The organism is Anaeromyxobacter sp. K, assembly GCF_000020805.1.
GTDB classification, from domain to species: domain Bacteria; phylum Myxococcota; class Myxococcia; order Myxococcales; family Anaeromyxobacteraceae; genus Anaeromyxobacter; species Anaeromyxobacter dehalogenans.
In genome coordinates this window covers 1-57,105 of the sequence record NC_011145.1, presented here as the reverse complement: position 1 = coordinate 57,105, position 57,105 = coordinate 1, and the positions used below count along the sequence as shown (strand labels likewise).

47 protein-coding genes and 2 tRNA genes (1 of these 49 only partly in view) are annotated in these 57,105 nt (G+C 74.1%); 22 read left to right on the top strand and 27 right to left on the bottom strand.

Going from position 1 to position 57,105, the window contains the following annotated elements; translation table 11 throughout:
• Nucleotides 1–64: the 3' portion of a PLP-dependent aminotransferase family protein gene (locus ANAEK_RS00240; RefSeq protein WP_012524128.1), read on the top strand. 1,385 nt of this gene lie to the left of the window's left edge; the window shows 64 of its 1,449 coding nt (coding positions 1,386–1,449); its start codon lies off the left edge, out of view; the stop codon is at nt 62–64.
• Between the two features lie 43 nt (nt 65–107).
• Here the strand turns inward: ANAEK_RS00240 and buk are convergent, their stop codons facing one another.
• Entirely contained in the window at nt 108–1,238 is a 1,131-nt protein-coding gene (buk, locus tag ANAEK_RS00235; protein WP_012524127.1) for a butyrate kinase, read from the bottom strand.
• Nucleotides 1,235–2,158 carry a phosphate acyltransferase gene (locus ANAEK_RS00230; RefSeq protein ID WP_012524126.1) on the bottom strand — a complete coding sequence of 308 codons (924 nt, stop codon included), beginning with the start codon at nt 2,156–2,158 and terminating at the stop codon, nt 1,235–1,237. Before ANAEK_RS00230 ends, buk begins: the two co-directional genes overlap by 4 nt.
• Before the next feature lie 126 nt (nt 2,159–2,284).
• Between ANAEK_RS00230 and ANAEK_RS00225 the strand changes: the two genes are divergently transcribed.
• The 5 genes from ANAEK_RS00225 to ANAEK_RS00205 are packed head-to-tail and all read left to right on the top strand — an operon-like array spanning nt 2,285 to nt 7,537.
• Nucleotides 2,285–3,925 (top strand): thiamine pyrophosphate-dependent enzyme, encoded by a 1,641-nt coding sequence (locus ANAEK_RS00225; protein ID WP_012524125.1) that lies wholly within the window; start codon nt 2,285–2,287, stop codon nt 3,923–3,925.
• Nucleotides 3,918–4,406 carry an indolepyruvate oxidoreductase subunit beta gene (locus ANAEK_RS00220; RefSeq protein ID WP_012524124.1) on the top strand — a complete coding sequence of 163 codons (489 nt, stop codon included), beginning with the start codon at nt 3,918–3,920 and terminating at the stop codon, nt 4,404–4,406. The genes ANAEK_RS00225 and ANAEK_RS00220 overlap by 8 nt, the downstream gene beginning before the upstream one ends.
• 13 nt (nt 4,407–4,419) lie before the next feature.
• Nucleotides 4,420–5,745, top strand: a complete 1,326-nt coding sequence (locus ANAEK_RS00215; protein WP_012524123.1) for a phenylacetate--CoA ligase family protein — start codon at nt 4,420–4,422, stop codon at nt 5,743–5,745.
• A 19-nt stretch (nt 5,746–5,764) separates the two neighbouring features.
• Nucleotides 5,765–6,208, top strand: a complete 444-nt coding sequence (locus tag ANAEK_RS00210) for an amino acid-binding protein (RefSeq protein WP_012524122.1) — start codon at nt 5,765–5,767, stop codon at nt 6,206–6,208.
• A gap of 3 nt (nt 6,209–6,211) precedes the next feature.
• Nucleotides 6,212–7,537, top strand: coding sequence for a phenylacetate--CoA ligase family protein (locus tag ANAEK_RS00205; RefSeq protein ID WP_012524121.1), 1,326 nt, complete (start codon nt 6,212–6,214; stop codon nt 7,535–7,537).
• 182 nt (nt 7,538–7,719) lie between these two features.
• Here ANAEK_RS00205 and ANAEK_RS00200 read toward each other — a convergent pair whose 3' ends face one another.
• The 3 genes from ANAEK_RS00200 to ANAEK_RS00195 are packed head-to-tail and all read right to left on the bottom strand — an operon-like array spanning nt 7,720 to nt 10,821.
• Entirely contained in the window at nt 7,720–8,994 is a 1,275-nt protein-coding gene (locus ANAEK_RS00200) for a hypothetical protein (protein WP_012524120.1), read from the bottom strand.
• Nucleotides 8,995–9,044: 50 nt separating this feature from the next.
• A complete protein-coding gene (locus ANAEK_RS23080; protein WP_012524119.1) occupies nt 9,045–9,206 on the bottom strand; it encodes a symporter small accessory protein in 162 nt (53 codons plus the stop codon).
• The gene (locus ANAEK_RS00195) at nt 9,190–10,821 is read right to left on the bottom strand and encodes a sodium:solute symporter (protein ID WP_012524118.1); all 1,632 of its coding nucleotides are present in this window, start codon (nt 10,819–10,821) and stop codon (nt 9,190–9,192) included. The genes ANAEK_RS23080 and ANAEK_RS00195 overlap by 17 nt, the downstream gene beginning before the upstream one ends.
• Before the next feature lie 278 nt (nt 10,822–11,099).
• On the opposite strand from ANAEK_RS00195, the gene ANAEK_RS00190 reads away from it, so the two are divergent.
• Nucleotides 11,100–14,048, top strand: a complete 2,949-nt coding sequence (locus tag ANAEK_RS00190; protein ID WP_012524117.1) for a hypothetical protein — start codon at nt 11,100–11,102, stop codon at nt 14,046–14,048.
• A gap of 13 nt (nt 14,049–14,061) precedes the next feature.
• Nucleotides 14,062–15,285, top strand: coding sequence for an OmpP1/FadL family transporter (locus ANAEK_RS00185; protein ID WP_012524116.1), 1,224 nt, complete (start codon nt 14,062–14,064; stop codon nt 15,283–15,285).
• 276 nt (nt 15,286–15,561) lie between these two features.
• Here ANAEK_RS00185 and ANAEK_RS00180 read toward each other — a convergent pair whose 3' ends face one another.
• Entirely contained in the window at nt 15,562–16,584 is a 1,023-nt protein-coding gene (locus ANAEK_RS00180; protein ID WP_012524115.1) for an SDR family oxidoreductase, read from the bottom strand.
• 267 nt (nt 16,585–16,851) lie between these two features.
• Between ANAEK_RS00180 and ANAEK_RS00175 the strand changes: the two genes are divergently transcribed.
• Nucleotides 16,852–18,807 carry a methyl-accepting chemotaxis protein gene (locus ANAEK_RS00175; protein WP_012524114.1) on the top strand — a complete coding sequence of 652 codons (1,956 nt, stop codon included), beginning with the start codon at nt 16,852–16,854 and terminating at the stop codon, nt 18,805–18,807.
• A 115-nt stretch (nt 18,808–18,922) separates the two neighbouring features.
• On the opposite strand, the gene ANAEK_RS00170 is transcribed toward ANAEK_RS00175, so the two are convergent.
• Nucleotides 18,923–21,154, bottom strand: coding sequence for a cytochrome c3 family protein (locus ANAEK_RS00170; protein ID WP_012524113.1), 2,232 nt, complete (start codon nt 21,152–21,154; stop codon nt 18,923–18,925).
• Nucleotides 21,155–21,324: 170 nt separating this feature from the next.
• Nucleotides 21,325–22,263, bottom strand: coding sequence for a LysR family transcriptional regulator (locus tag ANAEK_RS00165; RefSeq protein ID WP_012524112.1), 939 nt, complete (start codon nt 22,261–22,263; stop codon nt 21,325–21,327).
• Nucleotides 22,264–22,342: 79 nt separating this feature from the next.
• Between ANAEK_RS00165 and ANAEK_RS00160 the strand changes: the two genes are divergently transcribed.
• From ANAEK_RS00160 to ANAEK_RS00150, 3 genes are all read left to right on the top strand, one after another.
• Nucleotides 22,343–23,332: an NAD-dependent epimerase/dehydratase family protein gene (locus ANAEK_RS00160; RefSeq protein WP_012524111.1), complete on the top strand. Its 990-nt coding sequence runs from the start codon at nt 22,343–22,345 to the stop codon at nt 23,330–23,332.
• A 91-nt stretch (nt 23,333–23,423) separates the two neighbouring features.
• On the top strand, nt 23,424–24,023 hold the full coding sequence (locus ANAEK_RS00155; protein ID WP_012524110.1) for an NAD(P)H-dependent oxidoreductase: 600 nt from the start codon (nt 23,424–23,426) through the stop codon (nt 24,021–24,023).
• Nucleotides 24,024–24,111: 88 nt separating this feature from the next.
• Nucleotides 24,112–24,639, top strand: coding sequence for a hypothetical protein (locus ANAEK_RS00150; RefSeq protein WP_012524109.1), 528 nt, complete (start codon nt 24,112–24,114; stop codon nt 24,637–24,639).
• A gap of 192 nt (nt 24,640–24,831) precedes the next feature.
• Here ANAEK_RS00150 and ANAEK_RS00145 read toward each other — a convergent pair whose 3' ends face one another.
• The 3 genes from ANAEK_RS00145 to ANAEK_RS00135 all read right to left on the bottom strand — a co-directional run bounded on the left by ANAEK_RS00145 (nt 24,832) and on the right by ANAEK_RS00135 (nt 28,883).
• Nucleotides 24,832–26,214: a fibronectin type III domain-containing protein gene (locus ANAEK_RS00145; protein ID WP_012524108.1), complete on the bottom strand. Its 1,383-nt coding sequence runs from the start codon at nt 26,212–26,214 to the stop codon at nt 24,832–24,834.
• A gap of 163 nt (nt 26,215–26,377) precedes the next feature.
• Nucleotides 26,378–27,910 (bottom strand): proline--tRNA ligase, encoded by a 1,533-nt coding sequence (gene proS, locus ANAEK_RS00140; protein WP_012524107.1) that lies wholly within the window; start codon nt 27,908–27,910, stop codon nt 26,378–26,380.
• Between the two features lie 76 nt (nt 27,911–27,986).
• A complete protein-coding gene (locus tag ANAEK_RS00135; protein ID WP_232288327.1) occupies nt 27,987–28,883 on the bottom strand; it encodes a helix-turn-helix transcriptional regulator in 897 nt (298 codons plus the stop codon).
• Between the two features lie 40 nt (nt 28,884–28,923).
• On the opposite strand from ANAEK_RS00135, the gene ANAEK_RS00130 reads away from it, so the two are divergent.
• Nucleotides 28,924–29,313: a VOC family protein gene (locus ANAEK_RS00130; protein ID WP_012524105.1), complete on the top strand. Its 390-nt coding sequence runs from the start codon at nt 28,924–28,926 to the stop codon at nt 29,311–29,313.
• 29 nt (nt 29,314–29,342) lie between these two features.
• On the opposite strand, the gene ANAEK_RS00125 is transcribed toward ANAEK_RS00130, so the two are convergent.
• Nucleotides 29,343–30,677, bottom strand: a complete 1,335-nt coding sequence (locus tag ANAEK_RS00125) for a sensor histidine kinase KdpD (protein ID WP_232288326.1) — start codon at nt 30,675–30,677, stop codon at nt 29,343–29,345.
• 467 nt (nt 30,678–31,144) lie between these two features.
• Here ANAEK_RS00125 and ANAEK_RS00120 point away from each other — a divergent pair, with 467 nt between their 5' ends.
• Complete coding sequence (locus ANAEK_RS00120) at nt 31,145–32,497, top strand: hypothetical protein (protein WP_012524103.1); 1,353 nt, start codon at nt 31,145–31,147, stop codon at nt 32,495–32,497.
• 14 nt (nt 32,498–32,511) lie between these two features.
• Nucleotides 32,512–33,318 carry a hypothetical protein gene (locus tag ANAEK_RS00115; RefSeq protein ID WP_012524102.1) on the top strand — a complete coding sequence of 269 codons (807 nt, stop codon included), beginning with the start codon at nt 32,512–32,514 and terminating at the stop codon, nt 33,316–33,318.
• Between the two features lie 12 nt (nt 33,319–33,330).
• On the opposite strand, the gene ANAEK_RS00110 is transcribed toward ANAEK_RS00115, so the two are convergent.
• Nucleotides 33,331–33,693 carry a hypothetical protein gene (locus ANAEK_RS00110; RefSeq protein WP_012524101.1) on the bottom strand — a complete coding sequence of 121 codons (363 nt, stop codon included), beginning with the start codon at nt 33,691–33,693 and terminating at the stop codon, nt 33,331–33,333.
• Between the two features lie 305 nt (nt 33,694–33,998).
• Here ANAEK_RS00110 and ANAEK_RS00105 point away from each other — a divergent pair, with 305 nt between their 5' ends.
• The 3 genes from ANAEK_RS00105 to ANAEK_RS22575 all read left to right on the top strand — a co-directional run bounded on the left by ANAEK_RS00105 (nt 33,999) and on the right by ANAEK_RS22575 (nt 35,617).
• Nucleotides 33,999–34,523, top strand: coding sequence for a hypothetical protein (locus tag ANAEK_RS00105; protein WP_012524100.1), 525 nt, complete (start codon nt 33,999–34,001; stop codon nt 34,521–34,523).
• 185 nt (nt 34,524–34,708) lie between these two features.
• Entirely contained in the window at nt 34,709–35,161 is a 453-nt protein-coding gene (locus tag ANAEK_RS00100; protein WP_012524099.1) for a hypothetical protein, read from the top strand.
• Nucleotides 35,162–35,212: 51 nt separating this feature from the next.
• Nucleotides 35,213–35,617: a helix-turn-helix domain-containing protein gene (locus tag ANAEK_RS22575; RefSeq protein ID WP_012524098.1), complete on the top strand. Its 405-nt coding sequence runs from the start codon at nt 35,213–35,215 to the stop codon at nt 35,615–35,617.
• A gap of 276 nt (nt 35,618–35,893) precedes the next feature.
• On the opposite strand, the gene ANAEK_RS00090 is transcribed toward ANAEK_RS22575, so the two are convergent.
• From ANAEK_RS00090 to ANAEK_RS00065, 6 genes are all read right to left on the bottom strand, one after another.
• Nucleotides 35,894–35,966: transfer RNA gene (locus ANAEK_RS00090), tRNA-Phe, on the bottom strand.
• A 136-nt stretch (nt 35,967–36,102) separates the two neighbouring features.
• The gene (locus ANAEK_RS00085) at nt 36,103–36,543 is read right to left on the bottom strand and encodes a hypothetical protein (protein WP_012524097.1); all 441 of its coding nucleotides are present in this window, start codon (nt 36,541–36,543) and stop codon (nt 36,103–36,105) included.
• A 187-nt stretch (nt 36,544–36,730) separates the two neighbouring features.
• The gene (locus tag ANAEK_RS00080; protein WP_012524096.1) at nt 36,731–37,477 is read right to left on the bottom strand and encodes an MXAN_5187 C-terminal domain-containing protein; all 747 of its coding nucleotides are present in this window, start codon (nt 37,475–37,477) and stop codon (nt 36,731–36,733) included.
• 33 nt (nt 37,478–37,510) lie between these two features.
• Complete coding sequence (gene lgt, locus ANAEK_RS00075; RefSeq protein WP_012524095.1) at nt 37,511–38,416, bottom strand: prolipoprotein diacylglyceryl transferase; 906 nt, start codon at nt 38,414–38,416, stop codon at nt 37,511–37,513.
• A 12-nt stretch (nt 38,417–38,428) separates the two neighbouring features.
• Nucleotides 38,429–39,049, bottom strand: coding sequence for a signal peptidase II (gene lspA / locus ANAEK_RS00070; RefSeq protein WP_012524094.1), 621 nt, complete (start codon nt 39,047–39,049; stop codon nt 38,429–38,431).
• Nucleotides 39,049–41,889 (bottom strand): isoleucine--tRNA ligase, encoded by a 2,841-nt coding sequence (locus ANAEK_RS00065; RefSeq protein WP_012524093.1) that lies wholly within the window; start codon nt 41,887–41,889, stop codon nt 39,049–39,051. Before ANAEK_RS00065 ends, lspA begins: the two co-directional genes overlap by 1 nt.
• A 122-nt stretch (nt 41,890–42,011) precedes the next feature.
• Here ANAEK_RS00065 and ANAEK_RS00060 point away from each other — a divergent pair, with 122 nt between their 5' ends.
• The 4 genes from ANAEK_RS00060 to ANAEK_RS00045 all read left to right on the top strand — a co-directional run bounded on the left by ANAEK_RS00060 (nt 42,012) and on the right by ANAEK_RS00045 (nt 47,388).
• A complete protein-coding gene (locus ANAEK_RS00060; protein ID WP_012524092.1) occupies nt 42,012–42,995 on the top strand; it encodes a RimK family alpha-L-glutamate ligase in 984 nt (327 codons plus the stop codon).
• 118 nt (nt 42,996–43,113) lie between these two features.
• Complete coding sequence (locus ANAEK_RS00055; RefSeq protein WP_012524091.1) at nt 43,114–43,782, top strand: DsbA family protein; 669 nt, start codon at nt 43,114–43,116, stop codon at nt 43,780–43,782.
• Between the two features lie 311 nt (nt 43,783–44,093).
• Nucleotides 44,094–45,137, top strand: a complete 1,044-nt coding sequence (locus ANAEK_RS00050; protein ID WP_012524090.1) for a hypothetical protein — start codon at nt 44,094–44,096, stop codon at nt 45,135–45,137.
• Nucleotides 45,138–45,252: 115 nt separating this feature from the next.
• Nucleotides 45,253–47,388, top strand: a complete 2,136-nt coding sequence (locus tag ANAEK_RS00045) for a (Fe-S)-binding protein (RefSeq protein WP_012524089.1) — start codon at nt 45,253–45,255, stop codon at nt 47,386–47,388.
• A 405-nt stretch (nt 47,389–47,793) separates the two neighbouring features.
• Here the strand turns inward: ANAEK_RS00045 and ANAEK_RS00040 are convergent, their stop codons facing one another.
• From ANAEK_RS00040 to dnaA, 8 genes are all read right to left on the bottom strand, one after another.
• A complete protein-coding gene (locus tag ANAEK_RS00040) occupies nt 47,794–48,576 on the bottom strand; it encodes a hypothetical protein (RefSeq protein ID WP_012524088.1) in 783 nt (260 codons plus the stop codon).
• Entirely contained in the window at nt 48,573–49,094 is a 522-nt protein-coding gene (locus ANAEK_RS00035) for an archaemetzincin (protein WP_012524087.1), read from the bottom strand. The genes ANAEK_RS00040 and ANAEK_RS00035 overlap by 4 nt, the downstream gene beginning before the upstream one ends.
• Nucleotides 49,095–49,138: 44 nt before the next feature.
• Nucleotides 49,139–49,212 (bottom strand) — tRNA-Gln (locus ANAEK_RS00030).
• Between the two features lie 91 nt (nt 49,213–49,303).
• On the bottom strand, nt 49,304–50,299 hold the full coding sequence (locus ANAEK_RS00025; protein ID WP_012524086.1) for a 3-oxoacyl-ACP synthase III family protein: 996 nt from the start codon (nt 50,297–50,299) through the stop codon (nt 49,304–49,306).
• A gap of 26 nt (nt 50,300–50,325) precedes the next feature.
• Complete coding sequence (gyrB, locus tag ANAEK_RS00020; RefSeq protein ID WP_083779865.1) at nt 50,326–52,785, bottom strand: DNA topoisomerase (ATP-hydrolyzing) subunit B; 2,460 nt, start codon at nt 52,783–52,785, stop codon at nt 50,326–50,328.
• A gap of 115 nt (nt 52,786–52,900) precedes the next feature.
• Nucleotides 52,901–54,019, bottom strand: coding sequence for a DNA replication/repair protein RecF (locus ANAEK_RS00015; protein WP_012524084.1), 1,119 nt, complete (start codon nt 54,017–54,019; stop codon nt 52,901–52,903).
• Between the two features lie 129 nt (nt 54,020–54,148).
• Entirely contained in the window at nt 54,149–55,276 is a 1,128-nt protein-coding gene (dnaN, locus tag ANAEK_RS00010) for a DNA polymerase III subunit beta (protein ID WP_012524083.1), read from the bottom strand.
• A 417-nt stretch (nt 55,277–55,693) separates the two neighbouring features.
• Nucleotides 55,694–57,046 (bottom strand): chromosomal replication initiator protein DnaA, encoded by a 1,353-nt coding sequence (dnaA, locus tag ANAEK_RS00005; RefSeq protein WP_232288325.1) that lies wholly within the window; start codon nt 57,044–57,046, stop codon nt 55,694–55,696.
• Nucleotides 57,047–57,105 lie beyond the last annotated feature (59 nt).

Below are 57,105 nucleotides of genomic sequence, written 5' to 3'. Positions count from 1 at the left end.
CCGCCTCGACGAGCGCGAGCTGGCCGAGGCGGTGCGCCGGCTGGCCGCGGCGCTGCCGCGGTGAGGTCGGAGGGCGAAGCGCGCGGCCCGTCGCCGCGCGCCGGCGGTCAGCGCGCCGGATCGAGCGGCGCGTAGCGCCGGGCCGGCTCCTCGCCGGAGAGGACGCGCAGCGCGCCCTCGGCGAGCGCGCGCAGCTCGTCCTCGCCCGGATGGACCTCCACCGGCGCGATCCACGCCACCCGCCGGCGGACGCCCTCCACCACCGGCGCGAGGTGGGCGAGGCCGCCGGTGAGCACGATCGCGTCCACCCGCCCGTCGAGCGCGACCGCCATCGCCGCCACGGCCTTCGCGGCCTGGTAGCACATCGCGTCCACCAGCAGCGCGGCCCGGGCGTCGCCGCGCTCCGCGCGCGCCAGCGCCTCGCGGACGTCGCGCGTGCCGAGGTGCGCGTAGAGCCCGCCGTCGCCGAACAGCCGGCGCTTCACGCTGCGTGCGTCGGCGCCGGGCGCGAAGCACAGCTCCACGAGCGCGTTCGCCGGCACGCCGCCGGCCCGGTCGCCCGAGAACGGCCCCTCGTCGCGCGGGTTCACCACGTCCACCATCCGGCCGCCGGACAGGGCGCAGAGCGAGATCCCGGTGCCGAGGTGCGCGAGCACCAGCCGGAGCGCCTCGAGCGGCCGCCCCGCCGCGGCGGCGTGGCGGCGCGCCACCGCCCGGAGGTTGAGCGCGTGCACGAAGCTGGTGCGCTCCACCCCGGCGAGGCCGGTGACGCGCGCCACCGGCGCGAGCTCGTCCACCGAGACCGGGTCCACCACCAGCGCCGGGCAGCCGTGCGGCGCGGCCAGGGCCCGCGCCATGGGCGCGCCCAGGTTGGAGGCGTGCTCGCCGTGCGCGGCCCGCTCCAGCTCGGCCACCAGCGCGTCGTCCACCAGGTACGCGCCGGCGGCGAGCGGCGGGAGCAGCCCGCCCCGCCCGGCCACCGCGGCGAGCACGCCCGCCCGCACCCCGGCCCGCGAGAGGAAGTCCTCGGCGGCGGCGACGCGCCCGGGCAGCTCGTCCCAGATCCGCGCCGCGGGGCGCGCCATCGCCTCGGGGTGGAGCACCTTCTCCTCGCGCACCGGCAGGCCGCCGCGGAACAGGCCGAGCTTGGTGGACCCGGCGCCGGGGTTCACCGCGAGCACCAGCGGCCCGCCGCCCGCGCCGTCGCCGGTCGGCCGGTGCCCCGCGCCCGCGCTCACCGGGTCCCCCGCGCCGCCGCCAGCACGCCGAGCGCGATCGAGCAGAGCTTGTCCTCCGGGCGCTCCACCCGCGACGGGATCAGCACCGGGGCCCGGGCGCCCACGATCACGTGCGCGACGCTCCGGTGCGCGAGGTAGGTGAACGCCTTCCCGAGCGCGTTGCCGACCTCGATGGTGGGCGCGAGCAGGAGGTCGGCCCGGCCGGCCACCGGGTGGTCGATGCCCTTCTCCCGCGCGGCGTCGGCCGAGAGCGCGTTGTCGAGCGCGAACGGACCGCCCACCACGCAGCCGGTCAGCTCGCCGCGCGCGTTCAGGGCGGCGAGCGCGGCCGCGTCGCGGGTGTGGGGCATGGCCTCGGTCACGGTCTCGACCGCACACAGGCAGGCCACCCGCGGCCGGTCGTGCCCGAGCGCCCGGAACAGCGCCGCCGCGTTCTCCACGATGGCCCGCTTCTGCCCGAGGTCGGGCGCCACGTTCACGCCGCCGTCGGTGACGCCGAGCAGCCGCGGCGCGGCGGAGAGCGGGTGATCCGCCACCAGCACGTCGGAGAGGAGGCGCCCGTCGCGGAGCCCGGCCTCGCGATCCAGGATGGCCGCGAGCAGCGCGGCGGTCTGGAGCCGGCCCTTCATCAGCACCGCCGCCTCGCCGCCCCGGACCATGGCGACCGCGCGGCGCGCCGCGTCCTCGTCGTTCGCGGCCTCGTGCAGCTCGAACAGCGCCGGATCCTCGCCGAGCGCCCGCAGCCGCGCCGCGATCTCCGACCGCCCGCCCACCAGCACCGCGTCGGCGATCCGCTGCCGGCGGGCGAGCGCCGCCGCACCGAGCGCCGAGTCGCTCGCCGCGGCCGCCACCACCAGCCGGAGCGGGCCGGCGGTGCGCGCCTCCGCGGTCAGCCGCGCCAGGGTAGGGATGGGAATCATCAGCCCCGTTCAGGTATCATGCCGGGTCCACGTCAGAGACGACCGCGGCCGGGCCGGGTTGTATCCCGGACCGAGGGCGGCCTGCACGCCCCGTGATCCGGGGCGCGCGAGAGGAGAACCCGAACGATGGAACGGCGGCTTCTATCCGGGGACGAGGCGGTGGCGGCGGCGGCCCGCGACGCGGGCGTGCGGCTCGGCACCGGCTATCCCGGCACCCCCTCGACCGAGATCCTCCAGGCGCTCGACGCGCTCGGCGGCCGCGCCCAGTGGGCGCCCAACGAGAAGGTGGCGCTGGAGGTCGGCCTGGGGGCCGCGTTCGGTGGCGCGCGCGCGCTCGTCACCATGAAGCACGTCGGGCTGAACGTGGCAGCCGACCCGCTCTTCACCGCCGCGTACACCGGCGTGAAGGGCGGCCTGGTGGTGGTGAGCGCCGACGATCCGGGGATGGCCTCGTCGCAGAACGAGCAGGACAACCGGCACTACGCCGCCGCGGCCGGGCTGCCCATGCTCGAGCCCGCCGACTCGCAGGAGGCCTACGACCTCACCGTGGCCGCGCTCGAGCTGTCCGAGCGCTTCTCGATCCCGGTGATCCTCCGCATGACCACGCGCGTGTGCCACTCGAAGACGCTGGCCGCGCGCCGCGCCGACCTGCCGGCCCCGCCCGCCCCGGCGTTCGTGCGCGACATCCCCGGCCGCGTGATGATCCCGGCCTACGCCCGCCCCGCGCACCGCCGGCTCCGCAAGAAGCTGGAGGCGCTCCAGGCGTTCGCCGAGGAGACCCCGCTCAACGTCTGGGTGAAGGGCGACCGCGCGCTCGGCGTCATCACCTCCGGCGTGACCGCGCGCCACGTGGCCGAGGCCGCGCCCACCGCGAGCCGGCTCGAGCTGAAGACGGTCTACCCGCTCCCCCTCGAGAAGATCCGCGCCTTCGCCGCCAGCGTCGATCGCTGCATCGTGGTGGAGGAGGGCGACCCGATCTTCGCCGACGCCATCCGCGCCGCCGGCATCGCGGTCGAGGCGAAGGAGGCGCCGTACCGCTTCGGCGAGCTCGACGTGCAGCGCGTGCGCCGGATCCTGGCGCGCGACACCTCGCCCGAGCCGGAGCTGCCGAAGGGCCGGCCGCCGGCGCTCTGCGAGGCCTGCCCCTACCACCCGGTCTACGCCACGCTGCGCAAGCTCGACTGCATCGTGGCGGGCGACATCGGCTGCTACACGCTCGGCGTCCTCCCGCCGTACCAGGGCATCGACACCTGCGTGGCCATGGGCGCCTCGCTCGGCGTGGGCCTCGGGCTGCGGCACGTGCTGCCGGAGGCCGACGCGCGCCGGGTGGTCTCCATCATCGGCGACTCGACGTTCGTCCACACCGGCCTGAACGGCCTCGTCGAGATGGTCTACAACCCGCCGCCCACCGGCCACGTGCTGGTGGTGCTCGACAACGGCACCACCGCGATGACCGGCCAGCAGGAGCACCCCGGCACCGGCCGCACGCTCGACCACGAGCCCACCGGCAAGGTGTCGATCGAGGGGCTGGCGCGGGCGCTCGGCGTCGCGAACGTGGACGTGGTGGACCCGGTGGCGGATCCGGCCGGCTGGGAGAAGCTGCTGAAGGATCGCCTGGCCGAGCCGAGGCTGTCCGTCATCATCGCGCGGCGGCCCTGCATCCTCGCCGCCGCCGACATCCGCCGGTACGAGAAGGCGGCCGACGAGAAGCGCGCCGCGCTCGCGTGCGCGGGCTGCGCCGGCGCCGGGGAGGCCTCCGATGCCTAGCCGCACCGTGAACGTGGTCGTGGCCGGGCTGGGCGGCCAGGGCGTCATCAAGGCCTCCGAGATCCTGGCGGACGCCGCCTTCCGCGCCGGCCTCGACGTGAAGAAGGCCGAGGTCCACGGCATGAGCCAGCGCGGCGGCTCGGTCACCACCGACGTCCGCTTCGGCGCCGAGGTGCTCTCGCCCATGGTCCCGGCCGGCGAGGCCGACTTCCTGCTGGTGCTGGCGCCCTCCGAGCTGGAGGTGACCCGGCCGCTGCTCCGGCCCGGCGGCCTCCTCATCCCGCCGGACGCGGTGGACGAGGCCAGGCTCCCGAACCGCCGCAGCCTGAACGTGGCGCTGCTCGGCCTGCTCTCGCACCACCTCGAGCTCGACGAGGCCCACTGGCTCGCCGCCATCCACGCCGCCCTGCCCGAGCGGCTCCACGCCGTGAACGACGCGGCCTTCCGGCTCGGCCGGGAGACCGCCGCCGCCGCGCGCTGATCCGGGAGGCCCCGTGACCACCTCCTGGAACGACGCCGGCAGCGCCTTCCACCCGGCCAGCGCCCCCGACTTCCTCCCCCGCCGCGAGCTGGAGCAGCTGCAGCTCGCCCGGCTCCGCGCGGTGGTGGCGCGCGCCTACGAGAAGGTCCCGCTCCTCCGCCAGCGCATGGAGGCCCGCGGCGTCTTCCCCGACGCGCTCCGCGCGCTCGAGGACCTCGCGCGCCTGCCGTTCACGGTGAAGGCCGACCTGCGCGACACCTACCCGTTCGGCCTGTTCGCCTCGCCGGTGGAGGAGATTGTCCGGCTGCACGCGTCCTCCGGCACCACCGGCAAGCCCATCGTGGTGGCCTACACCGCGGCGGACCTGGAGGTGTGGACGAGCGTCATGGTGCGCGCGTTCGCCGCCTGCGGGCTGCACCAGGGCGACCTCATCCAGAACGCGTACGGCTACGGCCTGTTCACCGGCGGCCTGGGCGCGCACTACGGCGGCGAGGCGCTCGGCGCGACGGTGATCCCCATCTCCGGCGGCAACACCGAGCGCCAGCTCATGGTGCTGCAGGACTTCGGCGTCACCGCCATCTGCTGCACGCCCTCCTACATGGTCCACCTCATCGAGCGCGCCCGCGACGCGAAGATCGGCTTCGGCCGGCTCAAGGTGGGCGTGTTCGGGGCCGAGCCCTGGTCCGAGTCGATGCGCGCGCACATCGAGCGCGAGGCCGGCATCCGGGCCCACGACATCTACGGGCTCTCCGAGATCATCGGGCCGGGCGTGGGCATCGAGTGCGTCCACCGCGACGGGCTCCACCTGTTCGAGGACCACTTCTACCCGGAGATCGTGGACCCGGAGACCGGCGCGGTGCTGCCGGACGGCGCGGAGGGCGAGCTCGTGCTCACCACGCTCTCCAAGCAGGCGATGCCCATGATCCGCTACCGGACCCGGGACATCACCGCCATCGATCCTTCGCCGTGCCGCTGCGGCCGCACGCTCCGGCGCATCCGCCGCATCGGCCGGCGCTCCGACGACATGTTCATCATCCGCGGCGTGAACGTGTTCCCGTCGCAGGTCGAGACCGCGCTCCTGCAGGTCGAGGGGACGCTGCCGCACTACCAGATCGTCCTCACCCGCGCGAAGGGGCTCGACGAGATGGAGGTGCAGATCGAGGTCACGCCGGAGGTGTTCTCCGACGAGATCCGCGGCCTGCAGCGGCTGCAGGAGCACCTCGGCGCGGCGCTCGAGCAGGTGCTCGGCCTCCGCGCGCAGGTGACGCTGGTGGCCCCGCGCACGCTGCAGCGCAGCGAGGGCAAGGCGAAGCGCGTCATCGACCGTCGCAACATCTGAGAACGCACCGGAGGCCGGCATGAAGATCCGTCAGCTCTCGCTGTTCCTCGAGAACCGCCCCGGGCAGCTCCGGGTCCCGTGCCAGGTGCTGGGCGACGCGGGCATCGACATCCTCACGCTCTCGCTCGCCGACACGCAGCAGTTCGGCATCCTGCGCCTCATCGTGAAGGACCCCGAGCGCGCGAAGCAGGTCCTCGAGAAGGCGGGCGTCGTCGTGAACGTCACCGACGTGCTGGCGGTGGACGTGCCCGACCGGCCGGGCGGCCTCGCCGAGGTGCTCGAGGGCTTCGAGGCCTGCGGCCTCGGCATCGAGTACATGTACGCGTACTCGGTGCGGAGCCGCGGCGAGCACGCCACGCTCGTGTTCCGCCTCTCGGATCCGGACCGGGCCGCCGCGCTGCTGCAGGCGCGCGGCGTCCGCCTGGTGGGCGCGGCCGAGCTGTTCGCGCGCGCGGGGGCCTAGCCGATGGCCCGCTTCGCGCTCGAGAACCGGATCCTCGATCCGGAGGAGACGCTCGACCGTGACGCGCTCGCCGCGCTCCAGGGCCGCCGCCTCGCCGAGACCGTCCGCCGCGCCCGCGCGGTGCCGCACCACCGCAAGGCGCTGGAGCGGGCCGGCGTCCGCGACGAGGACCTGCGCGGCCCGGCCGACGTGCGGCGCCTGCCGTTCACGGTGAAGGACGACCTCCGGCAGAGCTACCCGCTCGGCCTGCTGGCGGTGCCGCGCGAGCAGGTGGTGCGCATCCACGGCTCCTCCGGCACCACCGGCCGCCCCACCTTCGTCGCCTACACCCGCCGCGACCTCGACACCTGGACCGGCCTGGTGGCCCGCTTCCTGGTGGCCGGCGGGCTCCGCCCCGAGCACACCGTCCACGTCGCCTTCGGCTACGGCCTGTTCACCGGCGGCTTCGGGCTGCACTACGGCATCGAGCGGGTGGGCGCCGCGGTGGTCCCGTCCGGCGGCGGGAACACGCCGCGCCAGGTGCGGCTCATCTGCGACCTCTCCGCGGACGTGCTCATCAGCACCCCGTCCTACGCGCTGCACGTGGGCGAGGTGGCCCGGGCCGAGGGGCTGAAGCCGGGCGACCTGCCGCTCCGGTACGGTCACTTCGGCGGCGAGCCCTGGACCGAGGAGATGCGCGGGGAGATCGAGCGGTCGCTCGGGATCCTCGCCTTCAACAACTACGGGCTGTCCGAGGTGATCGGGCCGGGCGTCGCCGGCGAGTGCCCCGCGCGCGACGGCATGCACGTGCAGGAGGACCACTTCATCGTCGAGTGCCTCGACCCGGTCACGCTCGAGCCGGTGCCGGACGGCGAGGTGGGCGAGCTCGTCTTCACCTCGCTCACCAAGGAGGCGATGCCGGTGCTGCGCTACCGCACCCGCGACCTCGCCGCCCTCGACCGCTCCCCCTGCCCCTGCGGCCGCACCGGCGTGCGCATGAGCCGGGTGCGCGGCCGGTCCGACGACATGCTCATCATCCGCGGCGTGAACGTGTTCCCGTCGCAGGTGGAGGAGGCGCTGCTCCGCGTCGAGGGCACCGCCCCGCACTACCTCATCGAGGTCTCGCGCCCCGGAGCGCTCGACGAGGCGGTGGTGAAGGTGGAGGTCCGGCCCGAGGACTTCCGCGACGAGATGCGCGAGATGGTGGGCCTGCGCGACCGCATCGATCGCGAGATCCACGCGGTGACCGGGATCCGGATGGTCGTGGAGCTGGTGGCGCCGAACACGCTGGAGCGCTCCGCCGGCAAGGCGCGGCGGGTGCTCGACCACCGGAAGGCCGGGCCGGCGTAGCGAGATCCCGGGCCCCGCGCAGCTCCGCTCCGTGGGGCGGGGCGCAGCCCCGTCGCGCGGCGCAGCCGCGCCCGCGGGGACCTCGCGCGTGCCCGCGAAGGCGGGCGCGCGAGGTCTCGGGCCCCGCGCAGCAAGGTGGGGCCCCGCGGAGCTCCGCTCCGCGGGGCGGGGCGCAGCCCCGTTCAGAAGGCGTACAGGCTGCCGACCTCCACCTGCGTGCTCTCGCGGCGCGCGCCGTCGAGCGTCTCGGTGGTGTAGAGCGTGCCCTCGAGCGAGACCTTCCAGCGGGAGGTGAGCGCCAGGATCGCGCCGCCCGAGACCTGCTGGTTGCGCTCGATGGTGGTGGCCTCGCTGCCGGCGGGCAGGTCGGAGGTGCGCGGCTCCTCGATGCCGTAGCCGCCGAGGAGCTGCAGCACCGGGATGGGCGTCACCACCGCCTGCGCCCAGAAGCCGCCGGTCCGCACCGGCGAGATGGCGTCGAGCTTGTTCGTGTCGGTGGCGTTCTTCGTCTGCCGCACCACCGGCGCCACCGAGCCGTAGCCGCCCAGCACCTCGCCCATGAACGTGCCGCCCTGCACCACGAGGTGCGGCACCTCCAGCCGCCCGTCGGCCGCGGCGCCCCAGCCGGTGAGCCGCTCCTCGCGCGGCGTCGAGAGCCCGTCCAGCTTCCAGAGCTGCTGCCCGAAGCGGCCCGAGGCGCCGACCTCCAGCCACGCCTTCCCGCCGCGGCGGAGCACGAGCGCCACGCGCCCCTCCGCGTCCGGCACGCCGGCGCGCTCGCCCACGAGCTGGTTCTGTGAGGTCGCCTTGTCGCCGCTCGAGGCGAGCGCGGCGACCGCCACGGTCACCCCGAGGTCGCGGCCGCGGCCCGCCTCGGCGGTGAGCCGCACCTGCGGCGCGCGCCGGAACAGGTAGCCCGCGCCGGCGAAGCGCGGCAGCGCCACGTGGCCGAGGCTGGCCGCGAACCAGGGGCCGCCGAACATCGACCAGGTCTGCCCGACGAGCAAGGTCAGGTTCCCGTTCGCGCAGGCGGCGGTGAGGTACGCGTGGCGCAGCCGGGCCTGCGGCATCGACGCGTCGGAGTTGACGTAGGTGCCCATGAAGTCGGCCTCGACGAGCCCCTTCAGCACCGCGCCCCCGAGCAGCCCGTCCACCGGCAGGCCGAGCGCGGCGCGCACCCGGCTCTGGCGCACCGTCATGCCCGCGGTGGAGTGCGCGGTCGTCGCCCACTGCGGCAGGTCGCTCGCGTTCAGGCCGCCGTCGCTCCAGTAGGCGTTCGCGATGAGCCAGCCGGAGAGGTCCACCGTGACGCCGGGCGGCTTCGCGGCCGGGGCCGGCGCAGGAGCCGGGGCCTGCGACGCGGGCGGCGGGGCGGGCGCGGGCGGCGTCTGGGCGAGGGCGGGCGGCAGCGCGGCCAGGGCCGCGAGCACGGCGAGGGCGAGGCGGATGCGGCGCATCGAGGGCTCCGTGGGACGGGGTCGGGCGGTGCGGGCGGATGGGAGAAGGGTCAGAGGTCGTCGACCTCGGCCTCGCCGGGCGGGTGGACCGGCGGGGGCAGCGGGGCGTCGTCGTCGTTCCAGTGCAGGAGCCCGTACGCCACGCACAGCGCCGCGCTCGCGAGCGTCAGCACGAACGCCGCCGTGACGCCGAGGTCACCGAAGCCCAGCATCGAGCCCTCCTTCCCGGGTGCGGGCCTGGCCGGCCGCGTCCGCGGCGGGCGCCGCGCGGCCGAGCAGCGAGCCCACCACCGTCACCAGCGCCGCGATCGGCAGCGCCACCACGATCGGATCGACGAGCGCCCAGGTGGTGCCGGCGCCGAGGCTGGTCCGGCCGGTCAGCGTCTTCACCACGCCCAGCGCCGCCGACTCGCGCTCGTGCACGAACAGCACCCACAGCGCCCAGGCGGCGAAGCCGGCCAGCATCCCGGCGATGACGCCGCCGCGGGTGGAGCGGGCCCAGAACAGCGCCGAGACGAACGCCGGCAGGAACGTCGCCGCGCACATGCCGAAGAAGAGCGCGGTGGCGATGGCGATGACGCCGGGGCCGAGGTTCCAGGCGAGGAGCACCGTGCCGGCGAAGCCCGCCAGGATCCCGGCGCGCGCCAGCAGCACCGTGCGCTCGGCCCCGCCGCCCAGCCGGAACGCCTGCTCGTAGAGGTCGCGCCCGATGGCGGTGCCGATGGCGTGGAACTGCGCCGAGAGCGTGGACATCGCCGCGGCGAGCAGCGCCAGCATGAACAGGTACGCGAACCACTCCGGCATGGCCGCCTGCGTGTAGAGCGGCATGAGCCGGTCCACGTTGGGCTTGCCGGTGGCCGGGTCGGTCATGATCGCGAGCGCGATCTTGCCGGTCCGCTGGAAGTACCAGAGGTTGGTGAGCGAGCCGACCACGTAGGCGACGCCGGCCATGAGCAGCAGGAACAGGCCGCCCGGCACGAGCGCGCGGTGCAGCTCGCGCCCGCTCTTCACGGTCATGAAGCGGACGGTGAGCTGCGGCTGGGCGAGGACGCCGATGCCGACCCCGAGCACGATGGTGGACACCATCTGCCACCAGAGCGGCGAGCCGGCAGCGGGCATGGCGGTCCAGCCGCGGTGGCCCTGCGCGCGCAGCGCCGGCGGGACCTGGCCGGCGAGATCGGTGAGCGCCTGGTGCGCCGAGAGCCCGCCCACCTGCGCGTAGGTGGCGACGAGCAGCACCAGCATGCCGCACACCATCAGCACCGCCTGGAACGCGTCGGTGTAGACGACGCCCTTCAGCCCGCCGAACAGCACGTAGCCGACGGTGATGGCCGCGAACACGAACAGCGCCACCTGGTAGTCGAGCTGGAGCTGCACCTCGAGGAAGCGCGCGCCGCCGATGAGCACCGCGGCGGCGTAGAGCGGCATGAGCAGCGCGATGGTCCCGCCGGCGAAGCCCTGGATGAAGCGGGACCGGTACCGGCGCCCGAGCAGCTCCGGGAAGGTGTGCGCGTCGAGCGCGGCGCCGAGCCGCCGGGTCGGGCGGCCGAACACCACGAACGCGACGAACACGCCCAGCAGGATGTTGAGCATGGTGAGCCAGAGCAGGCCCATGCCCATGAGCGCGGCGACGCCCGCGAAGCCCACGATGGCGGAGGTGGAGATGAACGTGGAGCCGTAGGCGAGCGCCATCAGCACCGGGTGGATCTCGCGACCGCCCACCAGGTAGTCGGCGGCGCTGCGCGTGCGGCGGTACCCGAGCCAGCCCAGGAAGGCGAGCACGGCGGCGTACGCGCCGACGGCGAGCGTGAGCAGCTCCAGGTTCACGCGTGACCCCCTCTGGTCAGGTGCGGCGGGTGCAGGGCGACCGAGCCCGCCATGGTAGCTGGCCCCACGCGGGACTCCAAACGCCTTCCAACGGGGGGCGCGCCGCACCAGCAGGGACGCGTGGAACGGACGCATTGCGTCATGCGCATTTGCCGGATTGCGTCACGGATTGGACGCGACCCGGCAATTCTTGACTTCTCAGTCAGCGGAGGGGAAACAGGATTGGTTCCCCTTTTTGCACCGAAACCCTGTTCCTCGCGCACCCGAGGAGGCCGCAGATGTCGCTTCGCCGCTACGGTCCCCCGCTGGCCCTCGCCTTCGCGTCGCTGCTCGCCTGCACCGACGTGAAGCAGGAGAAGCCCGCCCCGCAGCTCGTGATCGCCACCTTCGCGTCGCCGAACATCCCGACGCCCAACGACCTGGTCCTGCAGGCCGTCCCGACGCTCCCCGACGGCGCGCAGAAGGAGCTGCTCCAGTCCTTCATCGACGCGGGCGGGTTCCCCAGCGATCAGGAGGTCGCCATCACCATCCCGTTCCGGGCGGTCAGCTGGAACGGCAGCGCCTACGTCGAGACGACGCCGCCGGACCTCGATCCCGCCACGGTGACGACCTCCACGGTGGCGCTGCTCAAGGTGGACGGCGCCCCGCAGGCGGTCGAGTTCGAGGTGGGCAGCGCCACGGCGGGTCGCCTCGTGCTCCGGAAGAAGGCGGACGCGAGCGGCAGCCGCCGCTTCGCGCCCGGGCGCTACGTCGTCGCGGTGCGCGGCGGCGCGTCCGGCGTGAAGACCACCGCCGCGCAGGGCGGGATGCCGGTGAACCCCGACCAGGCGATCGCGATCGCCGCGCAGAACAAGGACCTCACCGTCCACGAGAACCAGCCGCCCGGGCTGACCCCGGCGCTGGTGGCCCAGCTCGAGGCGGTGCGCAAGGTGCTGTGGAGCCCGCTCACCTGGACCGACGTCGGCGGTCGCTGGACCGCCTCGGTGGACACGAACGTCGCCCCGGCCTTCGCGGCGGTGGCGCCGACGTTCGCGCCCGCCGAGGTCGCGGCCATCGCCGCCTTCGGCATCGCGCCGGCCGCGGCCCAGCCGCTCACCGACTCCGGCTCCGGCCAGATCCCGCTCCCCTCGACGTTCCTGCTCGACGGGACCCGGCCGGCCAACGACCCGCCCACCCGCTTCTACGTCCGCAACGTCCCCGCGTTCGGCCCGGCCGCCGCCGGCCTCGCCACGCTGGACGGCTTCTCCACCACCGGCATGATGCTCGCGCCGCTCAGCGCGCCGGTCGCCGCCTCCACCGTGAACGCGCAGACGGTGCTCCTGTTCGAGCTCCCGGAAGGCGCCGGCGCCCCGCGCCGCATGCGCGACGTCGCCGCCGCGCTCGGCGCCGGCCAGCCCGCCACCGCGGAGTACCTCACCCAGCCGCCGGCGCTGAACCGCACCGTGCAGGTGGGCGGCGCCGACGTGGCCGTGACCACCGCCATCGGCCTCCAGCCCGGCGTGGCCGTGCCGGTGCCGGGCGTCGGGATCGTGCCGACGCCGCCGCTCAAGGAGAAGCGCAACTACGCGGTGGTCATCACCGACGGCGTGAAGGACCTCGCCGGCAACCCGCTGAAGCGCTCCACGCTCGGCAACATCCTGTTCACCTTCACCAACCCGCCGGCGGTGGACGGCGTCTCGCAGCTCTCCGGCGTGTCCAACGCCGACGCGACCGCGCTCGCCAGCCTGCGCGCCGGGCTCGAGCCGCTCCTCGCCAACCTCGGCGCGCTGACCGGCGGCGCCGTCACCCGGGACAACGTGGTGATGGCGTACACGGTCCAGACGCAGACCGTGACCGACGTCTCGGTGGGCCTCTCGGCGCTGCCCTACCAGACCCCGACCGCGTTCGTGGGCCAGGGCGTCGCCCCGCTCGACCTCGCCGCGCTCGGCTTCGACGCGGCCGCGCAGGCGGCGCTGTTCCCGAACGTGGGCGGCTTCCTCACCGCGATGGTGCCGACCGTCGACGCCATCAACCCGGCCAACGGCGCGCTCAACCCCGACACCACGCAGTGGGCGCCGAAGCCGATCCCGGCGGTGGTGGCCTACCCGGCCGACGCGGCCTGCACCGCCGCCACGCCGTGCGTGCGCCCGCTGGTGGTCTTCCACCACGGCCTGTCCGGCGGCCGCCTCCAGATGATCACCGTGGCGAACTCGCTGGCCGCGAAGGGCTTCATCGTCGCGGCCATCGACGCGCCGTACCACGGCGACCGCGCGTTCTGCATGGAGAACTCGGAGTGCACCACCGACGGCACCGCCGACGGCGTGTGCACGCCGGACCAGGCCAAGGCCGGCCAGGGCGACGCGATCCCGCCGGGCACCTGCACCACCGGCCACCTGCGCGGCACGAACCTCTCCACCGTGGCGTCCGGGAACTACTTCATCTCGGGCAACTTCTTCCGCATCCGCGACGCCATCCGCCAGGACCACATCGACCAGGCCGCCCTGGTGCTGGCGGTGGCGCGCCCGCCCGCGCCGTTCCCGCAGCCGGCGCAGGATCCGCTGGCGGCGGCGCTCTTCCAGCGCGGGTTCGTGGTGAACCCGACCGCGGTCCACTACGAGGGCATCTCGCTCGGCGGCATCATCGGGACCGAGCTGCTCGCCACCAACCCGCGCTTCGCGCGCGGCGTGCTCAACGTCCCCGGCGGAACGCTGGTGGACGTGTTCACGAACGCGCCCGCGTTCGCGACCTCGGTGAACGCGCTGTTCCTCTCGCTCGGCATCGACCGGTCGCAGATCCCCACCAACCCGGCGGTCGCGTCGCGCTACCTGCAGACGCTCATCCTGGCGAAGTGGATCCTGGATCCGGCGGAGCCGCTCAACTACGCCGCGCACGTCCGCACCAAGCTCGCGAGCCCGCTGCTCGCCGCCCCGCCCGCGGGGATGGGCGGCACCGGCCTCGTCCACGCGACCACCGACGTCCTCGGCCAGCTCGCGAAGTGCGACGCGGTGGTGCCGAACGCCACCACGGTGGTGGGCGGCATCCCGCTGCCCTACGGCGACGAGCTGCTGGCGCTCGCCGGCGCGCCGAGCACGCTGTACGTCTCGGCCTCCGCCGCCAACAACTGCGTCCCGCACGGCGTGCTGAACGACACGCTGCTCCCGAACCCCATCGGCGGCCAGGTTCGCGACGACGCCGCGCAGTTCCTCCTCGACCTGACCGTGCCGGCCTCGCCGGCGACCCTGCCGTAACGAGGTGACGACCATGCGGAAGACCTTCCGGATCGCCTTCCTCGCCGTCCTCGCCGCCCCGGCCGTCGCGCTGGCCAGCGGGTTCGAGGTCATCAACGTCAACCCGCGCGACCTCGCGCTCTCGTCCTCGGGCGTGGCCGCGCAGGAGGACGCGGCGGCCACGTTCCAGAACCCCGCCGCGCTCTCCAAGCTCTCCGGGCTGAACCTCTCGCTCGCCGGCTCGATGCTGAGCCTGCGCACGAAGTGGACCGGCACCGCCGCCTACCCGGGCAAGGAGACCACCAAGTTCGCGCCCACGCCGCCGGTGGCGATGTACGTCGCCTACGGCACGAAGCTCGCCGGGCGCGGCCTCGGCTTCGGCCTCGGCGTGGGCACGCCCGGCGGCGGCCAGATGAAGTGGGACGACCAGTGGGAGGGGCGCGGCCGCATCATCACCGTCGAGCGCCGCATGCTCGGCTTCTACCTGAACGGCGGCTACGAGATCGCGCCGTGGCTGCGCGTCGGCGGCGGCGCCATCTACTACGAGGGCATCCAGTACCTGAAGCAGGGGATCCAGCCGTTCCCCGACGCCTACGCCGAGCTCGACACCAAGGGCGGCGGCTTCGCGTACCAGCTCTCCGCCGAGGTGAAGCCGCTCGAGAACCTCACGCTCGGCTTCGACTACAAGCACAAGGGCACCATGCACATGAAGGGCGACGCGCACTTCCAGGTGCCGCCCTCGCTGGTGGGCCCGACCACGCAGGACCAGGACGTGAAGCAGGACCTCACGTTCCCGAACCGCATCGACACGGGCCTGGCCTGGCGCGTCGCGAAGCCGGTGCTGGTGACGCTGCAGTACTCCTGGTCTCGCTTCGTGGTCTACAACCAGGACCTGTTCGAGGGCGAGACGACCGCCATCACGGTGCCGCGCGACTACCGCAACGGCAACGTCATCCGCGGCGGCGTCGAGTGGACCGCCCTGCCCACCCTGCGGCTCCGCGCCGGCATGATGCGCGACTGGTCGGGCCTGCGCACGAACACGCTCTCGCCGACGCTGCCGGACTCGAACACCACCGGCTACTCGCTCGGCGCGGGCTGGGACGCGGGCGCCGACTTCGGCCTGAACGCCGCGGTGTTCTACGGCGACCGCGACAAGCAGACCTCGACCGGGACCGCCGCGTTCCCGGGCAGCTACAAGACCGACGTGTGGATCGTGGCGCTCGGCTTCACCTGGCGCACCGACCTCGGCAACCGGTAGGCCCGGCGGCCCGCGGACTCGAAGGCCCCCTCGCCTCGCGGCGGGGGGGCCTTCTCGCGTCAGGTCCCCCGGCGCGACCGGGCCGCGGCCCTCACAGCGCCTCCCGTTCGCGTGGGGCCCGTCGCGAGGCACACGATGGCGTCGCCGAGCCGGGCACACGAGGACCGAGCAGCGCAGGCGTGCCCCTAGGCACGTCGAGCAGCGCAGGGACGAGTCTGCCCGGCGCAGGCAGCCAGCGTGCGCCGCAGCAGGGCTCCATGCGAATGGGCGGCGCTCTCAGGCCGGCTCCTCGTTGTAGCGGCGGGCGGCGCGCTCGCCGAGCGCGGTCAGGATGGAGCGCGCCAGGCCGCGCCGGAACAGCTCGGCCGGGAGCGCGATGCCGTGGCGCGCCCCGGGGGCGGCGGTGGGCAGGAACCGGTTCACGAACCCCAGCGTCGCCACGATCGCCCCGGGCATGAGGGAGTGGGCGAGGCGCAGCACCCGCGCCGGCAGCCCGATGATCACGAAGCGCTCGCGGTGCTCGATCGCGCGCACGATGCGCCGCGCCGCCCGCTCCGCGGAGACCGTCACGAGCGGGAGGGACGCGAGCAGCGAGAACAGGCTCGCCTCCGCGTAGCGGCGCCCCTTCACCAGCGCGCGGCCGAACGAGCCGGTGCGCATCAGCCCCGGCACCACCGTGATGACGTCGACGCCGTACTTGGCGGTCTCGGCGCCGAGCGCCTCCGACCACCCGCGCGCCGCGAACTTGGCCGCGTCGTAGGGCGCGAGGTGCGGGATGCCCACCGCGGCGCCGATCGAGGTGACGTTCACGATCGTCCCGCGGCGGCGCGCCCGCATGCCCGGCAGCACCGCCTCGGCCGCGTGCAGCGCGCCGTAGAACAGCACGTCCATGGCGTGCCGGTAGTCCTCGACGCTCATGGCCTCGGCCGGACCGACCTGGATGATCCCGGCGCTGTTCACGAGCAGCTCCACCGGGCCGAGGTTCTCCTCCACGTCGGCGACCAGCGTGCGCGTGCCGTCCTCGTCGGTCACGTCGCCGGGGAGGCCGGTCGCGTCGATCCCCTCCTGCGCGAGGCCGGACCGCGCCCGCTCCAGCTCCTCCTCGTCGCGCGCGCAGAGGACGATGCGCATGCCGCGGCGGCCCAGCTCGCGGGCGAGGACCAGGCCCAGGCCGCGCGAGCCGCCGGTGACGAGCGCCACCCCGCCGGCGAGCGGCCTGCGGCGGCGAAGCCGGCGCGCGGCGAGCCAGGCGCCGGCGGCGAGCGCGGCGGTCAGCGACAGCGCGGTCGAACGACGCATCGGGCGAACCTCCCGCCGAACGTTGCACACGCCCCCTGCGCCGCGCCGCGCGGCCGGGCGCTCGGCGCCGGGGTCCGTCGCTTGCAGCCGGGTCCGGCGGTTTTCACCGCGGGGCCGCGGCTCCGGACCCCGCCGGCGCGCACGCCTCGGGATCCTGCCGGGCGGCGGGTCGGCCGCCCGGGGCACGACGGACCCCGGGTGGCTGCCGCACCTGAGGTTCACCCGCCTGGGACCGGGCCAGCGATCGCCCGGCGAGGTCCACCCTGCATGCGCTCCGCCTCCCTCGCCACCAAGCTCGTCCTCGCCCTCGGCCTCGCCTTCGCGGTGGTCCTGGGCGGCTTCACCGCCGCGTCGGCGGCGTTCACCGCTCGAACCGTCGAGCAGCAGACCGCCGACGCGCTGCGCGGCCGCGTGGCGCTGGTCCGGGACATGGTCGGCGTCTACGACGCCAGCCTGGCGAGGGCGACCGCCGACCTGCTCCACGTGTTCCGCGCCGCCTACCCCGAGGGCATCCGCGCGGACCCGTCGCGCGCCGCCTACGTGGAGGGCGTGGCCCTCCCCGGCCTCGCCGCCGGCGACCGGATGGTGGACCTCGACTACCCCACCGTCGATCGCTTCACCGCGACGAGCCGCGCGGTCGCGACCGTCTTCGCCCGCGCCGGCGGGGACTTCGTGCGCATCACCACCTCGGTGCAGACCGACGACGGCCGGCGGGCGGTGGGCACGTTCCTCGGCGCCGACCACCCCGCGCACCGGCGGCTGCTCGAGGGCGAGCCCTACACCGGCAAGGCCGTGCTGTTCGGCCGCGACTTCTTCACGCGCTACGAGCCCATCGTCCAGGACGGGAAGGTCATCGGCGCGCTGTTCGTGGGCGTCGACTTCACCGACGGGCTCGCCGCGCTGCGCGAGCGCATCCGCGGCGTGCGCGCGGGCGACCAGGGCTACTTCTTCGTGGTGGACGCCTCGGCGGGCGCCGGGCGCAACCGGCTGATCGTCCACCCCACCCGCGCCGGCGAGGCCGCGCCGGACGGGCTCGGGCCCGCGCTCGCCACGGGGAGCGGCGGCGCCGAGGGGCTGCGCATCGCGGGCGCCGACGCGAAGGGCGCGGCGCGCCCGGAGATCGCGACCTGCCAGGCGTTCGAGCCGTGGCAGTGGCTGGTCTGCGGCGCGGTGCCGGAGGAGGAGCTGACGCACGACGGGCAGCGCCTGGGGCTGCTCCTGTCCACGGGCGGCGCCGCGCTGGTGATCGTGCTGGCCGGGCTCGCGCTCTGGCTGGTGCGGCGCATGGTGCTCGAGCCGCTGGCGCGGACCGCACGCTTCGCCGAGCGGGTGGCCGCGGGCGACCTCGCGAGCGAGCTCGAGATCCGCGCCGGGGACGAGGTCGGCGCCCTGGGCGAGGCGCTCAACGAGATGGTGCGGGCGCTCCGCGCCGTGGTCGGCACGCTCCGCTCCGCCTCCGACGCGGTGGCCGAGGCGTGCCAGGCGCTGTCCGCCTCCACCGCGCAGATCGCCGAGGGCGCCTCGGAGCAGGCGGCCGGGGCCGAGACCGCGAGCGGCGCCACCACCGAGCTCGCGGCGCGGGTGCGCGACGTGGCCGGCGGGGCCGCGGAGACCGAGGCGCTGGCGGCCCGCTCGGCGGCGTCGGCCCGGTCCGGCGGCGAGGCGGTGCGCCGCGCCGTCGAGGCGGTGCAGGAGATCGCCGGGCGGACCGCCGTCATCGAGGAGATCGCCCACCAGACCAACCTGCTCGCCCTGAACGCCGCCATCGAGGCGGCGCGCAGCGGCGTGCACGGGCGCGGCTTCGCCGTGGTCGCGACCGAGATCCGGCGCCTGGCCGAGCGGAGCCGGGCCGCCGCCGCCGAGATCGGCGCGCTCGGCACCTCCACCGTGCAGGCGGCGCGCCTGGCCGGCGAGGCGCTCGACGCCGTGGTCCCGGACATCGGGCGCACCTCGGAGCTGGTGCGCGGCATGGCCGTCGCCACCGAGGAGATCTCCGCCGGCGCGCACGAGGTGACCGGCGCCATCGGCCAGCTCGACGCCGCCATCCAGGCGAGCGCGTCGTCCTCCGAGGAGCTCGCCTCCACCGCCGCCCGGCTCGCCGAGGAGGCCGAGGCGCTGCGCCGCTCGGCCGCGTGGTTCCGCACCGGCGAGCCCGAGCACGGCACGGCCCCGGCGACGCGTGCGCCGGCGCTCCCCGCCGTCGCGCCGGGCCGGGCCGCCTGAGCGCCCTCGGGCGGCGTCCGGACGCGCGGCGCGAACGGCGCGGTGCCCCGCGGCCGGACCGCCGATCAGCGCGACGGCCCCGGGGCGCGCGGCGCGCCCCGGGGCGAAGCGGCGATCAGCACCACGGGTCCCAGGCGAACGCGCCGAAGTTGCCCGGCGCGGACCAGCCCGACTCGTGCCCCTGCTGGTCGCGGACGCGCACACGCCAGTAGTACGGCCGCGGCGCGTAGGGTCCGCACGAGTCCTGCGGGATGTTGAGGAGCCGCGCCGGCACCTGGAGCGCGGGGCGCCCGCCCGAGGTGGTCGGCGTCCCGCTCACCCAGCCCGTGCTGCCCACCGTGCTCCCCGGCACCCCGGGGCCGGTGAGCGAGCCGTTCTGCAGGTAGGTGAAGGCGGCGTCGGAGGCGAGCTGGACCTCGTACTGGAGCACCACCCCCGCGGCCGCGGTCACCGGGAACCAGACGAGCGGCACGGTGGCGTCGTACGTGCCCACCTCGAAGCTGGCGCTCACCGGCGCCAGGTCAGGGCTCGACAGGGCGCCCTCGGCCGGCGTGGTGAAGGACTGGAGCGCCGTGTGCGTCACGTTCCGGAACACGTCGCTCGTGCGCACGCGCCAGACGTAGGTGGTCCCCGGGGTGAGCCCGGTGAGCTGGACCGAGTGCTGGACGACGAAGGCGTCGTTGCCCACCACGTGCCCGGCGGTGCCCACGCCGTACTCCACGTAGGAGGTGGCCTTCTCGCTGCTGGTCCAGGCGACGGTCGCGGTCGTCGCGGTCACTCCGGACAGGGCCGGCCCGGCCTGGAAGCGCGGCGCCACGTACTCGGTGGGCGGCGGCGCCCAGCCGTCGTGGCAGTGCGTGCAGGCGCTCTGCGGCAGGCCGGTCGAGTAGGGATGGTTCGGCGGATAGACGGGCGAGGTGACCTCCATCTGCTGGATGCCCTCGTGCCCGTGGCAGAAGAAGCACGCGGCGCCGTCCGGGGCCGGATCCGCCGGGGCCCCCTCGAACCAGGAGTACGAGCCGTCGGTGACCCACCGCTCGCGGTGGCAGGCCTTGCACACCTCGTGGCGGTCGCCCTGGTGACACGCGGTGCACAGCACCTGCGCGCCCACGCCGGCGCGATCGATGCTGCCCGGCGGGATGGCGACGCCGTTCACGTGGGCGGCGAGCAGGAACGCGTTGTTGCTGGCGTGGAAGTCGTGGCAGCGCGCGCACGCGATGGCGCCCTGGCCGCGCGCGTACGGCGCGAGCAGCGTGCCGCCGAAGCCGCGCGTGACGAGCGTGGTCGGGTAGCAGCTCGGCGACGAGAGGTTGCTCGAGCACGACGAGTTCTGGATCGTGCCCTCGGGACACGGCTGGCCGGTGCGCGCCGCGCCGACCGGGTTCCCGGCCGCGTCCACCGGCTGCAGCACGCAGGTCCAGGCCCACGCGCCCGAGGTGCCGTTCGCGTACCACCACCGCGGCGTGATGCGCATCGCGCCGGGCTGGTCCGGCTGGTTCGGCGGACACGCGTACGCGCCGCGGCCGATGGAGCGCTGGCCGGCGGGGTCGAGCGCGTCGAACCGGCAGGTGCCGGGCCGGTCGCCGTGGAAGTCGCCGGAGACCAGGTCGTCCCACCCGACGAGCAGCGGCGGCGTCTCGCCGGAGAGCGTCTGGCCCTGGCCCGCGTGGCAGCCGGCGCAGGTGACGGCCGCGCTGCCGCCGCCGCCGTCCACCATGCGGACCTCGCCGCTCAGGTGCTGGGAGGTGTCGTGGCAGGACTGGCAGCTCGTGCCCGAGCTGCCGTCCGGCAGCGGGTGCGCCGACAGCGCGGTGGCGGGATCGATGGCGCCGACGTCGGTGTGGCACGTCACGCACTGCAGCGGCCCGGCGGTCCAGCTGACCCCGTGCGGCTCGGCGCCGAGCGGCGCGTGGCAGCCGACCGAGCAGGTGGTCCCGGAGGCGTCGCTCACGACGCTCCCGTTCGCGCTGGTCGTGCCGCCCGGGAACGTGACCGGGTTCGCGAACCCGAGCGCGCCGCCGCACGGGTGGCAAGCGGTGCAGCCGATCCCGGACGCCGCGTGCTTGTCGTGCGCGGCGGAGCCGACGCACACCTCGCCCGCCACCGGCAGCGCCTGCGTGGTGAACCGCGGCGGCAGCGGCGCCGGCGCGGGCTCGACGGTCTTGCCCGGCATCGGATCGCCGGCCAGGCCCGACGCGGCCGTCGGCGCCTCGTCCGGCCCGCAGCCGGAGACGAGGACGGCCGAGAGCGCGAAGGCCATGGCGAGGGTCGGATCGAGGCGAGACGAGCCGCGGGCGCGAGGCGCGTGGAGGCCGCCGCGCGAGGAGCGGTGCACCGGCTGGCGCATGGGTATTCCCCCTGGGTAGGTCAGCCGGGGGTTTCCCCCAACCCCGCGGCTGCGTTCACCCACGCTAGAAGACCGGCGAGCGAACGGACATGCGCTCGTTTGCCGCACCACCTCCGAGTTCCGGGATCGTCCTCGGCGCCTGCGACCGGGTGCCGCTGCCGCGGCCCGGATCACGTGCCGTCGCCAGGGCTCAGCCCCAGCCGCCGGGCCTCCTCGAGCACGAAGTCCCACACCGCCGCCACCCGCGGCACCTCGCGCAGCGCCCGGTGGACCACCAGCCACAGGTCGCCCGCGCGCGCGGAGGGCAGCTGGCGGCGGGCCGCCGGCGCGAGGCGGACCTCGGCGAGGCCGCAGGCCAGCGCCATGTTGCGGTCGGCGAGCACCAGCCCCACCCCGGCGCGCGCCGCCGCCATCTGCGTGCCCATGTGGCTGGTGCGGAGCGCGATCCGCTCGGGCGGCACGTGATCCAGGACGGCGCGGGTGAGCTCGAGGTGCGCGAGGTCGTCGCCCCAGGTGATCCAGCGCGCCGCGTCGAGGCTGCGCAGCGTGCCGAGCGCGCGGGCCTGGCGCGGTGCGCCGAACACGCCGCCGGTTGCCGTGCCGAGCTTCCGCGCCAGGAGGTCGCCCGACGCGGGCAGCACGCCGCGGATGGCCAGGTCCGCCTCGCGCCGGGTGAGGTCGGCGTAGCCGATGGTCGCGTCGAGCGTCAGGCGCAGTCCCGGGTGCGCCGCGAGCAGGCGCGGCAGCGCCGGGGCGAGCAGGTACTCGGCGACGCCCGGCGCCGCGGTGAGCCGCACCTCGCCCTCGGCCGCCAGCTCGCGCCCCTGCGCCGCCAGGGCGAGCGCGTTCGCGGCGCGCTCCATCGCCTCGGCGTGCGGCCCGAGCGACTCGGCGAGCGCGGTGGGGAGCACGCCGTCCGGGGTCCGATCGAACAGGCGCGCGCCGAGCGCCGCCTCGAGGGCGCCGAGCCGCCGGGAGACGGTGGAGGCGTTCACGCCCAGGCGCGCCGCCGCGCCGGACAGCGAGCGCGCCTCGAGGAGCGCCCGGAGCACGCGCGCGTGATCCCAGTCGAGCGCGGCGGCGGGCGGGGCGGGCGGAGGCCTTTGCACGTCCGCAAGGCTACCCGGCAAAATCGCCGCGTGCACCGCGTTTTCGCGGACCGTAGGCTTCCGCTCGAGAGGAGCCCACATGCCCCGCCCGGATCCGTTCGTCCCCCCCGAGCTGCACGTCGTGTTCGGCGCCGGCCAGGTCGGCCGCCGCCTCGCCCGCGAGCTGCTCGGCCTCGGCCACTCCGTCCGCCTGGTCCGGCGCGGCCCGCCCGGCCCGGAGCTCCCCGGCCTCCGCTGGCTGAGCGGCGACGCCACCGACCCGCTGTTCGCGGGCGAGGCCTGCCGCGGCGCCGACGTGGTCTACGACTGCACCAACCCGCCCGACTACCACCGCTGGGACGAGCTGCTCGCCCCGCTCCGGCGCGGGATCCGCGACGCCGCCGCCCGCGCCGGCGCGCGCCTCGTCGCGCTCGACTGCCTGTACATGTACGGGCGGCCGGCCGCCTCGCCGTTCGACGAGGACGCGCCGCTCGCGCCCTGCAGCCACAAGGGCGAGCTGCGCGCGCTCCTTGCGCGCGAGCTGCTCGAGGCCCACGCCCGCGGGGACCTGCGGGCGACCACCGGGCGGGCCTCCGACTTCTTCGGCCCCGGCGCCGGCGCGGCCGCGCTGCTCGGCGACCGCCTCGCGGCGCGGCTCCGCGCCGGGAAGCCGTTCGAGGCGTTCGGCGACCCCGACCTGCCGCACGCGTACTCGTACGTCGCCGACGTGGCGCGCGGCCTCGCGGTGCTCGGCACGGACGACGCCGCGCTGGGGAGGGCGTGGCACCTGCCCGTCGCCTGGACGGGCAGCACCCGCGGCCTGGTGGAGGCGGTCGGCGCCGCGCTCGGCCGGCCCGCCCGGCTCCGCATCGTCCCCGACTGGCTGCTGCGGGTGGGCGGCCTCCTCGACCCGACGCTCGGCGCCGCCGTGGAGATGACCTACCAGTGGAAGGTGCCATACGTCCCCGACGACCGGCGCTTCCGCGCCGCGTTCTCCGTCGAGCCCACCCCCGCCGCCGAGGCGGTGGCCGCGACGGCGCGGGCCATCCTGGACGCCGAGGCCCCCGCGGGACGCCGCGAGGCGGCGTGATCGCGCCCGAGGACGATGCGTGCCCGCGGCTCCCGCGCCGATGGTAGCGTGCGCGCCCTGGCCGACGCCGCGCCGCCCCGGAGCCTTCGCGATGAACCTCCTCGTCCTCCTCGCCCACCCCGACCGCGCCAGCCTCAACCATGCGCTCGCCGACGCCGCGTGCCGGGCGGCGCGGCGCGCCGGGCACGAGGTCACCCTGCGCGATCTCTACGCGGAGGGCTTCGACCCGGTCCTCCCCGGGCCCGAGATCCCGAGGGACGCGCCGCTCCCGGGCTGGCTCCGCGAGCACTGCGACGCGCTCGCCTCGGCGGGCGGGATCGTGATCGTCCACCCGAACTGGTGGGGTCAGCCGCCCGCGATCCTCACCGGCTGGATCGATCGCGTGGTCCGGCCCGGCGTCGCGTACGCGTTCCAGGAGGGCGACTCGGGCGAGGGCGTGCCGGTCGGCCTCCTGCGCGCCAGGACCGCCGTCGTCCTCAACACCTCCAACACGCCGATCGCGCGCGAGCGGGAGGCCTTCGGCGACCCGCTCGACGCGATCTGGCGCCGGTGCGTGTTCGACCTGTGCGGCGTGAAGGACGTCCGGCGCCGGACGTTCTCGGTGGTCGTGACCAGCACCGACGCCGAGCGCGCCGCCTGGCTCGCGGAGGCCGAGGCGCTCGTCGCGGACGCGTTCCCGCGGGAGCGCTGACCTCCGCCGGCCCCGAGCGGCACCGTGACTCGGCGTGAGGTCCGCGGAATGATGCGGCGGCCAACCCCTGGCCTCCGAGGAGCCGCCCTTGCACCTGCCATCCCGAGTCGCCCCCGCCGTCCTCGCCGTCTCCCTCGTCACCGCCTGCGCCGGGGCGCGCGAGGCGGGTCGCGGTCCGCCGCAGTCGCTCACCGTCCGCGAGCTCACCGTGGTGGACGCCCGCGGCCAGCCGCGCCTGCGCATCGGGGCGCCGCTGCCGCCGCCCAAGGGCGCCGAGCGCCGCGCGGTGGACGCGTTCGGGATCCAGTTCATGGACCAGGACGGCTACGAGATCGCGGGGCTCGGCATGCTCGAGCCGGTGGACATCCGCGGCCTCTGCTTCGACATCAAGGACGCGTACGAGGCGATGTGCGTGGGCCTGGTGAAGGGCGAGCCCAGCATCACGTTCCGGCACGACTGGAAGGAGCGGATCACGCTCGGCGTGGAGCAGGGCGTGGCGAGCATCGTGCTCCGCGACGCGCAGGGGGAACCGCGCGTCCGCCTCGAGGTGGACCGGGACGGGAAGACGCGGGTGGAGGGCGTCGGGCAGGGCGCGGCCGTGCCGCCCGCGCCCTGAGGGCACGTGAAACAATCCCCTCCCGTCGCCGCGGCGGCCGATCCGCGTCGCATCGCGTCGTTGCTCCTCCCTCACATGCCGACGGGCATGCTCGGTCGTCGCGCCTCGCGCTGCTCGCGTCTCGACCGCCTGGCTCGGTCCGGGGATGGATTCACGCGCCCTGAGCCCGACCCCGGGGTCGCCCGCGACCGCCTAGAGCGGTTGCAGGTCGATGCGGCGCAGCACGTGACTGAACGTGTCGGAGACGTACAGCTTGCCGTCCAGCCCGGTCATCCCCTCGGGATAATTGATCGCCGCCGCGGTCCCGGTCCCGTCCGCGAGCGTCGCGTACCAGTTGCCGCCTGCGAGCGTCCACGCCTCGCCCGTGGCGAGGTCGATCTCGGTGATGGTGTTCCCGGTCCCCGGCACCGGGTCCCCGCCGCCGGAGGCGTGGTTCGCCACGTACACGTATCCGCCGATCACCGCGATCGCGTACGGCGCCGCGGTGGTCGTGGACACGGTGGTCACCTCGCCGGTGAGCGGATCGACGGCGCGGATGGCGGAGTTGCCCGAGTCCGCCACCAGGAGCTCGCCACCGTGCATCGCGAGCCCGTACGGCGCCGAGAAGCGCGCGGCCGTCCCGCGCCCGTCCGCGTATCCCGCGTAGCTCGCCGGATCGCCCGCGAGCGTCGAGACCACGCCCGTGGCGAGGTCGAGGGCGCGGATCGCGTTGTTCATGGTGTCGGCGACGTAGAGCGTCGTCCCGTCGGTCGCGACCCCGCGCGGCCAGCGGAAGGTCGCGCTCGCGCCGGGCCCGTCGGCCGCGCCGGCCTGGGTGGTCGAGCCCGCGAGCGTCGTCACCGCCGCGGTCGCGAGGTCGATGCGGCGGACGAGGTTGTTCGCGGTGTCGGCGACGTAGAGGTAGGTCCCGTCGCTCGTGATGCCGCGCGGGGAGTTGAACGAGGCCGCCGTCCCGATCCCGTCCTGGTGACCCGCGTACGTGCGGGGATCGCCGGCGAGGGTGGTCACCTGTCGCGTCGAGAGGTCCAGCCGGCGAATGAGCATGTTGGTGGTGTCGCAGACGTAGAGGCTCGTGCCCACGCCGACGATGCCGGTCGGCGTGTTGAACCGTGCGTGGATGGCGTCGCCGTCCGCGTAGTCCATGCTCGAGCCCGCGATCGTCGTCACCACGCCCACGTGGCCCGTCCCCGGCGGGACGGGGGAGGCGCCCGGGGTGAACCAGGCCTCCGCCGACTCCGCGCTCTCTCCCGCCGCCGTGACGGCCGTGACCACGACGTAGTAGGTGACCCCGTTCGTCGCGGTGAGGACCTGCGGGCTCGTCACGTCCTGGAGGAGGTTGCCGGTCGCCGCGTCCACGCCCGGCGTCTTCGACCAGTAGAGGTTGTAGGAGAGCGCCCCCGGGAACGGATCCCACGAGACCGTGACCTCCCCGTCGCCCGCGACCGCGACGACTCCGGTGACCCGCTCCACGCGCGGCGGCGACGACGCCTTCGATCCTCCTCCGCCTCCGCAGGCGGTGAGCGCGAGGGCGGCGGCGACCAGGAAGAACCGCGACGAGGTGGCGCGAGCGGGCACGGGTGGTCTCCTCGGGGCGCTCGCGCGGCGTCATGCCGCCGCAGGAACCCCGGCTCGCACCATGCCGTGTGGCGGCGGCGTCCGTCTGTCGCAGGACGGCGTGACGATCCGTCGCACCCCTGGGTCGCGGCGGAGACCGGGGGCGCACGGGGGCGCCCGCCGGTCAGTACGACTTCGCCCAGACCACGCGCTTCGGGCTCGGCTGCCCGGTGAACGGGCAGGTGCCGGGCTCGCCCGGCTCGAGCGGGATGCAGCGCACCGTGACGCCGAGGTCCTCCTTGATGCGGGCCTCGACCGCCGGATCCCCGCTGAAGTGCGCGAGCGCGAACCCGCCGTGGATGGGCGTGGGATCGTTGGGCCGCGCGGTCGCGGGCGGCGTGAAGTACGCGTAGAACTCGTCCTTCGTGTCGATGGGCCGCGTGTGCTCGGCGCGCACCGCCCGCGCGCGCTGGAGCAGCGCGTCCTGGATCTCCTGCAGCAGCGCGGCCACCCCCGCGACCAGCTCGCCCCGCGGCACGCTCTGCTTCTCCCGCGGCTTCCGGTCGCGGCGGCCCATGAACACCGCGCCCTTCTCGATGTCCTTCGGGCCGACCTCGAGCCGGATCGGCGCGCCCTTCTTGATCCACTCCCAGGACTTCTTCGCGCCCTGGACGTCGCGCGCGTCGAGGTGGACGCGCACCGGGGCGCCCGCGTAGCTCTGCGCCTCGAGCTCCCGCTTCAGCTCGGCGCACCACGCCAGCACCTGCTCGCGGACCTCCGGCTTCTGGATCACCGGGATGATCACCACCTGCTGCGGCGCGAGGCGCGGCGGGCACACCATCCCGTCGTCGTCGCCGTGGGTCATGATCATCGCGCCGATCATCCGGGTCGAGAGCCCCCAGGACGTGGTCCACGCGTGCGTGAGCGTGCCGTTCTCGTCCTGGAACTGGATGCCCGAGGCCTTCGCGAAGTTCTGGCCGAGGAAGTGCGAGGTGCCGGCCTGCAGCGCCTTGCGGTCCTGCATCATCGCCTCGATGCAGTAGGTGCGGACCGCGCCCGGGAACCGCTCGCTCGCGGTCTTCTCGCCCTGGACCACCGGCAGCGCCATCCACTCCTCGGCGAAGCGGGCGTAGATCCGGAGCATCTGCATGGTCTCGTCGATCGCCTCCCGCTCCGTCGCGTGCGCGGTGTGGCCCTCCTGCCACAGGAACTCGGCCGTGCGCAGGAACATCCGGGTCCGCATCTCCCAGCGGACGACGTTCGCCCACTGGTTGATGAGCAGCGGCAGGTCGCGGTAGCTCTGCACCCACCGCGCGAAGCTCTCCCCGATGATGGTCTCCGAGGTCGGCCGCACCACGAGCGGCTCCTCGAGCTCGCCCACCGGCACCAGCTTCCCGTCGCGCGCCTCGAGCCGGTGGTGGGTGACCACCGCGCACTCCTTCGCGAACCCCTCGACGTGCGCGGCCTCCTTCTCGAGCAGCGACAGCGGGATGAACAGCGGGAAGTAGGCGTTCACGTGGCCGGTGGCCTTGAACATGCCGTCGAGCACCCGCTGCACGTGCTCCCAGAGCGCGTAGCCCCACGGCTTGATCACCATGCAGCCGCGGACGGTCGAGCTCTCGGCGAGATCGGCGGCCTTGATGACCTCGAGGTACCACTCGGAGAAGTTCTCGGCCCGGGTCGGGCGGATCGCGGTGTCGGCGCTGGCGCTGGCCATGGCGGGAGGATCTAGCGCACCGCCGCGTTCCCTGCCAAGGCGCGCCGCCTGCCCGCCCGGCGTCGCGCCGGGGCGCTCACCGTGCGGGGCGCCGCGCCGGGCCGAACGGCCGCAGCGCCCGCGCCAGCACCCCGCGCGCCGCGTCGTCCGCGGGCACGTAGAGCACCACCCGGACGTCCTCCGGCTCGCCCTCCGGCGCGAACGAGGCGTAGAGCAGCTCCAGCGGCTCGCCGCCCGGGGCGGCCAGCCGCTTCCGCCGGAGGTGCGCGTCGGCGAGGGCCTGGGACTCCCACGCATGCGCGAACTCGGGGCTGCGCGCGGCCAGGTCCGCCACGAACGCGTTCCAGTCCGGGTGCGCCACCAGACGGCCGCCGGCCGCGCGGAACTGTGCCACCGCGGAGGACGCGACCGCCTCCCAGTCCAGGAAGCGCCCGCGCCAGCCCGGATCGAGGAACAGGCGCGCCAGCACGTTGTCGGTGACGCCCGGGGTCGCCTCGAACGATCCGAGCACGGCCCGGGCGGCCGCGTTTGCGTGGAGCACGTCCCAGCGCCCGTTCACCACGTACGCGGGTGAGTCCCGGAGCCCGTCCACCATCGCGCGCAGCGCCGGCGAGGCCTGCGCCGTCCGCCGCCAGCGCGGCGCGGCGCTCGCCACCGCGTCGGCGAGGCGCGCGAGGTGCGCCGCCTCCGCCTCCCCGAGCCGCAGCGCGCGGGCGAGGGCGCGCACCGTGCGCGGCGAGGTGCGCACCGGGCGTCCCTGCTCGAGCCAGGTGTACCAGGTGATGCTGATGTTCGCGGCGACCGCGACCTCCTCGCGGCGGAGCCCCGTCACCCGCCGGCGCCCGCCGCCCGCGACCGCCAGCGCCGGGCGCGACCGCATCCGGCGCAGGAAGTCTCCGAGCGCCCTCGCCGCGAGGGTGGTGGTGCCACCACCCGCATCACCGGGCACCTTCCTCGCGACGCTCGCCGGCATCACCATCCCGCCTCCACCACGCCGTCCCCGAGGTGCACCGATGACCGCGCTCCAGAGCATCCGCCAGCTCGACTACACCGTCCTGTTCGCGCGCGACCCCGAGCGAATGCGCCGATTCTACGCGGAGGTGATGGGTTTCCCCATCGCGCGCGAGCTCGGGCCCGGCTGGGTCGAGTTCCGCGTCGGCTCCAACCTGCTCGTGCTCACGCAGCGCGGCGGCCTGTTCCACGACCCGCCCACGCCCGAGGGCGCGCTGTCGGTCCAGCTCGCGTTCCGGGTGGCGCCCGCCGCGGTGGCCGCGTGCGCCGAGGAGCTGCGCCGCCTGGAGGTGCCCATCGTCTCGCCGCCGACGGATCAGCCCTGGGGCCACCGCACCCTGTTCTTCCGCGATCCCGACGGGAACGTCCTCGAGATCTACGCGGACCTCTGAGCGAGGTTTGCGCTCGGTGTGCCGGCCGGCTACCCGCGCGCGGATCCACGCATCGAGGCGCTCTCGCTCACGGCCGCCGCGCGCGGGAGCTCGAACCAGAAGGTGGTTCCCCGGCCCGGCTCGGAGCAGACGCCGACGTGGCCGCCGTGGGCCTCGGCGAGCCGCTTCACGGTGGCGAGCCCGAGGCCGAGCCCCGGCACGTCCCTCCCGCCGCCGCGGACGTACGGCTCGAAGACGCGGTCGCCCAGGTCCGGCGGGAGCCCGGGTCCGTCGTCCTCGACCTCGACGCGGATCGCGGCCGCGTCCGGGGCGGCGCGGATCACGACCCGCCCGTCCCGCCGCGCGTACTTGATGGCGTTGTCCAGCAGGTTCGCCACCAGGCTGGTCAGGACGCCCTTCGCGCATGCGACGGTGCCCGGCACGAGCTCGGCGCCGACGATCATGCCCGCCGCGGTGGCCCGTGCCTCCGCGCCCGAGACGACGTCGTGGACGACCTCGACGACGTCCGCGGCGGCGCCCGGCTCCGGCCGGGCCCCGGCGCGGGCGAATCCGAGCAGCCCCGCGACCAGGGTCTGGATCCGCCGGAGGCTGCGCCGCGCGCGCTCGAGCCCCTCGCCCGCGGGCTCGCCCGCCGCCTGCCGGCGCCGGAGCTCGAGGTCGATCGCGAGCTGCGCGCTCGCGGTCGGGTTCATGATGTCGTGCGCAACCCGTCCCGCGAACGCCTCCAGCTCGCCGGCGCGCTCCTCCATCATGCGCTCGTGCTCGCTCACGAGCGCTTCGTGGCGGCGAAGCTGACCGGCGACGACCCGCCCGGCCAGCAGCGCGATCCCGCCGCAGAGGATGCCCAGCGAGAGGCTGAGCCACAGCCCTCGCGCGCGAACGGCCTTGATGTGCTCGGCGAGCTGGCTGCCGTTGCGGGCGTTGAAGTCGAGGTCGCGGGACAGCAGCTCGTGCAGGTGCGCCGCCGCGGGCCGGACCTCGCGGAGGAACGTTTCCCTCGCGAGCCGCGCGTCGCCTGCGTCCGCCTGCCCGAGCATGCGGTTCGCCGCGCCCACGAACCGGGAGGTGCCGCGCCGCACGTCCTCCCAGAACGGCCGCTCGCCCGGGAAGAGCGGCAGCGCCAGGTAGATGCCCACCTGCTCCGCGAGCGCGCGGAGCGGCGCCTCGGCGGCGACGCGCGCGGCCGGCGTGACGGGCACGGCGGCGAACGCCGCGGACTCGATCTCGAACTGGCCGAGGATGTGGCGCGCCTCGGCCAGGCACCGGATCGTCGGCATGGCGTCGCGCGCGATCTCGTCGGAGGCGACGTCGATCTCCCGGATGTGCTCCGCGGTGTAGACCGAGGCGGCGATGAAGCTCGCCACGACCACCACGTAACCGCCGAACAGGAACCGCCTCGACCGACGGTCTGGACCCGGGCTCGCCATGTCCCTGCCTCGTGACGAGGTCCGAGCTCCGTCGCTGGCGCGCTCCGGCCGGACGCCGGAGGCGACGCCAGCATTCGCGCGAGCGGGCCTGTCCGGCGCATATGCTCGCCGCGCCGGAGCGTTCCCCGGCCAGGATGGGGGCCGCGGCCGTTCGAGGCGACCCGCGCGCGGCCAGCTCGGTGGCCGCCCGCTCGCTCCGTGCTCCGGCGCGGCGCCACGTCCCGACGGCGCACCTCCGGTGGGCGTAATGCGCCCGCGCGAGACCGCGTACCACAGGCGTCGCGACGTGAATGCGCGGAACATCGCCGTGACGGCGTCGCCGTTCGCCTGCCAGCGCGACGCTCCCGGCGCGCGCCGCGCTCGCCCGGAGCCTCGTCGCAGCACACCGCGAGAAGGGAGGAGCCGTGAGCCGCTCATCGAGGCTGCACGTCCTGACACTGACGGTGCTGCTGCCGCTCGCAGCGACCGCGCAGACCAACTACTTCCCCTACGGCACCGCGGGGGAGATGCAGACGGACCTGCTCACCTACGACGGGGCCGCGCGGTCGGTGGTCGTCCGGATCCTGAACCTGACGCCGTTCCGGATCGAGCACACCGAGGCGACCTCCGCGGCGTACGGCGACCAGTACCAGGTCGGCACGCCGGCCACGGACGTCCTCGACCGCGATCGCTTCGTCCCGAAGTCGTTCCTGTTCGCGCCGGTCGGCGTGCCGGCGATCATCCCGGGCGTTCCGCCGGAGGCCTACACCGAGGGTTACGTCAACACGGTGACCCGTCCGTACGAGATGGTGTTCTCGTGGGACGAGCGCGGGGCACGCGTCGAGCAGAGCCGGGTGAGCTGGGTGGTGCGCGGGGTGGAGTGGTGGGAGTGCCCGCCGCCGTCCGTCGGCGGCGACTGCACCGTGCGTCGCGACGACGTCCACCTGGGCCTCTGGGTGACCCGGCCGCTCGACGATCCCGGGGAGTCGCTGTACGCCGGCTTCTTCGGCTCCGACTTCCTGGCGACGCTGACCATGGCCGTCAGCTTCGCCGGCGTGGTCACGGATCCGTTCAACCCGCTGTCCTGGTACGGCCTCTTCATCTCCATCGCGGACATGGCGGATCCGGCGCGGTTCGAGGAGGAGCAGGTCGCGCCCGACGACGGCATCAAGATGTACGTCGCGGCCTATCCCATCCCCGCGCCGGACCAGGACTGCTACCGGTCGAACCACAACCTCGTCGAGAACGAGGTGGCCGCGCCGTCGCCGGCGCTGCCCGACCCGAGGATCTGCACGCCGCAGACCGTCTCCGGCGCCGCGGACGACGGCACCGACGCGCAGTGGGCCGACGCCGCCGGCCCGGGGGCCTCCGAGCTGATCACGACGATCCACGTGCTGAGGGGGCGCCGGTTCGGCGGATCCAGCTGCGCGGGGAAGTGGGGCGCCGTGCCGATCGTCAACGTGACGGTCTGGACGCGCGACCAGTACGCGGCCTCGAACGTGGCCGGTCTCGCCCACGCGAGCCTGGCGGCGCGCCCGCAGCGCGACCCGGACGCGGCGAAGGTCGTGGAGGAGTTCCGGAAGCTCTACGAGAAGTACGACCGCGCCGGCCTGCTCGCGATCCGCGAGGTGGTGCTGGCGCTCGCCCCCGGCGAACGGGAGCAGCTCCGGGCGGCGGTCGTGACCGTGCGGTCCGGGGGCGTCCTCGACAAGGACGCGCGCAAGGCGCTGCACCAGGTGATCGTCGCGGCGCGCGCCCGGCTCACGGACGCGGAGTGAAAGGAGGGACCGACATGTCGACCCACGGCACGGCGACCCTGGTCTCCATCGTCACCTTCGGCCTCCTCCTCGGTGCGCCGGCGCGAGCCGCCGGCCAGTGCACGTCCTCCGACGTGCCGGCGGGCGGGATCTTCACCAAGCTGGACGCGCACGGCATGGACTCCGACCACTTCTCGCTGACGATCATCAACCTGAGCGACGTCGAGCTGGAGGGCGACGCCGACATCACCGCGTCGATGGCGAAGTACTCGCTCGTCTACCCTCCCGAGTTCGTCATGTGGGAGTGCGCCGAGCCGCCCTTCTACAAGCTCTGCTCCAGCGCGGAGATGAGCGACGCCACCTGCCAGGACGTGACCCACGGCTTCCGCCCCGCCCCGTGGAAGATCAGCGTCGCGCGGAACGACAGCGCCATCTGGACCGGCGGCTGGGCGAACGACTGCTACGAGGGGAAGATCGACTTCACCTGGCGCACCTCCACCTTCCAGCTGAGGTTCAAGCGGCAGAAGGTGTACGGCGGCGCGGTCGCGTACCCGCACTACGGCACCTGGACGACGCTCCTGCCGCGCACCGGCTCGTGGTGCGCCCCCGGCACGTTCTGCTCGGGCGTGTGGACGACCCCCCACGACTACGAGATGCGCAACCTCACCACCATCGCCGCGAACGAGCTGGTCGTGTCGCTCTACAGCCCCGACAACCAGAGCCTGGTGGTGGTGCTGCGGGAGACGCACTGGGACGGCGCGCAGGGCGACGCGTACGACGGCAAGCGGCTCGACTGGGTGGACAACGACAGCCCGCGCGTCCCCGGCGACTGCAACCACTAGCGCCGCCCGCGATCACCGCGCGTCCGTCCAGCCGCGGGTCTCCGGCCGGTACAGCGTCATGGCCTGCGGATCGACGGCCACGAGGCCGAGCCGCGCGCAGAGGTGCTCGACGAGCGCGCGCTCCACCCGCCGGATCGTGACGAAGTGGACCTGCCCGTCCGGCTCCGGCGTCAGCTGCAGCTCGGCGCTGCCTTCCTGGCCCTGCGAGCACCCGAACCACGTCGACCCCCGCTGCGTCCACGTCACCTCGTGCAGCAGCTCGTCGAGCCGCTGCCGCACCTCCGCGACCGATCCCAGCGCCGGCGGCGCGGCGGCCGGCCACGAGGCCATTGGCTGGTCGGACGGCGCGCGGAAGACGGTGTAGTCGTAGCTCACGTTTCCATCCTCGCGCTTCGCAGCGGCCCCTGGTGCGCCGGGCCCACACCTCGAGTGCAGCGTGGCGTGTCCCGCGCTCCGCGTGCAAGCGCGCTCCCGGCGTGGAGCGGGAAGCCTACACGGCAGTACTCCCGGCGACGGCGACGCGCCCTGACGTGCGCGCGCCTCACGGACCGTGGTGGTTTCCCGACGACGCTGCGCCCGTGCTCGGCGTTTCCCTCGGGATCTCGCGGCCAGCCGGCCTGGTACGCGGCTCGCATTCTCGTGTCACGTGCCCACGGGGCGGGGGCACGAGGAGGTTCGCGATGAACCCGACGTTCGATGCGATCCCGGCTCCGCGCCCTCGCGCGCTCGTCCTCCACCCGGACGTCTCGACGCGCGCCGAGCTGGGCTGGGCGCTCGGCTCCCGGGACATCGCCTCCCTCTCCGCCGCCGACGGCGCGAGCGGCCTCGCGCTCCTGCTCGAGGAGCTCCTCGCGCTCGACGCGCTGGCGGTGAAGCTCGACCTGCCGGGCCGCGATGCGCGCGCGTTCGCCGACCTCGTCCGCCGCGCCGGCGGCGAGCAGGACCTCGCCATCGTGGTCCTCGCGAGCGACCCCAGCCCGTCGCTCCGCGCCGAGCTCGCCGCGCTCGGCGTGGACGAGGTGGTGGACCCGCGTCTCGGGCCGGACGCGGTGGCCGAAGCCGTCGTCGAGGCGGTGGAAGCACGGCGCGCGAGCGCTGCGATCGGGGTGAGCCCGGGCCGCCGACCGCGGCGGCGGCGCTCGGCCGGCGCGCCCTCGTGCCCGCGCGGCGAGGCGCGGCAGGGTGCGCTCAGCACCGCCGCTTGATCCCGGCGGTGGGCCTGGCAGCGGATGGACGCCGCACGCCCCGAGCCTCGCCCGCCCGGAAGCCCCCCTCATCCGTCCGCCTCCCATGTCTTCGCAGTTCAGCGCACTCCGCACTCACGCGGGCATCGTCGGCGTTTCACGTCCACGTCGGCGTGCTATTCACGATGCGTGGGAGGGGACAACGAGTGGCGCGCTACACGATCACGTTCTTCAGAGATCAAGGCGGCGACGAGCCCGTGTACCGGTGGCTGACGGAGGAACTCTCCCCGGTCCTGCGCCGAATCCTTGGGTTCGCGATGAACGAGGTACTGCAGGAGGAAGGGGTTGACGTCTGCGGTACCGAGTACGGCCGACAACTCGGAGACGGGCTCTTCGAGTTTCGGATCAGGGGCACCGTGGGTGATTTCATCAAGAAGCCCGTTCCGGTACCGAACCCTGACGAGAAGCTCCTCCTGCGGATCTTCTGTCACGCGCATGGCGACAAGGTGATCCTGCTTCTCGCCGGGTACGACAAGCTCGCCAACCCGTCGAAGAGCCGCCAAGACACGGAAATCGAGCTTGCGCGCATGCGACTCCGAGCATGGAAGCTTGGCCAGAAGAGGGCAGCCAAGGCTGTCTCCCGGCGTCGGTCCCCTTGACAAGGATATGGGTTCATCCCCATATAGCGTGCAGCCATCCCCGAGGACCGCATGAGCCGCTCCAAGCCCACGACCTTCGACACTTTCATGAGAGAGGTCGAGGCGGAGGCGCGCGCGGAGGGGGCCGACGCCGTTGCACAGGTCGAGGAGCTGAAGGACCACTTCCGCCTCGCCGCGCAGGTCCTTCGGCGCCGCCGCGAGCTCGGCCTCACGCAGAAGCAGCTCGCAGGGCGTGTCGGTATCCACCAGAGCGAGATCAGCGACATCGAGCGAGGCGCGGCCACCCCGGGCTACCGAACGCTCGCGAAGCTCGCGATCGGACTCGACGCGGAGGTGAAGCTCGTGCCTCGGCCGACCACGCGCCGTGCTTCGACGTCCAAGGTGCGGTCGACGTCACGGCGCGCACCGCGCGCCGCAGCCTACGCGCACAACGTCTCCAGCAAGCGCCGCAACTGAGCGCGTCAGCGCTTCCGCTCACGTCGCGCGCTTCCCCGGGGCGAAGGCGACCGCGCAGGCTCCGCGGGAGCGACCTTCCTACGGCGCGGAGCTTTCCAGGTCATCGCGCCCAGGCCGTTGTACCCCGCGAGCTTGGCCTCGAAACGAAGAGCCGGTGGACCGGACGGACGTGCCGCTGCTGTCTCCGACCCATCGGCGCCCCTCGGCGCCGGAAGACCAGACGGCCCGCCAGATCTTGCGATCTGGCGGGCCGAGATGTTTCGAGCGAAGTTGGTGTGCCTGGGGCCGGAATCGAACCAGCGACACGGGGATTTTCAGTCCCCTGCTCTACCGACTGAGCTACCCAGGCGTTTTAACAGCGCTTGCAGCCGGCGAGGCGCCGGCCGCGGGCAGCCCTTTTACGATCGAACGGGGCCGGACGCAAACCGAAATCGTACGGGGCCGGGGGGGCCGGCGGAGACGCGAGCGGGGTGGGCGCGGGGACGCTAGGGCGCGGCGGCGGCGGTGCGAGCGGGCGCCGGGGACGGGGCGCGCGGGGCCGCGGCCACGCGGGCGCGGTCGATCGAGGCGCGATCGGTGGAGGCGCGGCGGCCGGCGCGGCGGGCGGGCTCGCCGGGGAGGACGTGGCGCGCCATCTCGATGGCGTGCTCCTCCTGCGAGGTGCAGGCGACGGCGGTCACGCTCTCGTGGCGCGACTGCATCTCCTTCCAGAAGCGCACCCGCGCCTGGTTCACGATGAGGCGATCCTCGAGGTGATCCAGCGTCGCCTCGAGCGCGCGCCGCTCGGCGCCGAGCCGCGCCCGGCGCGCGTCCGCGTCGGACGCGCCGCACGCGGCGCACAGCAGGGCGACGGCGATCGACGGCAGCAGCGCTCGCAAGCTCCCCTCCCCCCACATCAGCAGACGCTCGGGGAGGACGTTGGTCACTTACCATGTGCGAGGGAACCTCCCGGCGGTGACAGGGCCCCGCGCGGTGGTCATCGCGGAGATCCGCTTCACCACAGGAGAATGTCCGTCGCGCCGCACCGCCGAGGCGCGGCGCCCGCCCCGCGCCACGTCGTGGGGTTTCACGACGGGCGCCAGTGGACGCCGGGTACGGGTGTCGCGAGGCGGGTCAGACGCGCGGGATCGCCTTCAGGATCGCCTTGCCGTCCTTCACCTCGACGCGGAAGTCCACCGACTTGGCCTTGAACCGCGCCATGACCTCGGGGACCTGCTTCGCCACGCTGCGGGCGACCACGTCGTAGCTGAGCCGCGAGACGTCCTCGTTGCACTGCCGCTTCGCCGAGATGTACGCGTCGTACAGCGCGCGCATGCGCACCTCGTCGTCGCCGCGGGCGGCGGACGGCGGCGGGGTCGCCGAAGGCGGCGTCGCAGCCGCGCGACCGGGCCCGGGCGGCTCCACGCGCGGTGAACCGGGCGCGGCCGCGCCTCCGGGGGCCGCGCTCCCGGCGGCCGCCGCGGGCTCGGCCGCCTCGCGCGCGTGCCGGCGCGCCTTCAGCAGGTCGCGCCGGTAGGTGCCCTCCTCGCGCTCGCGCACGCTCCGCTGCCACAGCCGCTCGTAGGAGAGGTAGCGCGCGTGGAGCGACTGGATCCGGAAGCGGAGCCCGGTGTTGCGGGTGAAGGCGCCCTTCAGCCGGAGCACCTTCTTGCGCACCTCGTCGCGCCAGTGCGCCGGCTCGCGCCGCTCGGTGCCGAGGAAGTACTGCTCGTACCTCGCCTTCAGCGCCTCGAGCTCCTCCTCGAGCTTCGCGGTCTCGTCCGTGAGCTCGTCGGTGGCGTGGCGCGCGGCGCGCGCCGCCTCCTCCGCGGACGGCGGGGGACCGGCGGGACGTCCGGGCTTCTGCGGAGGGAGCGCCACGCGCCGGAGTCTATCGGCGCCCGCGGCCGCCCATCAACGCCCGCCGGCGGGCGCCGCGGCCGCACCGGCGCCGGACGGCCCTGAACGGCGCGCCCGCGCCCACACCGCCGCACCTGCGGCGAAGATCACGATCGAGGTCCACTGGCCCACGCCGAGGCCGAGGACGACGCCGCGCTCCACGTCGCCGCGGAACGCCTCCACCCCGGTGCGCAGCACCGCGTACAGCATCAGCCACGCGGCGAGCACCTGGCCGTGGAACCGCTTGCGGGGGCGGACCACGATCACGAGCAGGAGGAACAGCCCGAGCTCCCCGAACGCCTCGTAGAGCTGGGTGGGGTGGAGGGGCAGGGTGGAGAGCCGGTCGGGCGCGAGGTACTGGCCGGGATCGGGCCGGTCGGCGAACGACTGGAACGCGAGCGACTCGGGCGGGAACCGCGCCGCCCAGGGCAGGTGGCCGTGGGCGACGTCGCCCCAGCAGCAGCCGGCGCCGAAGCAGCCGAGCCGTCCGAAGAAGTGGCCGAGCGCCACCGACGGGATGAGCGTGTCGGCGTGCTCGAGGAAGCCCATCCGGTGGCGGCGCATGTACCAGGCCGCGGTGAGGGCCGCGCCGATGAACCCGCCGTAGAACACCAGGCCGCCCTGCCAGACGGCGAGCACGCGCGGGATGCGGCCGAACGGCGTCGCGACCAGGAACCGCGCGGACGAGAAGAAGTCGCCCGGGTTCACGAGCATGTAGTAGACGCGGCTGCCCACCAGCGCCGCGACCAGGATCCAGAACGCCAGGTCGGCGAGCCGCCGCGGATCCTGGCCGCGCCGCGCCGCCTCGCGCTGCGCCAGCCAGATGCCCACCATGAAGCCGACGGCGATGAGCAGGCCGTAGGTGTGGAGCGGCAGGAAGGCGCCGCCGGGCAGCGGGATCCGGAAGAGGACGGGGAGCATGCGGGGCGAGGCCTACACGCGCTCGGCCGCCGCGCCGCGTCGCTCCGGCGCGCGCGCCGCCTCGCGCTTCGAGCCGGGGTGCAGGACGAGCATCGCGACGCCCACCACGATGAGCGAGTCGGCCACGTTGAAGGTGGGCCAGCGGAGGTCGGGCCGGTTCCACCAGTACCACTCGACGAAGTCGATGACGTACCGGCGCGCGAGGCGGTCCACGAAGTTGCCCACCGCGCCGGCCAGCACCAGCGCGAGCGCCACCTGCAGGTAGCGCTGGTCCTGCCGGAGCTTGCGGTAGTAGTGGAGGATGAACGCCACCGCGGCGAGCGACACCAGCGTGAAGAACGCGTTCCGGAACAGCTGCGAGTGGCCGCGGAACAGACCCCAGGCGGCGCCCGGGTTCTCCACGTAGTTCATCCGCCACACCGGCCGCCACACGTAGTACGGCTCGGTGGAGAGCGGCTCGAGGTGACGGTACGTGTAGAAGCCGCGGACCCGCTCCGCGAGCGTCTCGTCGCCGCCGCGCTCGAACACCACGGTGAGGCGCTCCACCGCCAGGTACTTCGTCCACTGGTCGGCGGCGAGGAGCGCCGCGAACAGGAGGGCGAGGAGCGCCCACTTCGAGACCGGTCGCCGCATCACAGGTTGCCCACGCACTTGCCGCACAGCGTCGGGTGGGCCGGGTCCCGGCCCACGTCCTCGGCGTAGATCCAGCACCGCTCGCACTTCACGCCTGGTGCACGCGCCACCTCGGCGGAGAGCGGGCCGTCGGCGAGCACCACCTTCGAGACGATGAACAGCGTGGGCAGCTCGGCGCGCGCCTCCTCGAGGAGCCGGCGCTGCTCGCCCTCGGCGCGGACCGTCACCATCGCCTCCAGGCCCGAGCCGATGAGCTTGGCGCGGCGCGCCTCCTCCAGCTTCGACTGCACCACCCCGCGCACCTCGAAGAGCTTCCCGTACCGCGCCTCCAGCGCGTCGGCGTCGGCCGGCCGCGCGCGGCGCGGCAGGCCGGCCAGCCACACGCTCTCGGTGGGCCGGCCCGGCAGGTAGGTCCAGGCCTCGCTCGCCGTGAACGACAGGATGGGCGCGAGCAGCCGGATGAGGTCCTGCGCGATGGCGTGGAGCGCCGTCTGCGCCGAGCGGCGCTGCCGCCCGTCGGCCTTCCAGGTGTAGAGGCGGTCCTTGATGACGTCGAAGTAGAGCGCCGACAGCTCCACCGCGCAGAACTGCATGGTGGCGTGGTAGGCGAGGTGGAACTCGTAGTCCTCGTACGCCTTCGCGACCTTCTCGTCCCAGGCGGCGAGGCGCGCCAGCGCCCAGCGGTCGATGGGCTCGAGCTCCGCCTCCGGCACCGCGTCGCGGGCCGGGTCGAACCCGTCCAGCGCGCCGAGCGCGTAGCGGATGGTGTTGCGGATCTTGCGGTAGCCCTCGGCCAGGCCGGCCAGGATCTGGTCGCCGAGGCCGATGTCGTCGCGGTAGTCCGAGGCGCTCACCCACAGCCGCAGGATGTCCGCGCCGTACTTCTTGATGATCTCCGACGGCTCGATCCCGTTGCCGGCGCTCTTCGACATCGCCTTGCCGTGCTGGTCGAGGATGAAGCCGTGGGTCAGCACCGCGCGGTAGGGCGCCGCGCCGCGCAGGGCCATCGACGTGAGCAGCGAGGAGTGGAACCAGCCGCGGTGCTGGTCGGAGCCCTCGAGGTAGAGGTCCACCGGCAGCTCCAGCCCCTCCCGCTCGATCACCGCCGCCCAGGACACGCCCGAGTCCCACCACACGTCGAGGATGTCCTGCTCGCGCCGGAACTCGGTCTTGCCGCACTTCGGGCAGGCGGCACCGGCGGTGAAGTCGGCGGGCGGGTGGCGGTACCACGCCTCCATGCCCTCGGCCTCGAACGCCGCGGCGACCCGCTCCATCACCGGCGGCGAGAGCAGCGCCTCGTTGCAGCCCTCGCAGTAGAAGACCGGGATCGGCACGCCCCAGGTCCGCTGGCGCGAGACGCACCAGTCGGGCCGGTTCTCGATCATGTTGTGGATGCGCTCGCGGCCCCAGTGCGGGATCCAGCGCACCCGGTCGATCTCGGCGAGCGTGGCCTTGCGCAGGTCGGCGTGCTCGAGCGAGAGGAACCACTGGTCGGTGGCGCGGAAGACCACCGGGTTGTGGCAGCGCCAGCAGTGCGGGTAGCTGTGCTCGAGGCTGGCCTTCGGGTCGGAGAGCAGGTGCCCGGACGCGTGCAGGTCCGCGACGATCTCCGGGTTCGCCTCGAAGATCTTCTTGCCGGCGTACTTGCCCGCCCGCTCGGTGAAGCGGCCGGCGCCGTCCACCGGGTTCAGGACCTCGAGCCCGTAGCGCAGGCCGACGACGTAGTCCTCCTGGCCGTGCCCGGGCGCGGTGTGCACGAGGCCGGTGCCGGCCTCGAGCGTCACGTGGTCGCCGAGGATCACCTGCGACTCGCGGTCGAGGAACGGGTGGCGGTAGCGCAGCCCCTCGAGCGCGCTGCCGTCGAGGTGCGCGAGCACGCGCTCCGGGTGGGCGAGCTGCGGCGCGAGCACGGTGCCGCCGCCGCCGGTGGAGGCCTCGTGCGCCGGCGGCGAGTGCGGCGCCGGGACGTCCGACACCGACAGCTCTCCGGGCGCCACGTCGGCGAGGAAGGCGGCGAGCAGGTCCTTCGCCACCACCACCACCTGGCCGTTCAGGTCGTAGGCGACGTAGGTGAAGTCCGGGTGCGCGGCGACCGCCAGGTTCGCGGGCAGCGTCCAGGGCGTGGTGGTCCAGATGACGAGGCGCGCCGGGCGGCCGGCGAGCTTCGGGTCGGGCAGCGCCGAGACCAGGTCGAACGCGACGTAGATCGAGGGCGAGCGGTGCTGCTCGTACTCGACCTCGGCCTCGGCGAGCGCGGTGCGGTCGGTGATGCACCAGTAGACCGGCTTCTTGCCGCGGTAGAGGAAGCCCTTCTCGGCGGCGCGGGCGAAGGTGCGGACGATCTCCGCCTCGTACCCGCGCGACATGGTCGCGTAGGGCGTCTCCCAGCGGCCGAAGACGCCGAGCCGCTTGAACGACTCGCGCTGCTTCTCGATCCACTTCTGCGCGTACTTGCGGCAGGCCTCGATGATGGCGGGGCGGTCGAGCTCGCGCTTCTTCGGCCCGAGCTCCTTGTCCACCTTCAGCTCGATGGGCAGGCCGTGGCAGTCCCAGCCCGGGATGTAGTCCGCCACCTCGCCGTTCAGGTTGCGGTACTTCACCACCACGTCCTTCAGGATCTTGTTGAGGGCGTGGCCGATGTGGATGTCGCCGTTCGCGTACGGCGGGCCGTCGTGCAGGACGAACCGCTTCGCCCCGGGCCTCCCCGCGTTCTGGGCGACGAGGCGCTGGAAGATCGCCTGCTCCTCCCACTGGCGCAGGATCTCGGGCTCCCGCTGCGGGAGGTTCGCCTTCATCGGGAAGTCGGTCTTCGGGAGGTTGACGCTGTATTTGGAGTCCACGGCTCTTTTGCCTCGGAAAGACAAGGGTTCTAGCAGCCGAGGGGGGCGGGATCAACGAACGGTTTTCCGGGCGCCGCGCCGCGTTGCGGGGGCGGGGGAACGCCGCTAACCTTCCCGCGCCCATGCCCCCAGGCAAGAAGACCGCCCGCGCGAAGCGCGCCGCCGCCCGCCCGCGCCGGGACGGCGAGCTCGGCGTCGCCATCCTGTCGCGCAACCCGAGGCTCTACTCCACCCGCCGCCTGGTCGAGGCGGCGACCGCCCTCGGCCACGCCCCGCGCGTGCTCGACACCCTGCGCTGCAACATGGTGCTGGCGCGCGACCGCCCGCGGATCTTCTACCTGGGCGAGGAGGTGGTCGCGAGCGACGTCCACGTGGTCGTCCCCCGGATCGGCGCCTCCATCACCGGCTACGGCGTGGCGGTGGTGAACCAGTTCGACCTGATGGGCGTCCCGGTGCTCGCCGCGGCCACCCCCATCGGCCGCTCGCGCGACAAGCTGCGCGCGCTGCAGCTCCTCTCGCGCTTCGGCATCGACATCCCGCGCACCGTGATGTGCCGCTACCGCGAGGAGGTGCCGGAGGCGGTGCAGATGGTGGGGGGTCTCCCCTGCATCATCAAGCTCATCCAGGGCAGCCAGGGCGTCGGCGTGATGATCGCGAACACCGAGGTGGAGGTGCGCGGGCTGCTCGACACGCTCTGGACGCTCGGCCAGGAGATCCTGCTGCAGGAGCTGGTGGCCGAGTCGAAGGGCCGGGACGTCCGCGCGCTGGTGGTCGGCGACCGCGTGGTCGCGGCCATGCGGCGGACGGCGCGGGCCGGCGAGTTCCGCTCCAACATCCACCGCGGCGGCGTGGCCGAGGCGCTCGAGCTCGGGCGCGAGTACGCCGAGACCGCGGTGAAGGCGGCCCGGGTGATGGGGCTCGAGGTGGCGGGCGTGGACATGCTGGAGGCCCGCACCGGGCCGAAGATCATGGAGGTCAACAGCTCGCCGGGCTTCGAGGGGCTGGAGGCCGCCACCGGCCTCGACATCGCCGCCCTGTACGTGCGGCACGCGGTGGACTTCGCGAGCACGCGGCAGTCGGGCTACGCGAGCGGGCACCTCGCCTGACTTCACGCTGCGTCGTGTGGGCGTCGCACCCCGTCGCCGGGTCGCGTGACACGGGGGAGCAGGCAGCCGCCCGTCGCTTCTGCGCGGCGCGCGCGCGCGAGTAGAATCCGCGCCCGCCGTGTCTCCCAACTTCCGTCACGCACAGCCCGTCACGCTGGTCCTGTACGAGGATCCGCTCTCGCCCTGGTGCCTGGTGGCCGAGCGCCGCATCCTCACCGCGCTCGAGGACGTGGAGGGCGCCTTCGGCGCGCTCCAGCTCGAGCCGTTCCCCACCCGGCTCGAGCCGCGCGCCATGACCAAGGCCGAGCGGCGCGCGCTGGCCCGCGCCGCGCGCAAGGCGGCGCGAGAGCCCGAGGCCGCCGCCATCACCGACGACCTGTGGCTCTCGCCGGATCCGCCGCTCACCTCCATCCCCGCGCTCACCGCGCTCGCCGCCGCCCGGCTGCAGGGCCCGAGCCGCGAGGCCGCGCTGCGCCACGCCATCCGCGAGGCGTCGCTGGTGCGCGGGCTCAACGTGGCGCGCACCGACGTGCTGCTCGAGCTGGCCGAGCGGGCCGGCCTCGACCTGCACCGCTTCGCCGGCGCGCTCGCCGCGCCCGCCACCGAGCGGCGCGTGCGGGCGGTGCACGAGAGCGCGTTCGACAAGGGCATCCGCGGCGCGCCCGCGCTCGTCATCGGCGACGAGTGGCTGGTCACCGGCCCGCGCTCGGTGGACGAGTACCGCACCGTGCTCCAGCGCTACGCCTCCGCCCGCCTCGGGCTCGCACCGCTGAAGACGTTGCATTGATCGTGACGAGGGCTGCGCCCTCGCCCCGCCGGCGGAGCCGTCGGGGCCCCACTCCTGCTGCGCGGGGCCCGTGACCTTGCACGCCCGCCTTCGCGGGCACGCGCAAGGTCCCCGCGGGCGCCGCTGGGCGGCGCGGCTCGCCCGGCGTGCGCCCGCTTCACGCCGTGCCGCGGGCGCGCGCGCACATCCGCGCCCACGCACGTCGTTCCGCGGGGTTCGGCGGTGGCATGGCCGCTGCTATGCTCTCGCTCGAATTTCGACGGCGCGTCGCCCGTCGATCCCGTGGAGCGCGCCGCTCCGAGGAGCCCAGCATGAAGCGCACCCTCGCCATCCTCGCGCCGCTCGCGATCGCCGCCTCCGGCTGCGTGGTCGCGACGCCGGTGCCGTCCGAGCCGCCGCCCGTCGCCATGCCGGCGCCCGCGCCCGCCCCCGCGCCGCCGCTGCAGGTCTGGTACTACGGCGAGCACTTCGTGCCCGACGCCTTCGGCGGCGGCTGGTGCTACGAGCCCGGCGCGCACTGGCACGACTACTACCCGGACCAGCCCTCGGCCTACGTGCTCGACGGCGGCTACTACTTCTACCGGGGCCCGCTCGTCTTCACGTACTGGGAAGGCCACCCGGTGCCGGGCGGCGGCTGGTGCTACGTCCGCGGGCCGCACCGCCACGACTACTACCCGCCGCGCGGCAACGACTGGCAGTGGCGGCGCGGGCACGGCTGGGCCTATCGCGGCCACTGGCGCCCCGAGCGCCCGCCGCCGGCGGCCTACTGGCCCTCGCGCCCGGCGCCGTATCCGTCGCGGCCTGCGCCCGCACCGGCGCCGTACCCCGGCCGCCCCGCGCCCGCGCCGTATCCGGGCCGTCCCGCGCCGGCCCCTGCCCCTGCGCCGTATCCGGACCGCCCGTACCCGGGCCGCCCCGCGCCGGCGCCCGCACCCGCACCGCTCCCGGCGCCCGCGCCCGCGCCGTACCCCGGCCGTCCCGTTCCCGCACCGGCGCCCGCGCCCGTCCCCGATGACCGCGGCCGCCGCGACGACGCCCCCGGCCATGGCAACCTGCCCCCGGGCCACGGCGGCACGCCGCCGGGCCAGGCGGCTCCGAGCGCCCCGGCCTACCCCGCGCCCGGCCGCGGGAACGACCGCGGGAACATCCAGCCCCCCGGCCACGGCGGGACCCCGCCCGGCCGCGCCGCGCCCGCGCCGGCTCCGGCCCCCGCGCCGCGCGACGACGCACGCAGCGGCGGCAACGGCCAGGGCCGCCGGGACGACAAGAACGACAAGGCCGACACCGGCAAGAAGGACGACCGGAAGTCGCGGCAGCAGGACGACCTGAAGGACCGCCGCTTCCAGCGCCTCTAGCCGCGGTTCGCGGGCCTTCCAGGTGGGCCGCCCCTCACCCGGGCGGCCCTCTTCGTTCGTGGCACCTGACGGGTAACTTGCCCTCCCGCGCGGGACGCGGATAGCGTCCTGCGTCATGAGTCCAGCCCTCACCAGCGCGCTGCTCCTCGTCGCGGCTGCGGTCTTCACCTTCACGATGACCCGCCGCGTCATGCCGCTCCTCGCGCTGCGGCGCGACGTGCGCACCGACCGCCCGGGGGAGCGCATCCGGGCGCTGCTCCGCTACGGCCTCGGCCAGCGGCGCCTCGTCGATCCCGAGGAGCGCCGCCCGGGCCTGCTCCACGTCGTCATCTTCGCCGCGTTCCTGGTCCTCGCGATCCGCACCGTCACGATGTTCGGCATGGGCTTCTCGGCGGGCTTCCACCTGCCGCTGCTCGCGCCGGACTCCGGGCTGGGCCGCGCCTACGGCCTGGTGAAGGACGTGATGGTGCTGCTCGCGCTCGCCGCGGTGCTGGGCTTCCTGTGGCGCCGCCTCGTCACGCGGCCGGACCGGGTCACGCGCTCGGCCGAGGGCGTGGTGATCCTGTTCTTCATCGCCGGCCTCATGATCACCGACGTCCTGTTCGACGGCGCGCTGCACCTGCTGCGCGAGGACCCGCTCGGCCTCGGCGACCTGCTCGCCGGCGCCGGCTTCGACCTCCCCGCGCCGCGCTTCGACTGGCTCGCGCCGGCCGGCTCGCTCGGCGCCGCGCTCTACCACGCGTCCGGCGCGTCGGCCGGGACGGTGAGCGCGGTGGGCGAGGCGTCGTTCTGGCTGCACCTCGCGCTCATCCTCGTGTTCGGCAACGTGCTCCCCTACGGCAAGCACTTCCACATCATCACCGGCCTGCCGAACGTGTTCTTCGCGCGGCTCCCGCCGGCGGGCGCGCTCCGCAAGCTCGACCTCGAGGCGGAGGACGCGAGCTACGGCGCCGCCACGGTGAAGGACCTGTCGTGGAAGGAGGCGTGGGACGTCTACAGCTGCACCGAGTGCGGGCGCTGCCAGACCCACTGCCCGACCTACGTCACCGGCAAGCCGCTCAGCCACAAGGAGGTGAACCGCTCGATCCGGCACCACCTCGCCGAGGTGGCGCCGGCGCTCACCGCGCTGGCGCGCGCGAAGGACCCCGCCGTCCGCGAGGCGGCGGCCGGCGCGCTCCCGCCCATCTCCGAGGTGATCCCGCCGGAGACGTTCTGGGCCTGCACCACCTGCGGCTGGTGCGAGACCGCCTGCCCGGTGCTCATCGAGAACGTGCCGCGCCTGGTGGACATGCGGCGGCAGGCGGTGCAGGTGGACTCGGTCTTCCCCGACGAGGCCCAGCGCGTGTTCAAGGGGATCGAGACGCAGGGCAACCCCTGGGGCATCGGGTCGAACAAGCGCACCGAGTGGTGCGAGGACCTGGACGTGCCGCGCGCCGCCGACGGCGGCGACCACGAGTGGCTGTTCTTCGTGGGCTGCGCCGGCGCGTTCGACGACCGGCAGAAGAAGGTCTCGCGCGCCATCGTGCGGATCCTGCGCGAGGCGAAGGTGTCGTTCGCGATCCTCGGCGAGGAGGAGACCTGCACCGGCGACGCGGCCCGGCGGCTCGGCAACGAGTACCTGTTCCAGATGCAGGCCACCGCGCTCACCGAGACGCTGAACGGCCACGGGGTGAAGAAGATCCTGGTGCAGTGCCCGCACTGCCTCAACACCATCGCGAACGAGCTGCCGCAGTTCGGCGGCCGCTACGAGGTGGTGCACCACGCCGACCTCATCGCGCGGCTGGTGGCCGACGGCCGGCTCGCGCCCGGCGTGGCGGAGGGGCTCGGCCAGGTCACGTTCCACGATCCCTGCTACCTGGCGCGCTGGAACGGCGTCACCGAGGCGCCGCGCGAGGCGCTCGCCGCGGCGGGCGTGCAGGTCTCGGAGATGCCGCGCAACCGCCGCCAGGGCTTCTGCTGCGGCGCGGGCGGCGGCCGCTTCTGGCTGGAGGAGAAGCTCGGCGCCCGCGTGAACCAGAACCGGGTGGACGAGGCCGCCGCCACGCTCGGCAAGGCGGGCGGCGTCATCGCCACCGGCTGCCCGTTCTGCCTCACCATGATGAAGGACGGCGTGAACGAGACCGGCCGCGAGGAGACGCTGCGGGTGATGGACGTCGCCGAGATCGTCGCGCTCGGGCTGCCGAAGCGCGCCGACGCCGCGCCTGCGACCGCGCCGGAGCACACCCCGGCCGCGCCGCGGGGGGACGCCTAGCGGCGGGCGGGCGGAGCGCGGCCCCGTGCGCGGCGGAGCCGCCCGCGGGGACCTCGCGCGTGCCCGCGCAGGCGGGCGCGCGAGGTCACGGGACCCGCGAAGCAGGGTGGGGCCCCGCGGAGCTCCGCTCCGTGGGGCGGGGCGCGGCCCCGTGCGCGGCGGAGCCGCCCGCGGGGACCTCGCGCGTGCCCGCGCAGGCGGGCGCGCGAGGTCACGGGACCCGCGAAGCAGGGTGGGGCCCCGCGGAGCTCCGCTCCGTGGGGCGGGGCGCGGCCCCGTGCGCGGCGGAGCCGCCCGCGGGGACCTCGTGCCTGCCCGCGCAGGCGGGCGCGCGAGGTCACGGGACCCGCGAAGCAGGGTGGGGCCCCGCGGAGCTCCGCTCCGTGGGGCGGGGCGCAGCCCCGTCTAGATGACCGCGGCGCAGGCGTCGAGGCGCCGCCGCACCTCGGCCTCGAGCGCCTCGAGGTCGTTGCCCGAGCGCGGGTCCGCGCCCACGCAGGTGAGGATCCGGTCGTACGGCGAGCCGCCCGCGCGGCCGAGCGCCTCGTAGTCGATGCGGCGCGCCACCGGCTCGCCGTCGGCGCCGGGCCGGAACGCGCCGAACAGGCCGTCGGAGCCGGGCGCGAGCTCCTCCTTCAGCGCGAACAGCTCGCGGAGCGCCGCGCGGAACGGCCCGTGCTCGAGGTGGCGCAGCTCGACGCGCGCGCCGGCGCGGACCGCCACGCCGCCGAGCGCCGCGCGGACGAACTCCACGTCGGTGATGACGAGGCCGTAGAGGTGGTAGTCGTCGCACGCCGCCGCGGCGATGGCCGCCTCCTCCTCCGAGAGCCAGGCGTGGCTCGGGCAGAGGAACGCGTCGCAGGTGGCGACGTCGTAGACGCCGCAGTCGCGCAGGTCCACGCCGCCGTTCGCGGCCGGGTGCGCCAGGCACCCGACGCGCGTCTCGGCCTCGTCGAGGAAGCCGAGCAGCGGGCACACGCGCACCGAGGGGAACATCGGGGACGGCCCGCCGCCCGCGAGCGCGGCCGCCGCGGCGCGGAACGCGGCCGGGGTGCGCTCCACCTCGCGCAGGGCGCGGGTGCGCCGGCCGAGCTCGGCGTGGAGCGCGGGGCGCGACAGGTCCTCGGCGTTGTACAGGCCGCAGCACGCGCCGCAGCTCATGCCGTCGCGCTGGCAGAGGCTCTTCACGGACGGGCGAGCGAGGCGCGGCAGCTCGCGCAGAGGCCCGGCCCCTTGCGGTCGCTGTCGGCCGCGTCGCGCGAGAGGAACATGGCGCAGCGGAAGTCGAGGCAGTGCGAGAGGCCGAGCAGGTGCCCCACGCCGTGCACCGCCTCCACCTGGATCCGCCGCCGGGCCAGCGCGGGATCGGCCGCGCCGAGGCGCGACACCGAGTACACCGCCGCGCCGGCGTCGCGGTCCGCGTCGCCGAGCACGTAGGCCGCGTCGGGGAGGAACAGGTCCACGTCCACCACGCCCAGCACCGGGACGCCGCCCGCGCCGGCGCGGAGCGCGGCCAGCCGGCGGACGATGGCGGGCGCGTGGTACTGGCCGCGGTCCTTGTTGAACGCGTACTGGGGCCGATCCAGCGACGGGCCCGCCTTGCTGGCGAGCGCGTACACGTCGCGGAGCGCCTGCGCCGCCTCGGCGAGCGTCTTGTGGCCCACGTTGCCGAGGCCGATCAACAGGACGTGCGAAGGTGCCGCCACGGGCCTCACCTCGTCGTGCGCGTTCGCCGCCCGGGCGGGAGAGCTGGCTGAGGCGGAAGGATTCGAACCTTCATGAGCGGATCCAAAGTCCGCGGTCCTGCCATTAGACGACGCCTCAGGATGCTTCACGGACACGCGCGCGCTGCTCCGGACGTTGCGCTCCCGACGCGCTGTTGAGTGGCCCTCACCCGCTGACCGCGATCAAGCCGTCACCAGCGTACCAGGGCGCTCGCCCAAGTAAAGCCGGCCCCGAACGCGCACAGGCCCACCAGGTCACCGCGGGCGACGCCGCGCGCCTCGACCGCCTCGGCGAGCGCGAGCGGGATGGACGCCGCGGTGGTGTTGCCGTAGCGCTGGATGTTGTTGAACACCTGGTCGTCGCGCAGCCCGAGGGAGCGCTGGACCATCTGCGCGATGCGGAGGTTCGCCTGGTGCGGGACGAGGACCTTCAGGTCCTGCGGGCCCACGCCGTTCTTCTCGAACGCCTCCTTCAGCACCTCCGGCATGCGGACGACCGCATGCTTGAACACCTTCTGCCCCTCCATGTGCGGGTAGATGGAGGTGTCCTCGAGCATCCGCGGCTGGATGCGCGGGTGGTAGATGGACCCGGGCGCGTCGGTGAACAGGTCGCGCGCGAAGCGGCCGTCCGCGTGCAGGTGGCAGGAGAGCACGCCGCGGCCCGGGTCGTCGGTCGCCTCGAGCAGCGCCGCGCCGGCCCCGTCGCCGAAGATGACCGCCACGTCGCGGCCGCGGGTGGTGACGTCGAGGCCGGTCGAGTGGACCTCCGAGCCGACCAGCAGCACGCGCCTGTACGTCCCGGTGCGGATCCAGGCGTCCGCCACCGAGAGGCCGTACAGGAAGCCGGTGCACTGGTTGCGGATGTCGATGGCCGGCACGCCGGGGATGCCGAGCTTCGCGTTCAGGAAGCAGCCGTCGCCCGGGAACATGTGATCGGGCGAGAGCGAGGCGTAGACGATCGCCTCGATGTCGGTGGGCTTCCAGCCCGCCTTGTCGAGCGCCTTCTTCGTCGCCTCGAGCGCGAGGTCGGAGTTGCCGGTGCCCTCGCGGACCCAGCGGCGCTCCTGGATCCCGGTGCGCTCCTGGATCCAGGCGTCGGTGGTCTCCATGTGCTTCGTGAGCTCTTCGTTCGTGACCACGCGGTCGGGGACGTGCGTGCCGAGGGCGACGATGGCGGCGCGGGGCATGGGCGGCTCCTTCAAGTTGTCGAGGTTCAGATGTCCAGGTTCTGGACGTCCAGCGCGTGCTTCTCGATGAACTCGCGGCGCGGCTCCACCGCGTCGCCCATCAGGATCGAGAACACCTCGTCGGCCTCGACCGTGTCGTCCACGCGCACCTGCAGCATGGTCCGCCGGGCCGGGTCCATGGTGGTCTCCCAGAGCTGCTCGGGGTTCATCTCGCCGAGCCCCTTGTAGCGCTGGATGGTCTGGCCCTGACCGGCCGCCTTCTTCACCGCCTCCACCGCCTCGAACACGTCCCGCACCTCCTCGGCGCCCTCCGGCGTCTCGAGGCGGAACGGTCCGGGCCCGAGCTCGGCGATGGCGGCGTGCAGCGCCGCGAGCTCGCCCCACTCCGCGCCCGACAGGTAGTCGTGGTCGAGGCGGGTGTCGCGCGGCGCGCCGGCCATGCTGGTCTGGTAGACGAGCGCGTCGCAGCCGTGCTCCTCGTCGCGCTCGATCTTGGCGATGCGGACCTGGAGCTCGGGGTGGAGCTTCTGCGCCTTGTCGAAGATCTTCTGCACCTGCTCCTTCACCTGCTCGTGGTGCTTCAGCAGGTCGAGGTCGAGGTCGCCGAGCTGGATGGCGGCGTCCACGATGCGGCTGTCGCGCCGGCGGTCCACCCGCGCGAGCAGCGCCCGGTAGGCGATGGCGTCGCGGGCGAGCCGCGCGAGGTCGCGACCCTCGATGACCGTCTCGCCGGCCACGAGCCGGGTCCGGTCGGTCCCGAGCGCGAGCAGGTACTCGTCGAGCGCCGCCTCGTCCTTGAGGTAGCTCTCCTTCTTGCCCTTCGCGACCCGGAACAGCGGCGGCTGCGCGATGTAGACGAGCCCGCGCTCGATCACGCTCGGCATCTGCCGGAAGAAGAACGTGAGGAGCAGCGTCCGGATGTGCGACCCGTCCACGTCCGCGTCCGTCATGATCACGATCTTGTGGTAGCGGATCTTCTCGACGTCGAACTCCTCGGGGCCGATGCCGGTCCCGAGCGCGGTGATGATGGTCGCGATCTCCGCCGACCCGAGCATCTTGTCGAAGCGGGCCTTCTCGACGTTCAGGATCTTGCCGCGCAGCGGGAGGATGGCCTGGGTGCGCCGGTCGCGCCCCTGCTTCGCCGAGCCGCCGGCGGAGTCGCCCTCCACCAGGTACAGCTCCGACTCCTTCGGATCCCGCGACTGGCAGTCGGCGAGCTTGCCCGGGAGCGAGGCGCTGTCGAGCGCGCCCTTGCGGCGCACCGTCTCGCGCGCCTTGCGCGCCGCGATCCGGGCGCGGGCCGCCTCGGCGACCTTGCCGCAGATCCGCTTCGCGACGTTCGGGTTCTCCTCGAGGAACGCGGAGAGCCGCTCGTTGAGCATGGTCTCGACCATGCTCTTCGCCTCGGTGTTGGAGAGCTTGGTCTTGGTCTGCCCCTCGAAGCTCGCGCCGGGGAGGCGGACCGAGATCACCGCGGCGAGCCCCTCGCGCATGTCGTCGCCGCTCGGCAGCTCGTCCTTCAGGTCCTTGAACAGGTTGTTCTTCTGGCCGTAGGCGTTGATGGTGCGCGTCAGCGCCGCCTTGAAGCCGATGAGGTGCGTGCCGCCCTCGTGGTTGTGGATGTTGTTGGCGAACGCGAAGACCTTCTCGTCGTAGCCGTCGTTCCACTGCAGGGCGATCTCGACCAGCGCCGCGCCGCGCTCGGTCTCGACCTCCTGGCGCAGCGCGATGGGCGGCTGGAACAGCACCTCGCGGCTCTTGTTCAGGAACGCGACGAACTCGCGGATGCCGTCCTTGAACAGGAACTCGTGCTTCTTGCCGTGCCGCTCGTCCTCGATGGTGATCTTGAGGCCGGCGTTCAGGAAGGCGAGCTCGCGGAGGCGGCCGGACAGCGTCTCGAAGCTGTACTCGGTCACCTCGAAGATGGTCGCGTCGGGCTTGAACGTGATGCGGGTGCCGCGGCGCTGCGTCTCGCCGATGGCGGTGACCTTGCCGGCGGGCGTGCCGCGCTCGTAGCGCTGCGCCCAGACCTTGCCGTCGCGGTACACCTCGGCCTTCAGCCACTCCGAGAGCGCGTTCACGCAGGTCACGCCCACGCCGTGCAGGCCGCCGGAGACCTTGTACGCGTTCGACTCGAACTTGCCGCCGGCGTGGAGCTTCGTCAGCACCACGTCGAGCGTGTCCATCCCCTTCACCGTCGGGTGCGGGCCGATGGGGATGCCCGAGCCGTTGTCGAGCACGGTGATGGAGTTGTCGGCGTGGATGGCGACGTTGATCTCGTTGGCGCGGCCGGCCATGGCCTCGTCGACCGAGTTGTCCACGACCTCGTAGACGAGGTGGTGCAGACCGCGGGCGCCCACGTCGCCGATGTACATGTGCGGCCGCTTGCGCACGGCCTCGAGGCCCTCGAGCACCTTGATGGTGTCGGTCCCGTAGTCGTCATCCGCGGGAGCCGCGGGACGGGGGCTCTGCTCGGCGGTTTCCAGGGGGGTCCTCGCTCGTTTCTCTGAAAGGTTCTCAGGTGTTGAGGCGACCCTGGGGTATAGCAGGCGCGGACGCCGGAGGCAACGTCTTATCCGGACCGCAACCCCGCGAGCTTCTTCACGAAACCAGCGGGGAAACCACCCCTGATCGCACCTCGAAGAAGGCGGTGTCCGGGCCGGCGGCGGGCTCGATGAGCCGGCGGTCGGTCGAGGTGAGGAACGCCTGGGCCGGCAGCGCCGCCAGGTAGCCGAGCAGGAAGCGGTTCTTGGCCGGATCGAGCTCCGAGGAGACGTCGTCGAGGAGCAGCAGCGGCGGCCGTCCCAGCGCCGCGCGCAGGTTCTCGATCTCGGCGATCTTGAGCGCGAGCACGAGCGCGCGCTGCTGGCCCTGGCTCCCGTAGAGCCGCGCCCCCTTGCCGCCGAGCGCGAGCACGAGATCATCCATGTGCGGCCCGGCCGAGGTGAAGCCCTTCTCGCGGTCGCGCTCCAGGCGCGCCTCGAGCGCGTGGGCGAGCCGCGCGGCCACCTCCGCCTCCGGGTGCGCGACGTCCACCCCGCCCGCGGCCCGGTAGGCGAGGTGCGCCTCGGGGGCCTCCGGCCCGGAGATCTCGGCGAAGGCGGCCTGGAGCCGAGGGGCGAGCTCCGCCACGAGCTCGCGCCGGCGGACGAGGAGCCGCGCACCGGCGCGCACCAGCGGCTCGCGGAAGCTCGCCTCCACCTCCGCCGGCCCGGCGCGGAGCGCCGCGTTCCGGGCCCGGAGCGCCCGCACGTACTCGCGCGCCTCGCCGAGCACCGCCGGCCAGCGGTTGAACGCGGCGCGATCCAGGAAGCGCCGGCGCCCGTCGGGCCCGGCCTTCACGAGCAGGAGGTCGTCTGGCGAGAAGCAGACGGACGCGAGCCCCTCGAAGTAGTCGTCGAGGCGGGCGCCGGAGCCGAGCGCCTTGCCGTCGAGCGTCGCGGTGCGGCCGCCGGCGGCCACCTGCACCGCCACCCGCCGCACGCCGCCGGGTCCCTCGAAGTCGCCGGCCACCGCGCCCTGGTCGGCGCCGAACCGGACCAGCTCCGCGAGCCGCACCGCGCGGAGCGGCTTCAGCGTGGTGAGGAAGTAGATGGCCTCGAGGAGGTTGGTCTTCCCCTGGCCGTTCTCGCCCAGGAGCACGGTGGCCCGCGGCGACGGCGCGAGCGCGACCGCGGCGAGGTTCCGGAAGTCCTGGACGTGGAGGGAGAGGAGCTTCACGCGCGCGTGAGCGGGGTCCGCTCGCCCTTCGACGGGCTCAGGGCGAGCGGATCCGCATGGGATCCCCGCTCATGGCGAGCCTGTCGAACCATGAGCGGGGCGAGCCGCATTGGAGACGGTGGCGGGCCGTCAGATGCGCATGGGCATCACGACGGCGGTGAAGCCCTGGTCCGCCTCCTCGCCGCCCTTCAGGACGCCCGGGGAGAGGTCGTCGGCGAGCTCGAACACCACCTCGTTCGACTTCACCGCCTGGAGGACCTCCATGATGTAGCGCGCGTTGAAGCCGATCTTGAGCGGCTCGCCCGCGTACTCCACCGGCACCTCCTCCTTCGCCTCGCCCAGGTCCGGGTTCTGCGAGAGGACGCGGAGCAGGTCCTTCGAGAGGTCGAGCTTCACCGCGTGCGCCTTGTCGGACGAGAGCAGCGAGATGCGCCGCAGCGTCTCGAGGAAGCGGCCGCGGCCCACCTTGAAGACCTTCTCGCCGGCCTTCGGGATGACCTGCTTGTAGTCCGGGAACAGCCCCTCGATGAGCCGCATCACCAGGACCACGTTCGGGCGGCGGAAGATGGCGCTGTTCTCGACGAAGCCGAGCTTCGCCTCCGGCTTCTCCTCGCCGGACTCGGCCGCCTCGGCGAGCAGCTTCTTCAGCTCGGCGAGCCCCTTCTTCGGCAGGATCACGCCGCGCTTCAGGCCGAACGTGGCGCCCACGGCGCGCTCGGAGAGCGAGAGCCGGTGGCCGTCGGTCGCGACCAGGCGGAGCGCGTCGCCGGCCGGCTCGAAGTAGACGCCGTTCAGGTTGTAGCGGGTCTCGTCGTTCGAGACGGCGAAGAAGGTGCGCTCGATCATCTCGAGCAGCAGCGCCGGGTCCACGTCGGCGAACGGGACCTTGTCGAAGCGGGGCAGCGCCGGGAAGTCCTCGGCGGGCAGGCCGACGATCCGGAACTCGGACGGGCCGCTCTTCACCTCGAGGTAGTTGTTGTGCGCCTTCTTGAGCGTGACGCTCTGCTCGGGCAGCGCGCGGACGATCTCGTAGAGGTGGCGGGCGGAGACGGCCACCGCGCCCTCCTTCACCACCTCGCAGGCGTGCTCGGAGGAGACGGCCAGGTCGAGGTCGGTGGCGGAGACGACGAGCTGGTCGCCCTTCTTCGCCTCGAGCAGGACGTGGGAGAGGATCGGCATCGTGCTCTTCTTCTCGACGATGCCCTGCGAGCGGCCGAGCGCCTTCGCGAGCTCCTGGGCGCCGATCTTCAGTTCCATGGGATGATCCTCTTCTTTGAGATCCGTCGTCGAAGCAGGGGGAGGATCGATGTGGATAAGCGACCGAGCGCCCCGATCCTGCTCGAGTTTCTTCCCCGGAAAAACCCGTGGATCCGGCTGGGTGTGGGTTGTGTAGCGCGCCGCGAGAGAAGGTGTCAACGCTCGCCCACAGCCCATCCCCAGCCGGATCGACGCACGATCCACGGCGTTCCCACAGGCTGTTCCGGGTGCGCCGTGCCCCTCGCGCCGCGAGGGCGATGCGGCGGGAGGGACTCCGGGTGAGCGAGGCCCCGCGCCGCCGGGCGCGCCGCGGGCACGGCGCCCGCTCGCGACGGGCGCAGGCGGAGGGGAGCGCGGACGCACCGCGGCCCTCCCCGGCCGCGAGGCGGCGGGGCGCGTCGCGAGGGCGCGGGTGGGTCACGGCGCGAGCTTGGCGGAGAGCTGGGCCACGGCGGTGCGGACGGCGTCGTCCGACTCGAGCAGCCCCTTCACGCGGTCCACCGCGGCGATGACGGTGGTGTGGTCCTTCTTGTTGAACTTCTCGGCGATGGACTGGAACTTCTCCTTCGCCAGCTCGCGGCAGAGGTACATCGCCACCTGGCGCGGGAACGCGATCTTCTGCTCGCGCGAGGCGCTGGTGAGCTTCGCCACGGTGAGCCCGTAGTGGCCGGCCACCGCCTCCTGGATCTTCTCGATGGGCGGGCGGTAGCCGGGCGGCGGGATGACGTCGGCGAGGACGTCGCGCGCGAGCGGCACCGTGATCGGCTCGCTCTTCAGCGACGCGAACGCCGCGAGGCGCATGAGCGCGCCCTCCAGCTCGCGGACGTTCGAGCGGATGTGCTGCGCGAGGAGCTGGGTGACGTCGTCGGGGAGGTCGATCTTCTCCACGTCCGCCTTCTTCTGGAGGATGGCGGCGCGGGTCTCGAACTCCGGGACCTCGATCTGCACCCGCATGCCCCACTCGAAGCGCGAGCAGAGCCGCTCGTCGAGGCCCTTCAGCTCCTTCGGCGAGCGATCGCTCGAGAGCACGATCTGGACGTGGTGGTCGTGGAGCTCGTTGAACGTGTGGAAGAACTCCTCCGCCGTCTTGTCCTTGCCGGCGAGGAACTGGACGTCGTCCACCAGCAGCGCGGAGCACTCGCGGTACTTGCGGCGGAACTCGTCCATCGTGCCCTTCGAGAGGGCGGCGACGAAGTCGTTGGTGTAGCGCTCGGAGGAGACGATGGCGACGCGGCCGCCGCTCTTCTCGAGGATCGCGTGGGCCACCGCGTGCAGCAGGTGGGTCTTCCCGAGGCCGGAGTCGCCGTGGAGGAAGAGCGGGTTCCAGGTGCGGCCGGGGTTGGCGGCGACGGCCTGGGCGGCGGCGAACGCGAAGTGGTTGGACGCGCCGACCACGAACGTGTCGAAGGCGTAGCGCGGGTTCGGGCGCGAGTCGCGCGGGTCGAGGTGCGGCTCGGGCGCGCGCGCCGCCGAGACGGCGGCCGGCGCCGGGGCGGCCGCCGCGCCGATCGGTCGCGGCGCGTCGTCCACCGCGAACGCGATCCGCAGGCGCTCGCCGGTCAGCTCCGGGATGAACTCCTCGAACCAGCCCCGGTAGTTGTCCTCCACGAAGTCGCGGTGGAACTTGTCCGGCGCGCCGATCTGGAGCCGGCCCTCGTCGAGCGAGACGGGGCGGAGCGGCTCGAACCAGCGCTCGTACAGGTCCTCGCGGCAGCGGGCGCGAAGGAACCCGTCGATGCGGGACCAGAGATCGTCGAGCGGCGTTTCCACGAGTGCGCTCGCAGGTGCTTCCATCCCCTCGTCCCCCAGGACCGAAAAAACGCGAAAAT

What these genes read in the sequence shown, in the direction of transcription:
- ANAEK_RS00050 (WP_012524090.1), top strand. Translation starts at nt 44,094, where the DNA reads ATGAAGCGCACCCTCGCCATCCTCGCGCCGCTCGCGATCGCCGCCTCC.
- ANAEK_RS00160 (WP_012524111.1), top strand. Translation starts at nt 22,343, where the DNA reads ATGCCCCGCCCGGATCCGTTCGTCCCCCCCGAGCTGCACGTCGTGTTC.
- ANAEK_RS00135 (WP_232288327.1), bottom strand. Translation starts at nt 28,883, where the DNA reads ATGCCGGCGAGCGTCGCGAGGAAGGTGCCCGGTGATGCGGGTGGTGGC.
- ANAEK_RS00155 (WP_012524110.1), top strand. Translation starts at nt 23,424, where the DNA reads ATGAACCTCCTCGTCCTCCTCGCCCACCCCGACCGCGCCAGCCTCAAC.
- proS (WP_012524107.1), bottom strand. Translation starts at nt 27,910, where the DNA reads ATGGCCAGCGCCAGCGCCGACACCGCGATCCGCCCGACCCGGGCCGAG.
- ANAEK_RS00175 (WP_012524114.1), top strand. Translation starts at nt 16,852, where the DNA reads ATGCGCTCCGCCTCCCTCGCCACCAAGCTCGTCCTCGCCCTCGGCCTC.
- ANAEK_RS00115 (WP_012524102.1), top strand. Translation starts at nt 32,512, where the DNA reads ATGTCGACCCACGGCACGGCGACCCTGGTCTCCATCGTCACCTTCGGC.
- dnaN (WP_012524083.1), bottom strand. Translation starts at nt 55,276, where the DNA reads ATGGAACTGAAGATCGGCGCCCAGGAGCTCGCGAAGGCGCTCGGCCGC.
- ANAEK_RS00185 (WP_012524116.1), top strand. Translation starts at nt 14,062, where the DNA reads ATGCGGAAGACCTTCCGGATCGCCTTCCTCGCCGTCCTCGCCGCCCCG.
- lspA (WP_012524094.1), bottom strand. Translation starts at nt 39,049, where the DNA reads ATGCGGCGACCGGTCTCGAAGTGGGCGCTCCTCGCCCTCCTGTTCGCG.
- ANAEK_RS23080 (WP_012524119.1), bottom strand. Translation starts at nt 9,206, where the DNA reads ATGCTGGGCTTCGGTGACCTCGGCGTCACGGCGGCGTTCGTGCTGACG.
- ANAEK_RS22575 (WP_012524098.1), top strand. Translation starts at nt 35,213, where the DNA reads ATGAGCCGCTCCAAGCCCACGACCTTCGACACTTTCATGAGAGAGGTC.
- ANAEK_RS00130 (WP_012524105.1), top strand. Translation starts at nt 28,924, where the DNA reads ATGACCGCGCTCCAGAGCATCCGCCAGCTCGACTACACCGTCCTGTTC.
- ANAEK_RS00190 (WP_012524117.1), top strand. Translation starts at nt 11,100, where the DNA reads ATGTCGCTTCGCCGCTACGGTCCCCCGCTGGCCCTCGCCTTCGCGTCG.
- ANAEK_RS00230 (WP_012524126.1), bottom strand. Translation starts at nt 2,158, where the DNA reads ATGATTCCCATCCCTACCCTGGCGCGGCTGACCGCGGAGGCGCGCACC.
- ANAEK_RS00105 (WP_012524100.1), top strand. Translation starts at nt 33,999, where the DNA reads ATGAACCCGACGTTCGATGCGATCCCGGCTCCGCGCCCTCGCGCGCTC.
- lgt (WP_012524095.1), bottom strand. Translation starts at nt 38,416, where the DNA reads ATGCTCCCCGTCCTCTTCCGGATCCCGCTGCCCGGCGGCGCCTTCCTG.
- ANAEK_RS00180 (WP_012524115.1), bottom strand. Translation starts at nt 16,584, where the DNA reads ATGCGTCGTTCGACCGCGCTGTCGCTGACCGCCGCGCTCGCCGCCGGC.
- ANAEK_RS00205 (WP_012524121.1), top strand. Translation starts at nt 6,212, where the DNA reads ATGGCCCGCTTCGCGCTCGAGAACCGGATCCTCGATCCGGAGGAGACG.
- ANAEK_RS00210 (WP_012524122.1), top strand. Translation starts at nt 5,765, where the DNA reads ATGAAGATCCGTCAGCTCTCGCTGTTCCTCGAGAACCGCCCCGGGCAG.
- ANAEK_RS00200 (WP_012524120.1), bottom strand. Translation starts at nt 8,994, where the DNA reads ATGCGCCGCATCCGCCTCGCCCTCGCCGTGCTCGCGGCCCTGGCCGCG.
- ANAEK_RS00025 (WP_012524086.1), bottom strand. Translation starts at nt 50,299, where the DNA reads ATGCCCCGCGCCGCCATCGTCGCCCTCGGCACGCACGTCCCCGACCGC.
- ANAEK_RS00060 (WP_012524092.1), top strand. Translation starts at nt 42,012, where the DNA reads ATGCCCCCAGGCAAGAAGACCGCCCGCGCGAAGCGCGCCGCCGCCCGC.
- ANAEK_RS00170 (WP_012524113.1), bottom strand. Translation starts at nt 21,154, where the DNA reads ATGCGCCAGCCGGTGCACCGCTCCTCGCGCGGCGGCCTCCACGCGCCT.
- ANAEK_RS00225 (WP_012524125.1), top strand. Translation starts at nt 2,285, where the DNA reads ATGGAACGGCGGCTTCTATCCGGGGACGAGGCGGTGGCGGCGGCGGCC.
- ANAEK_RS00045 (WP_012524089.1), top strand. Translation starts at nt 45,253, where the DNA reads ATGAGTCCAGCCCTCACCAGCGCGCTGCTCCTCGTCGCGGCTGCGGTC.
- ANAEK_RS00220 (WP_012524124.1), top strand. Translation starts at nt 3,918, where the DNA reads ATGCCTAGCCGCACCGTGAACGTGGTCGTGGCCGGGCTGGGCGGCCAG.